This window comes from Microbacterium sp. SD291, assembly GCF_017355365.1.
Lineage (GTDB): Bacteria > Actinomycetota > Actinomycetes > Actinomycetales > Microbacteriaceae > Microbacterium.
Window position 1 is genome coordinate 54239 of sequence record NZ_JADIJR010000010.1, and the last position, 55884, is coordinate 110122.

Below are 55884 nucleotides of genomic sequence, written 5' to 3' on the forward strand. Positions count from 1 at the left end.
GTCGTCGATCCCCGGCGCCGCGGTCACCAGCGTTCGCATCGACGGCGTGCTGCACGAGTTCAGCACCATCCCCGGCGTGAAGGAGGATGTCACCGAGATCATCCTCAACATCAAGCAGCTCGTCGTCTCGAGCGAGCGCGACGAGCCCATCACGGCTTACCTGCGCAAGACCGGTTCGGGCGAAGTGACCGCTGCCGACATCTCGGCTCCGGCCGGTGTCGAGGTGCAGAACCCCGAGCTCGTGATCGCGACGCTGAACGAGACCGCGAAGTTCGAGCTCGAACTCACGATCGAGCGTGGCCGTGGCTACGTCTCGGCGACGCAGAACCGCAACGAGTACGCCGAGGCCGGTCAGATCCCGATCGACTCGATCTACTCGCCGGTCCTCAAGGTCAGCTACCGCGTCGACGCCACCCGTGCCGGTGAGCGCACCGACTTCGACAAGCTCGTCCTGGATGTCGAGACGAAGTCCTCGATCAGCCCTCGCGACGCCGTCGCGTCGGCTGCGAAGACTCTCACCGAGCTGTTCGGCCTCGCCCGCGAGCTGAACGTCGAGGCCGAGGGCATCGAGATCGGCCCGGCGCCGGTGGAGGCAGTGAACTCCAGCGAGCTGTCGATGCCGATCGAGGACCTGGACCTGTCGGTCCGCTCCTACAACTGCCTCAAGCGCGAGGGCATCAACACCGTTTCGGAGCTCGTCGCCCTTTCGGAGACGCAGCTCATGAACATCCGCAATTTCGGCCAGAAGTCGGTCGACGAGGTGCGCGACAAGCTCATCTCGCTCGGTCTGTCGCTCAAGGATTCGGTGCCCGGTTTCGACGGCGCCCACTTCTACGGCGGCAGCGAAGACGAGTCCTTCTGACCTTCCCGAATTCTGACCAGGAGTTAGTCAACTATGCCTAAGCCCACCAAGGGACCCCGCCTCGGAGGCGGCCCCGCCCACGAGCGTCTGCTGCTTGCCAACCTCGCGGCTGCGCTGTTCACCCACAAGTCGATCAAGACGACCGAGACCAAGGCCAAGCGCGTGCGTCCGCTCGCCGAGCGCCTGATCACGTTCGCCAAGCGCGGCGACCTGCACGCTCGTCGTCGTGTCCTCTCGGTCATCGGCGACAAGAGCGTCGTGCACGAGCTGTTCGCCGAGATCGCCCCGCTCGTCGCGGACCGCGAGGGCGGCTACACGCGCATCACCAAGGTCGGCAACCGCAAGGGCGACAACGCCCCGATGGCCGTGATCGAGCTCGTCCTCGAGCCCGTCACGCCGAAGGCGAAGTCCACCAAGAAGGCCGCCGCCAAGACCGAGGCTCCGAAGGCCGACGAGGCTGCCGACGCCGGTGCCGAGTCGCAGGAGGAGGGCGCAGCTGCTGAGGCTGCCGCTGAGGAGGCAGTCGTCGAGACCGCCGCTCCCGCCGCGTTCGTGGCCGCCGAGTTCGGCGACGACTCGGCCGAGCCCCTCGAGGACGGTTCCGCCCCCGAGGGATTCGACATCAAGGGCAACAAGGACTCGATGAAGTTCCACCGCCCGGACGGCCAGTGGTACGACGCGACCATCGCCGAGGTGTGGTTCCGCACCGCCGAGGCCGCTGAGGCCGCCGGCTTCGTCGAGGCCGGCAAGTAAGCCGCAGCTTCACTGCGAAGAAGCCCGCCATCCCTCACGGGATGGCGGGCTTCTTCGCGTCGTGGCGGTCCGGGTCAGCGCGCGCGAAGGTCCTTGCGCAGGATCTTGCCGGACGCGGACTTCGGGATCGCCTCGATGAACTCGACCTGCCGCACCTTCTCGTGCGGTGCCACGTGCGCCGCGACATGGGTCATCACGGCATCCTCGTCGAGTTCCGCTCCCGGCTGCCGGACGACGTACGCCTTGGGCACCTCCTGGCCGTCCTCGTCGAGCACGCCGATCACGGCGGCATCCGCGATCGAGGGATGCTCCAGCAGCACGGCCTCGAGCACCGCCGGCGCCACCTGGTAGCCCTTGTACTTGATCAGCTCCTTCAGCCGGTCGACGATCCGGAAGATGCCGTCGTGCGTGACCGTCGCGATGTCGCCGGTGTGCAGCCAGCCGTCGGCGTCGAGCATCTCGGCGGTGGCGTCGGGCCGGTTGAGGTATCCGGTCATGACCTGCGGGCCGCGCACCCACAGCTCGCCCGGTGCGCTGACGCCGTCCGCCGGCTGCTCGATATCGGCCCCCGAATCCGGGTCGACCAGCCGCGCCTCGGTGTTGGGCACCAGAGGGCCGATGCTCGATCGGTCGATGTCGTCGCGGTCGGCGGAGATGAGGTTCACGGCGGGACTGGTCTCGGTCATGCCGTACCCCTGGGTCACGGTGCAGCCCAGCCGGGTCGCGACGGCCGACGCGAGGGCACCGTCCAGGGGCGCTGCACCGGAGAAGATCACCCTGACCGCCGAGAGGTCGTACTGATCGACGATCGGATGCTTCGCCAGCGCGACCGCGATCGGCGGAGCCACGAACACCCAGGTCGTCCGGTGCTCTGCGATGATGCGCAGGAACTCGACCAGGTCGAACCGGGGCATCGTGACGAGGCCCGCACGCTGCTTCAGCGCGAAGTTGAGCAGCACGGTCATGCCGTAGATGTGGAAGAAGGGGAGGACGGCGAGCAGGCGGTCGGTCTCGTCGACGTCGAGCACCGGTCGGCACTGCGACACGTTCGCGACCAGGTTGCGGTGCGTCAGCATCACGCCCTTCGGCCGCCCGGTCGTGCCTGAGGAGTAGGGGAGCACCGCGAGGTGGGTCGCGGGGTCGAAGGACACGTCGGGTGCGGTGCGTCCTTCTCCGAGGAGTGCCGGGAGCGACGGGTGGCCGTCGGCACCGTCGAGCACGATCACGTGATCGGCGTCGAACCCCAGGCTCTCTGCCGCGGACCAGGCGCCCGCGAGCAGCGGCGAGACGGTCACCAGCCAGGTCGCGCCGGCATCGGTCAGCTGATTCGCGATCTCCTCCGCGGTGTACAGGGAGTTGATCGTCGTGGCGGTCGCGCCCGCGCGCAGGATGCCGTGGAAGACCGTCGCGAACGCGGGCACGTTCGGGCAGAGCACCGCGACGGTGGTGCCGACACCGACGCCGCGGGCGGCCAGGGCGCCGGCGAACAGATCGATCTGCCCGATCAGCTGGCGGTAGGTGGTGGTGGCGCCGCTCATCCCGTCGATGAGCGCGACACCGTCCAGCTGCGATTCGTCGAGGTCGCCGAAGAGGAACTCGTGGATGGTGACATCCGGGATGTCGACGTCGGGGTAGGGGCTGCGCACCATGAGATCTCCTTCGATCCGGTCAGTCGACGATCATCGTCTGCGAGCCAGTGTCGCACAACATGGCACTGAGTCCCAGGCGATGTGATCAGACCGGGTCGTTCGCGCGGTAGCGCGTGCTCGGCCGCCCCTTGGTCGAGTAATCGAGCGCGCGGATGGCCCGGCCGGAGCTGGCGAGGTGCTCGAGATAGCGGCGCGCGCTCACTCGCGAGATCTGCAGGTCATCGCCGATCTCGGTCGCGGACGCATCAGGGCGCGCGGCGAGGGCGGCGGCCACCCGGTCGAGCGTCTCGGCGCTCAGGCCCTTCGGCACGCCGAGGCGCTGACGGAAGGCGATGATCGCGTCGGCCGCCTCGACACGCCGGACGACGTCATGCAGCTCGGTGTGATCGCGCAGCAGCAGCGTGGTCGCCCCGACGTCGGCGCTGTCGATCTCGCCCCCGGTGCTGCGTGCGACGAGCACGTGCGAGCCGACGATGACCGGCCGGCCCGCGTCCTCGCCCTCCCTGAGCACGGTGTACAGCTCTTCTCCGAGCACATCGGCCGCCATGGCGCCGTCGAGGCCGGCCGCCTCCGTTCCGAGCAGCCGCGCGGCCGCGTCGTTCACGAGCGTGATCCTCCCGGAGCCGTCGACCGTGATCACGCCCTCGCTCAAACCGTGCAGGGTCGTCTCCTGGTTCTTCACCAGCGCGGCGATCTGATGCGGTTCGAGGAGGTAGATGCGGCGGCGGATCACGGAGGTGACCCACGCCGACCCGAACACGCCGAGCACCGCAGCGGCGAGCATGGCGGCGATGAGCCAGGCGAGGTTCCGCATGAACTCGTCGTTCAGCTCGGACTCGAGGATGCCGACGGATGCCGTGCCGATCACCGTGCCGTCATCCGCGAAGATCGGCACCTTCACCCGCCACGATGTGCCGAGCGTCCCCGTCTGCGTGCCGATGTAGATCTCCCCGGAGAGCGGGATGGAGGGGTCGGTGGAGACCCTCTCGCCGATCCGGTAGGGGTTCGGATGGGAGTAGCGGATGCCGTCGGCGTCGGCCACCACGACGTAGGCCAGATCGGATGCCTCCCGGATGACCTCCGCGATCGGCTGGATCGTCGCCGAGGGATCCTCGTCGTCGAAGGCCTCGCGCACGGTCGGCAGGGACGCGATCGACTGCGCGACGGCCTGCATGCGGTCCTTGTACGACTCGCGAAGGGCCTGCTCCTGGAATGCGCCCGCCACGATTCCCGTCGCAAGGGTCACCAGGAACACGATCAGCGCCTGCAGCAGCAGCAGCTGTACGCGGAGCGTCATCTTCGAGGCCACCCGACCATTCTGGTCCCTGCAGGGACGGGCGGCGAGCGGCGTCGGCAGCTGTTCGCGACCAATAGTTTCAGAACCGCGACCAATGGTTTCCGAAGCTATCGCTGCGGCATCCGGCCCTCCAGGGTGGACGGACAGCAACCCGAACGCTCAAGGAGGAGCGCAATGAAGCACACACGAATCGTCACGGCAGGCGCAGCATTCGCCGTGATCGCGCTGGCACTCACAGCATGCTCCGGCGGGAACGCACCCGCAGGCGGCAACGACGGCGGCGGCGACGCGGTCGCCGCCATCGAGGATGTCAAGATCATCGTCCCGGCCGACCCCGGCGGCGGCTGGGACCAGACCGGACGCGCGATGTCGCAGGTGCTGACCGGCGACGAGATCGTCGGATCCGCGCCGGTCTCGAACGTCGGCGGCGCCGGCGGCACCGTCGGACTCGCGCAGCTCGCGAACGAGAAGGACCCGGCGACCCTCATGGTGATGGGCCTGGTCATGGTGGGCGCGATCGAGACGAACGCATCGGCCGTGCGCCTCGAGGACACCACCCCGATCGCCCGCCTCACCGACGAGCCCCTCGTCGTCGTGGTTCCGGAGAGCTCGAAGTACGAGACGCTGGAAGATCTCGTCGAGGACATCGTCGACAAGGGGCAGGAGGTCACCGTGACCGGCGGATCCGCCGGCGGTGCCGACCACATCCTCGCCGGGCTCCTGCTCGAGGCGGCAGGGCTCGAAGGCGCGGAGATCCCCGAGAAGCTGAACTACACGCCGAACTCGGGCGGCGGCGAGGCCGTCTCCCTGCTCGTCGGCAACAAGGTCGCGGCCGGCATCTCGGGCGTCGGCGAGTTCCTCCAGTACATCGAGGACGGCTCGATGCGGGCGCTTGCGGTCTCCGGCGCGGAGCCGGTCGAGTCGCTCCCCGACGTGCCCACGATCACCGACGCCGGATACGACGTCGTTCTCACCAACTGGCGCGGAGTGATCGCACCGGGTGGCATCTCCGACGAAGAGCGCGCGGAACTCGAGCGCATCGTCACGGAGCTGCACGACGCGGAAGCCTGGACGGACGAGCTCGAGACCAAGGGCTGGGCCGACGCGTTCCTGGTCGGCGACGAGTTCGACACCTTCCTGGAGGAGAACATCTCCGACGTCACCGGGACGCTCGAGAACATCGGGCTGATCTGACATGGAAGCCCCGATCCTCGGGGCGAGCGGGCGGGCCGAGGCTACTCGGCCCGCCCCGCGGGTTCCCATCGGTGAACTCGTCTTCGCCCTGCTCATGCTCGCCCTCGGCGTCTTCGCGCTCATCGGCGTCTTCACGATCCACGTCCCCAAGGGCGTGAAGGTCGGGCCGACCATCTTCCCGATCTTCGTCTCGGTGATCCTGCTGGCGTCCGCGGCCGCCGTGCTCGTCGACGTGCTCCGCGGCAAGCGCGCGGAGCTGGAGGATGCCGAGGACATCGACCCGCACGCCAGGACCGACTGGCTGACGCTCGCGAAGATCGTCGGAGCCGTGGTCGCCCACCTGCTGCTGATCGACGTGATCGGCTGGGCGCCGGCGGCGGCCGTGCTCTTCGGAGTCGTTGCATGGTCGCTCGGCGCCAAGCGCTGGTGGCTGGCGTTCGTCATCGGCCTGGCCGTCAGCCTGACGGTGCAGATCGTGTTCGGCGGGCTGATGGGGCTGTCACTGCCCTGGGGTCCGGCTCTCGGATGGCTCGGAGGGATGTTCTGATGGACAGCTGGACCCTGCTTCTGGAAGGCTTCGCCACCGCGCTGCAGCCGCAGTACCTCATATTCGCGTTCTTCGGCGTGCTGGTGGGCACCGCAGTGGGCGTGCTCCCGGGCATCGGCCCCGCCATGACGGTCGCACTGCTGCTGCCGCTCACCTACACGCTCGACCCCACCGCCGCGCTCATCACGTTCGCCGGCATCTACTACGGCGGGATGTACGGCGGCTCGACCACCAGCATCCTGCTGAACACCCCAGGTGAATCGGCATCCATCGTCACGGCCATCGAAGGCAACAGGATGGCGAAGCTGGGCCGCGGCGCTGCCGCGCTCGCGACCGCCGCGATCGGCTCGTTCGTCGCCGGCACCATCGCCACGGTCGGCCTCACGCTGCTCGCCCCCGTGCTCGCGCAGTTCGCGGTGAACCTCGGCCCTGCCGACTACGTCGCGCTCATCGTGATCGCATTCATCACGGTCGGCGCGCTGATCGGCAGCTCGGTCCCTCGCGGCATGACGTCGCTCGGCGTCGGGCTGTTCCTCGGGCTCGTCGGCACCGACACCCTCACGGCGCAGCAGCGCTACACGCTCGGACTGCTGCCCCTGTCTGACGGCATCGACATCGTGCTCGTCGCCGTCGGCCTCTTCGCCGTGGGCGAGACGCTGTACATCGCCGCGCGGATGCGGCACGGAGCCATCGACGTGATCCCTGTGACGCGCGGCTGGCGCAGTTGGATGACGAAGGACGACTGGAAGCGCTCGTGGAAGCCGTGGCTGCGCGGCACCGCGATCGGCTTCCCGATCGGCACGATTCCCGCCGGCGGCGCGGACGTGGCGACATTCCTCTCGTACGCGACCGAGCGCAAGCTCTCCCGGCACAAGAGCGAGTTCGGCCGCGGAGCGATCGAGGGCGTCGCCGGTCCCGAGTCCGCGAACAACGCGGCTGCGGCCGGCGTGCTCGTCCCGCTGCTGACACTCGGGCTGCCCACGACCGCGACGGCGGCGATCATCCTCGTCGCGTTCCAGGCGTACGGCCTGCAGCCGGGGCCGCAGCTGTTCCAGAACCAGCCGGCTCTGGTGTGGGCGCTCGTCGCGAGCCTCTATCTCGGCAACGTCATCCTCATCATCCTGAACCTGCCGCTCGTCGGCATGTGGGTGAAGCTGCTGCAGATCCCGCGGCCGTACCTGTACGCGGGCATCCTGCTCTTTGCCGCCTTCGGCGCGTACGCGCTGAACTTCGCGGTCGTCGACATCCTGATCCTCGCGATCATCGGCGTCCTCGGCTACTTCATGCGGCGATACGGATATCCGGTGGCACCGCTGGTGGTCGGCATGATCCTGGGGCCGATGGGGGAGGAGTACCTGCGCAAGGCGCTGCAGCTCAGCCAGGGCGACCTGTCGACGCTGGTCCTGCAGCCGTTCGCCGCGAGCGCCTACCTCGTGCTGGCGCTCCTCGTCGTCGGCGGGCTGTGGCTGCGCCGGCGCCAGCAGCGCTACGAGCAGGCGCTGACCGAGTCGATCGCGGTTCCCATCAAGGCGGATCAGGAGGTCTGACGAAGAGGCCGGAGAGCCCCGGCGAGTAGGCTGATCCGGTGAGCACCGCCGAGACCCTGAACCGAGGGCCTCGGGCGTACACGGCATTCATCGGGATCGGCCTCCTCGCCGGCATCCTCTCCGGCCTCTTCGGCGTCGGCGGCGGCACGGTGATCGTCCCGCTGCTCGTGCTGCTGCTGCATTTCGACCAGCGGCTGTCCGCCGGCACCTCGCTGGCGGCGATCGTGCCGACGGCGACGGTCGGAGTCATCTCGTACGCCGTGCACGACTCCGTCGCCTGGATCCCCGCGCTCATCCTCGCTGCCGGCTCGGTGGTGGGTGCGCAGATCGGCACGCGGCTGCTGCCGAGGATCTCGCAGACCGCCCTGCGCTGGGGGTTCGTCGGGTTCCTCGGCCTGGTCATCGTCAGCCTCTTCCTGGTGATCCCCTCACGGGACGCCCCGTTCGAGCTGAACCTGCTCAGCGGTCTCGCCCTCGTGGTCGTCGGCGTGGCCACCGGCGTCCTCGCCGGTCTCATCGGAGTGGGCGGCGGCGTGATCGTCGTGCCTGTGCTGATGCTGGCGTTCGGCACGAGCGACCTCGTCGCAAAGGGCACGTCGCTGCTGATGATGATCCCCACCGCACTGTCCGGCACCATCGGCAACATCCGCACCCGCAACGTCGACCTGGTCGCGGCGACCATGATCGGCCTGGCCGCCTGCACCACGACGGCGCTCGGCGCGTGGCTGGCGACGCTCATCGACCCGGCCGCCGGGAACATGCTCTTCGCGGCATACCTCGTCGTGATCGCGGTGCAGATGGCGATGAAGGCGTTCCGCGGTCGCCGGCGGGACTGAGCGGCGCTTCCGGCGCTCTCGGCAGTCCAGGCGCTCGGATCGCCGAAGATGAAGAGACCTTCATCCGCGCCTCATGCGCTCATCATCAAGGCACGGCACGATGGAGTCATGACCAGCCCCCGACGCATCCTGATCCCCGGCGCACTGATCGCCATTCCGGTGATCTTCGCTGTGGGGAGCGTGGCGCTGGCTCAGACGCCGCCGGCGCCGAACCTCCCCGCGACCCCCGTGACCGTGCAGCTCTCGACGCCGACGCCGACGCCGACGCCGGCCGCTCCGACGGAGGTCGTCCCGTCTCCCGCTCCCGCCCCGGCCCCGGCCCCGGTGCCGCCGCCGGCGGGCGATGACGACGATGACGGCGGCGATGATGACTGACGCCACCACGGAGGTCATCGAGGTCGCCGCACCCGAAGCGCCGCCGCGCAGGAAGCAGGAGCAGGGCGCGCCGCTGCGCACCCTGCGCGCTCGCACCCTGCCCGCTCGCTGGCGGATCACGCTCTGGATCATCCTGAGCTCCCTGATCACGCTGCTCGCGGTCGGGATGATCGGCCGCAGCATCTTCCTCGCGGGCGTCGAGCAGAACGCCAACGAACAGATCGAGCAGGAGGCGGCCGAGTTCGTCCGCTTCGCCGAGGACGCCACGACCAGCGGCCACACCACGCTCGAGGAGCTTCTGGACGAGTACTTCGCACGCCAGTCGGCGCACGCCGGCGAGGTCGTGGTCGGCGTGGCCGACGGCGAGGTCGTGTCGGTGCTGAACGGGCTGCCGGGTGGGGTCGCCGCGCCGGCGTTCGACGGCATCCCCGGCGGCGGCGTCCTGATCGAGCGGATGCTGCGCTCCACGGCGACCGCGGGCGAGCTGACGACCGGCGAGCAGGGCCCGGTGCGCTGGGGGCGCATGGATTTCGTGGCAGGCGGCCACGAGGGCGCGGTGCTCATCGTGCAGTACACGCAGCAGGCCCGCGCCCAGGTGGATGCGACGTTCGGCACCATCGCGTGGGTCGCGCTGCTGGGTGTGCTGCTCAGCTCCGGCATCGCCTGGCTCGTGGCCGGTCAGATCCTCGCCCCCGTGCGCGAGGTGTACCGGGTCGCCAGGGACATCGGCGAGCGGGACCTCACCGCCCGGGTGCCGGTGGACGGCAGCGACGACATCGCCGCGGTGGCGACGACCTTCAACCAGATGCTCGACCGGCTCGAGACAGTGCATGCGACGCAGCAGCGATTCGTCGACGACGCCGGGCACGAGCTGCGCACCCCGATCACGATCGTGCGCGGGCACCTGGAGCTGCTCAGCGACGACCCGGAGGAGCGCGCGGCGACCATCCGCCTCGTCAGCGGCGAACTCGACAGGATGAGCCGCATCGTCACCGACCTGCTCGTGCTCGCACGTGCCGAGCAGCCCGACTTCGTGCGCGCGGCGCGCTGCGACGCGGCGTCGCTCACGCTCGACATCGAGGCGAAGGCACAGGCGCTCGGCGACCGGAACTGGCAGCTGATGGAGGTCGCGGAGGGCAGTGCGCCCCTCGACCCGCAGCGCATCACCCAGGCGGTGCTGCAGCTCGCGGCGAACGCCGTGCAGGTCACGGAGGACGGCGACCGCATCCGCATCGGCTCGCGGTTCGAGGGCGAAGGGGACGAGCGCCGGCTGCGGCTCTGGGTGCAGGACACCGGGCCCGGCGTGGCAGCGGCGGACGCGGAGCGGATCTTCGAGCGCTTCACCCGCGGCGACAGCGTCGGCGCCCGCCGCGGCTCGGGCCTCGGGCTCGCGATCGTGCGCGCGATCACCGACGGCCACGGCGGCTCCGCCTGGGTCGACAGCGTGATCGGCGAGGGCGCGACGTTCGGCATCGACATCCCCGCGCCTTCCGGTGCGGACGAGGAGAGGAGCGCCTGATGCGCAGCATCCTGATCGCGGAAGACGATCCGCACATCACCTCGTTCGTTCGCCGCGGCCTGCGCGCCGCCGGCTACGAGACGGCCGAGGCGGCCGACGGCCCGACAGCACTGCTGATGGCGCGCAGCGGCATGTTCGACCTGGTGCTGCTGGACATCGGACTCGGCGGCATGGACGGGTTCGACGTCCTCGCGAACCTGCGCGGGGAGGGAGCATCCACTCCGGTCATCATCCTGACCGCACGCGACTCGGTGATCGACACCGTCCGCGGGCTCGAGGGCGGCGCGAACGACTACGTGACCAAGCCGTTCCAGTTCGCGGAGCTCATCGCCAGGGTGCGGCTGCGCATCGGGGACGGCGAGGGGCGGGCGACAGGGCCGGTGCTCTCGCACGGCGACATCCACGTCGACGTGCGGGCACGCAGCGTCACGGTCGCAGGCGACGTCCGGGAGCTCACCTCGCGGGAGTTCTCCCTGCTCGAGGTGTTCATGCAGAACACGGGTCAGGTGCTCTCCAGGGATCAGCTGATCGGGCACGTCTGGGGGATGGACTTCGACCCCGCATCCAATGTCGTCGACGTGTACGTGCGGGCGCTGCGCAGCAAGATCGGCGCGGAACGCATCGAGACCGTCCGCGGGGCAGGATACCGATTCCGATGAACGACATCGCAGACACCGCTCCGCTCCCGGTCATCACGCGCACGGCCTTCGCGACGGTTCCGCCGCGACGCACCGCTGCGGCGCGCGCGGCCTCGCGAGACCTCCTCTCCCAGCGGCCTGCCGTCGCCGGGAGACCCGCGGACGCGCCCCGCCCGGTCGGCGCAGTGCTTCCCGCCGGGCGGGGGCGGATGCTCAGCATCGTCGTCGTCGCCGCGATCCTCGTCGGAGGCATCGTGCTGGCGTTCGCGGCGCATCCGGCGATCGGCGGCTCGCCCGGCGGCATCACCGTCCCGATCGCGCTCACGATCACCGTGTTCCTGCTCAGTGTGTGGGCGTGGACGTCGACCCGGCTGGACGACACCCTCGTCGCCTTTCTCGCCGTGCTCGCGCTGATCATGACCGGCGTGCTCCCGGCCGCCGAGTTCTTCGCGACCCTCGGCGACGAGACGATCTGGCTGCTGATCGGTGCGTTCGTGATCGCCGCCGCGGTGTCCTCCTCCGGCCTCGCCCTCCGCGGCGCCGTCCAGCTGCTGCGGTTCGCCCGCGGTCCCCGAAGCCTGTTCCACCTCACCACGGTCGCTCTCACGCTCACCGCGTTCGCCGTGCCGGCGACGTCGGGCCGGGCCGCCCTCGCCGTGCCGGTGCACGACGCCGTCGGGGCGGTCCTGCCCGGACGCGAACGAGTCGTGCGCGCACTGGCGCTGCTGATGCCGACCGTCGTGCTGCTCTCCGCAGTCGGCTCCCTGCTCGGGGCCGGCGCGCACATCATCACCGTGCAGCTGCTCGAGGCCGCGGGGGAGCGGGGCTTCTCGTTCCTCGGCTGGCTGTGGCTCGGCCTTCCGCTGGCGATCGTGTCCTCGCACCTGGCGTGCGAGATCATCCTGTGGCGATTCCTCGCCGCAAGCGACCGGGCCACCGCGCTCCGGGTGCCGCCGGCGGCCGTGGCGAGGGCGACCTCGACGACCGTGACGGGGCCGCTGTCTCCGCTCGAGCGCCGCGCCGTCGTGCTGCTCGGCGCCGTCATCGTGCTCTGGAGCACCGAGCCCCTCCATCAGCTGCCGCCGGCGCTGGTCGCCCTCATCGGCGCGGTCGCCGCGGTGACCCCCGGCATCGGATGCACGACGTTCCCCGCGGCGGTCAAGCGGGTGCCCTGGTCGCTGCTGCTGTTCCTGGCCGCGACCCTGGCGATGGCGTCGGCGCTCACCTCGACCGGCGCGGCGACCTGGCTCAGCGCTGCGCTGCTGGCCCCGCTCGGCGGTCTCGGCGAATCGGGGGCGATTGCCTTCGTGATCGCGGTGATCGCGGTGTCGATCGCTGCGCACCTGCTGATCCCCTCGCGCTCGGCGCGATCGGCGGCGCTCATCCCCGTCGTGATCGCCGTCGCACCCGCGCTCGGCGTGGATCCCGCGGCCGCGGCATTCGCCTCGACGGCGGCGGCCGGGTTCTGCCACACGCTGCCGAGCTCCGCGAAGCCGGTCGCGATGTTCGCGGATCCGGATGTCGTGCGCATCGGGTTCGAATCGCGCGATCTGCGTCGCCTCTCCGCGCTCCTGGCGCCCGCGATGTTCGTCCTCGTCTCCGTGTTCGCGCTCTGGATCTGGCCGTCGATGGGTATGCCGCTGCTGCGCTGAGGCGCCCTCGCCACCGCTCTCTCCGCCTGCGCCGCCGGTGCAGCGGTACTCGTCGCGCCCGCATCCGGGTGCAGAAGGAGGAAGAACCATGTCCATTCACACCCCGCAGCGGATCCTGGTCGCACCGAGCGGATTCAAGGAGAGCCTCAGCGCCGAGGCGGTCGCCCGCGCCATCGCGGCCGGCGTCCGCCGCGTCATCCCCGGCGTGCAGGTCGACGAGTACCCGGTGCCGGACGGCGGGGAGGGCACCGCGTCCGCGCTCGCCGCAGCCACGGGCGGCGAACTCGTCCCCGTGCGGGTCACCGGCCCCGTCGGCGAGCCCGTCGACGCGCACTGGGCGCGGCTCGGCGGCCGGGCGGCCGGGACCGCCGTGGTGGAGATGGCCGCGGCCGCCGGCCTCCGCCTGGTGCCGCGGGATCGCCGGGACCCCGGCGAGACCACCACGTACGGCGTCGGAGAGCTGATCGCCGCGGCGCTGGACGCCGGGGCCGAGCGCATCGTCGTCGGATGCGGCGACTCCGGCACCAGCGACGGCGGCGCCGGAGCGCTCGTGGCGCTCGGGGCGCGGGTGCTCGACCGGGGCGGGAGACCTCTCGGCCGCGGCGGCCGTCATCTCGCCGAGGCGACGCAGCTCGACCTGTCCGGCCTGCATCCGCGACTCGGCGAGGTCGAGATCGTCCTCGCCTGCAACATCCACAACGTGCTGTGCGGTCCGAACGGCGTCGCACGCGTGTTCGGACCGCAGAAGGGAGCGACCCCCGCGCAGGTCGAGCAGCTCGCGACCGGACTCGACGCGTGGGCCGCGCTCCTCGAGGAGCAGAGTCCGTTCGGCGGGGAGATGGACGTGCGCACCGGCGGCGGCACCGGGGCGTCCGGCGGTCTCGGTGCAGGGCTCGCCGCGGTGCTCGGGGCTCGCCTCGCCCCTCGCTTCGAGGTGCTGCTCGACGGTGATCTGCTGCCGGACGACCTCGACGAGCTGATGATGTCGGCCGACCTGGTCATCACCGCCGAGGGAGCGATCGACTTCCAGACCCCGCGCGGCAAGGTGCCGGCCGAGATCGCGATGCGCGCCCGCATCGCAGGCGTGCCCGTGCTCGGCATCGCCGGCTCCCTCGGCAGGGGAGCGCCGGCCGTGCACGACATCGGCATCGACGCGATCGCGTCGATCCTGACGGTGCCGATGCCGCTGGAGCAGGCCGTCGAGCAGGGGGAGGAGCTGCTGCGGGATGCCGCGGAGCGCAGCATGCGCATGGTCCTGCTCGGGTCGGCGATATCGGCCCGAGCGGCGTGAGCGGCATCCACGGACGCAGACTCCCGCTGCCACCCCTCGGTAGGATCGTGGGGTGGCAGTGAACCAAGATCTGGTCGGCCGGGAGTTCCCGCCGACGCCCCCGTACCTCGTCGGCCGGGAGAAGGTGCGCGAATTCGCTCGCGCCGTCTTCGCCGACGCCCCGCAGCACACCGACGTGGAGGCCGCGCGCGCCGCCGGCTTCGCCGATGTCTCGGCGCCGCCGACCTTCGCGATGGTCATCCAGGACCTCACGCTCCAGCAGCTGCTGAGCGAGCCCGACTCCGGCATCGTGCTCGCGCGCACGATCCACGCCGAGCAGAGGTTCGCCTACTCGCGCCCGATCGTCGCCGGCGACGAGCTCACCGCGCGACTGAAGGTCACCGGCATCCGCATGATGGGCGGCAACGCGATGATCACCAGCGAGGCGTCGATCACTGATGCGGACGGCGCTCACGTCGTGACCGCCACCAGCGTGCTGCTGGTCGGTGCGGGCGACGAGCGCGCCGACGAAGCGCGCGCAGGCGAGGAAGGAGCGGCCTGATGGGCTACGCAGTCGGAGACGTCATCGCGGAGCGCACCGTGCACCTCACCCGCGAGTCGCTCGTGCGCTACGCGGGAGCATCCGGGGACTTCAACCCCATCCACTATCGCGACGACATCGCGGCATCCGTCGGCCTGCCCGGAGTGCTCGCGCACGGGATGCTCACGATGGGCCTCGCCTCCTCCGTGGTCGTCGCTGCTCTCGAGCCCGGGGCCAGGATCCTCGACTACGGGGTGCGGTTCACCAAGCCGGTCGTCGTCGACGCGGTCGACGGCGCCGACGTGCACGTCCTCGCGACGGTCGCCGCCGTGGACGACATCGCGGCCCGGATCGACCTCAAGGTGACCTTCGCCGAGGCGACGGTGCTGGTCAAGGCGCAGTTGCGCGTCGCGGTCTGACATGCGGGAGATCGAGCCGATCCGCCTGTCGGAGCTGACCACCCTCCGCACCGGCGCCGCTCCCGGGCGGATGCTGGACGCGTCGACGACCGCCGAGCTGATCGACACCCTGCGCGAGGTGTGGGGGCGCGGCGAGGAGTGGTTCGTGCTCGGCGGCGGCTCCAATCTCTTCGTGGGCGACGAGGAGTTCGACGGCACCGTCGTGCGGGTGCTCTCGCGGGGCATCGAGGAGCTCCCCTCGCCGCACCAGGGCCGCATCCGCCTGCGTGCGCAGGCGGGGCACTCCTGGGACGCGTTCGTGGCGTACGCGGTCGGCCACGGCTACGCCGGCCTCGAGGCGATGAGCGGCATCCCCGGCACGGTGGGCGCGGCTCCGGTGCAGAACATCGGCGCCTACGGCCAGGAGATCCAGGAGACCCTGGTCGAGGTCGACCTGATCGACGCGTCGACCGGCGAGGTGTCGGTCGTCTCGGCGGCGGATCTCGGCCTCGGGTTCCGCACCTCGGTCTTGAAGCACCACTACGGCAGCGAGCCGCAGCGGCGAGCCGTCATCCTGTCGATCACCGTCGATCTCGCGATCGCGGGGGAGCGGGTCGTGCGCGGCGAGCAGCTGCGCCGGGCGCTCGGTCTCGACTCCGAGGCGCCGGTGCCCCTCGGCTGGGTCCGCGAGAGGATCCTCGCCACCCGCGCCTCGAAGGGGATGCTGCTCGATGAGAACGACCCGGACACGCATGGCGTCGGCTCGTTCTTCCAGAACGCGATCGTGCCGGAGTCCGTGGCGCGCGCGCTCCCGCCGGAGTGCCCGCGGTGGCCCGTCGCGCCGGATCTCGACGCGGTCACGGTGATCCCGCTCGCCTCATACGACGGACTCGTCCCGCAGCCGCACGCGGAGAAGCCCGACGTCAAGGTGAGCGCCGCCTGGCTGATCGAGCAGGCCGGCATCCGCAAGGGTTTCAAGCTGCCGACGTCGCGGGCCTCCGTCTCCACCAAGCACGCGCTCGCGCTCACGAACCGGGGCGGTGCGACCGCCGCCGAGGTCTCGCAGCTCGCGCGCTTCATCCAGAGCCGGGTGCATGCGGAATTCGGCCTGGTGCTCCAGCCGGAGCCCGTGCTGGTCGGCGTGGAGCTGTAGTGGCCTCTGATCGGGTGTCGCGCACGCAGGCCGTCGTCGACGGACTGCTCGACGCGATCATCGCCGGACGGCTCACGGCGGGAGAGCAGCTTCCTCCCGAGGGCGAGCTGGCGGACGAGTTCGGCGTATCGCGCCTGACGATGCGCGAGGGCGTCAAGCTGCTCCAGGCGCAGGGCGTGATCGTCGCGGTGCCCGGCACGAGGCACCGGATCGCGCCCACAGACGAATGGACGGGGCTCGAGGCCGTCGTGCGGCACGCGCGGAGCGAGGGCGCACGCGAGCGATCCTCCCTCGAGCTGCTCGAGATGCGAGTGATGTTCGAGACGGGCGCCGCCGAGCTCGCGGCGACGAGGCGCAGCGAGGCCGATCTGGGTGAGCTCGACGACCTGATCGAGCGGATGCGCCGTGCGCATGCGGCGACAGACGTGCCCGCCTTCGTGGAAGCGGATCTGGCTTTCCACGACGTCATCATCCGCGCGGCGGACAATCGCATCCTGGTGGCATCGATGCGCCCGCTGACCTCGATCCTGCAGGAGACGCGCAACGAGACGAGCTCGGTGCCGGAGATCCGCGAGAACGCGATCGTCGAGCACACCGGGGTTCTCGAGGCGCTCCGCACCGGTTCTGCTGAGGCCTCTCGTGAGGCGATGGTGAGCCACATGCGCCAGACCTACGACGACCTCCGCCGCTTCGTCCACGGTCGCTGAGAACACCTCCTTGCCCAGGAGTGAGATCTGCTGGTAGCATCGATATCTGATATCGGATTTCGCTCCTTGGGATCCGCCGCAGACATCAGTGAACGAAGGAGTTCGAGTGCACATCGACGCACTGCTCGCCCCTCTGGCCGAGCCGCTGGACATCTCCGCAGCCCAGGTGCGCGCGCAGATCGCCCCGGACAGCGTGCTCGTCGTCCTCGACGACGACCCCACCGGGACGCAGTCGGTCGCGAACCTCCCGGTGCTGACCCGCTGGGAGCGGGATGACCTCGACGGAGCGCTCGCCACCGGTGCCCCCGCGGTCTACGTGCTCACGAACACCCGGTCGCTCGACGAGGACGGCGCCGCGCGCCGCAACCGCGAGATCGTCGCGGTCGCGCTCGAATCCGCGGAGGCCGCAGGCAAGCACGTGACCTTCGTGTCCCGAGGCGATTCCACCCTGCGCGGCCACTTCCCGCTGGAGACGGATGTCCTCGCCGCCGAGATCGCCGCGCACGGGGGACCGGCTCCTGCGCTGACCCTCCTCGTGCCGGCCTTCCCCGACGCCGGGCGCATCACGGTCGACTCCGTGCACTACTGGGTCACGGGCGACGAGGCGACGCCGGTCGGCGAGACGCCCTTCGCTGCGGACGCCACGTTCGGGTACTCCTCCTCGGACCTGCGCGAATGGGTCGCAGAGAAGACCGCCGGCCGCATCGTCGCATCCTGCGTCTTCGGGCTCACGATCGACATCATCCGATCAGGTGTCGACGCCGTCGAGGCCGCCCTGCGCTCTCTCGAGGCCGGAACCGTCGTCGCGGTCGACGTCGTCGAGGAATCGGACATGCGCGTCGTCGCACTCGCGCTGCACCGGATGCGGGATCTCGACGTGCTGCTGCGCGTCGGGCCGCCCTACGTCCGCGCCCACATCGGCCAGGAGATCGCCGAGCCGGTGCGCGCCGCCGACATCCCGTTCGCCCACGATCGCGGCGGCCTCGTCGTCGTCGGCAGCCACGTGCCGCTGACCACCGCGCAGCTCGACGCGCTGAAGCTCGCGAGGCCCGAGACGAAGACGATCGAGCTCGACGTCCGCAGCCTCATCGGCCCCGGCCGGGAGGCGCACCTCGACGCCCAGGCGCGGGCGGCGGCCGATGCCCTCGCCGACGGGAGCGTGATCGTGCACACCACCCGCGAGCTCGTGACCGGCGCCGACGGCGACGAGAGCCTCGACATCGCCCGCCGCGTCTCCAGCGGCGTCGTCGAGCTCGTGCGGCGCGTGCTCGCGATCGCCCCGCCGCGCTTCGTCATCGCCAAGGGCGGCATCACCTCGAGCGATGTCGCGAGCGAGGCGCTCGAGATCCGCCGTGCCACTGTGCTCGGCCCGATGCTCCCCGGACTGGTGTCTCTCTGGCAGCCGCAGACCGGCCCCGCCGTCGGCATCCCGTACGTCGTGTTCGCGGGCAACGTCGGCGACGCGGACTCCCTCGTCAAGGTCGTCGCGACGCTCGCCGACGGCCGCTGAACCCACGACCCCGACCGACCCCCTGAAAGCAAGGATCATCATGACATCCACTGTCGCTGTCATCGGCCTCGGAGCCATGGGGCTCCCGATGGCCACCCGGCTCGCCGAGCGCTTCGACGTGCGCGGCTTCGACATCGCCGCAGAGCGCGTCGCGCTCGCCGCCGAGAAGGACGTGACTGCGGCGACCAGCGCCGCCGCCGCCGTGAGCGGGGCGGATGCCGTGCTCGTCGCCGTCCGCACCGGCGCGCAGCTGCACGATCTGCTGTTCGGGGAGACCGGCCTGGCCGCGCACCTCTCCGACGGCGCCGTCGTCATCCTCACCAGCACCGTCGGCACGGACGGCATCGGCGAGATCGCCGCACGGCTCGCCGAGCACGGTGCCGAGCTCGTCGACGCCCCGCTGTCCGGCGGACCGGTCCGCGCGGGCGAGGGCGACCTGCTCATCGTGGTCGGCGCGACGCCCGAGGCTCTCGAGACCGCGCGTCCGGTGCTCGAGCAGCTCGCGTCCACCCTGTCGATCGTCGGCGACAGGCCGGGCGACGGCCAGGCGCTGAAGACGGTCAACCAGCTGCTGTGCGGCGTGCACATCGCCGCAGCCGCCGAGGCCCTCGCCCTTGCCGACGCGCTCGGCCTCGATCGCGAGAAGACGCTCGGAGCGCTCACCGCGGGAGCCGCGAACTCCTTCATGCTGGCCAACCGCGGACCGCGCTCGCTGCAGGCCTACGACGAGGACGGCGCCGAGGTGCTCAGCCGCCTGGACATCTTCGTCAAGGACCTCGGCATCGTCGGCGACGCCGCGCGCAAGGCGCACCTGGCCACCCCCGTCGCCGCTGCCGCCGAGCAGCTGTTCCTCCTCGGCGAAGCCCAGGGCCTCGGTGCCCTGGACGACTCCGCGGTCATCCGAGTCGTCGCACCTGAACGACTGTCCTGAGCGCGACGTCGCGCCCCAACTGAGAAAGAGAACCCAGAGATGCTTCCTCTTCCTGTCCTGATCCTGATCGGACTGGCGGGCCTCGGCCTGCTTCTGCTGCTGATCATCCGATTCAAGATGCAGGCGTTCTTCGCCCTCATCCTGGTCTCGATCATCGTCGGCCTCGCCGCCGGCCTGCCGATGACGACCATCCCCGCCGACGGCGACACCCCAGAGAAGCTCGGCGTCATCCAGGCGATCATCGCCGGCGTCGGCGGCACGCTCGGCTCCGTGGCCGTACTCGTGGCGCTGGGCTCCATGCTCGGCAAGATCATCGAGCTCTCCGGCGGCGCCGAGTCGCTCGCCGGCCGGTTCACCGGCTGGCTCGGCCCGAAGCGCGTCGGCATCGCGCTGGTCATCGCCGCCGGCATCCTGGCGATCCCGGTGTTCTTCGATGCCGGATTCATCATCCTGGTGCCGATCGTGTTCGCCTTCTCGAAGGTCGCCGGCCTCAGCCCGATCAAGTTCGGCCTCCCGGTCGCCGGCATCATGCTCGCCGTCCACGTCGCGGTTCCGCCGCACCCCGGCATCGTCGGCGGCTCGACGATCCTCGGCGCCGACATCGGCTGGGTGACGATCTACTCGCTGCTGATCTCGATCCCGCTGGGCGTGCTGTCGTACATCGTCGCGAAGTGGATCAACCGTCGCGAGTTCGCGATGATCGAGGCCACCAAGGAGATGTTCGAGAACTTCGGCAGGGACGAGGCCTCGGCCAACGCCGGGCTCCGCGCCGGCGAGAAGGCGCCGGGGGCAGGACTCGTGCTCTCGCTGATCCTGCTGCCGCTCGTGCTGATCATGCTCGGCACTGCCGTCGCGCCCGCCTTCGAGGCCGGTTCGTTCTGGCGCGGACTGCTCACGATGATCGGTCAGCCGATCTTCGCGCTGATGGTCGCGATCGCCGCGGCGATGTACTTCCTCGGCGTCCGCCGCGGGTGGTCGGCCGCGAAGCTCGGCGAGGTCATGGAGTCGGCGCTGCCGGCCGCCGCGGTGATCATCCTCGTCACCGGTGCCGGCGGCGCGTTCGGCCGTGTCCTCACCGAGACCGGAATCGGCGGCGCCGTCGCGAACGTGCTCGCCTCGAGCGGCATGCCCCTCCTGCTGGCGGCCTTCCTGATCTCGCTCATCATGCGCGCGGCGCAGGGATCGGCGACAGTGGCCATCGCGACGACCGCAGGTCTCCTGCTGCCGGCGGTCTCGGTGCTCGGGCTGGACGTCACGCACACCGCGCTGCTCGCCGTCGCGATCGGCTACGGCGGCCTCGGGCTCAGCCACGTGAACGACTCCGGGTTCTGGGTCGTCACGCGCTACCTCGGCCTCTCGGTCAAGGACGGTCTGCGCACGTGGACGCCGCTGACCACGATCCTCGGCATCGCCGGCTTCCTGCTGACCTGGGTGCTGTACGCGGCCATCCCGATGAGCTGATCCCGGCACCCGGCCGCACGGCCGTCGCCTCCCCGGAGGCGGCGGCCGTTCCGCTCCCTGGCGAGTGCGGTGCCCTCGCCCGGCCCGGCGGGGGTACGCTCGCGGCATGAGCGGACTGATCCCGTACCTGCTGTTCCCCGGCAACGCGGCCGAGGCGCTGGCCTTCTACCGCGACGTGTTCGGCGGCGAGCTGCAGACGCTCGACTACGCGACGGCGGGGCGGCACGACGGTCCGGGCGACGCGATCGCGCACGGCCAGATTGCGGGAGCAGTGGAGCTCGCGGGGGCGGATGCCGGCGCGGATGACGACGCCGTGCAGATGAGCGGGATGTTCCTGTCGCTGCTCGGCTCGGCGGACGCCACGACTCTGACCGCGTGGTTCGACCGGCTCGCCGAAGGCGGGCGGGTGATCGATCCGCTGCAGAGGCGCCCGTGGGGCGACTTCGACGGCACGCTGGCGGATCGCTACGGCATCCGCTGGCTCATCGGGTTCGAGGGCGAGCCGTGACCCGACGGCGCGTGATCGCGCGGTGACGTCCCGCATGCACGACGACGCCCCACCCGGCTGACGTCCGCCCGATGGGCATGGACGGTCGGGTGGGGCGTCGGTGTTCGGGCTGAGGCTCAGGCGAACAGTCGCTGCAGTCGCTGCACGCCCTCGAGCAGCTGGTCGTCGCCCAGCGCGTACGACATGCGGATGTAGCCGGACGGGCCGAAGGCCTCACCGGGGACGACCGCGACCTCGGCCTGGTCGAGGATGAGGTCGGCGAGCTCGAGCGAGGTGGTCGGGGTGACGCCGCCCCAGGTGCGCCCGAGCAGGCCCTGCACGTCGGGGTAGACGTAGAACGCGCCGAGCGGGTTCGGCACGCGCATCCCGTCGATCTTCGAGAGCTCGGCGACGACCAGCTTGCGGCGGCGGTCGAACGCCTCGCGGAACTGCTCCGCCTCTGTCTGCGGGCCGTTGAGGGCGGCGATCGCAGCCTTCTGGGCGACGTTGTTCACGTTGCTCGACAGGTGCGACTGCAGGTTGCCCGCGATCTTGATGGCGTCGGCCGGTCCGACCATCCAGCCCACCCGCCAGCCGGTCATGGCATAGGTCTTCGCGACGCCGTTGACGAGGATCGTCTGGCCGGCGACCTCGGGCACCGCCTCGACGATCGACGTCGCCTTGACGCCCTCGTAGGTGAGGTTCTGGTAGATCTCGTCTGAGATGATCCAGATGCCGTGCTCGAGCGCCCATCCGCCGATGGCTGCGGTCTCCTCGGCGGTGTAGACGGAGCCGGTCGGGTTCGACGGCGACACGAACACGAGCACGGTGGTGCGCTCGGTGCGGGCGGCCTCGAGCTGCTCGACCGTCACCTTGTAGTCCTGGTCGGCTCCGGCGAACACCTCGACGGGGGTGCCGTCGGCGAGACGGATCGCCTCGGGGTAGGTGGTCCAGTACGGAGCCGGCAGCAGCACCTCGTCACCCGGGTTCACCACCGCCTGGAAGGCCTGATAGACGGACTGCTTGCCGCCGTTGGTGACGATGACCTGACTGGGGGAGACCTCGAGACCGGAGTCGCGCAGCGTCTTGGCCGCGATCGCCTCGCGGAGGGCGGGCAGACCGGGGGCAGGCGTATATCGGTAGCTCGCCGGGTCCGCGAGAGCCGCGGCGGCGGCATCCACGATGAACTGCGGCGTCGCGAAGTCCGGCTCGCCCGCGGCATACGAGATGACGGGCTTGCCTTCGGCCTTGAGCGCCTTGGCCTTGGCATCGACCTTGAGGGTCGCCGATTCGGCGATGGCGGAGAGCTTACGGGAGAGAGGAGCGCGTTCGGTCACGGTAGAAGCGTACTCGTCCCCCCAGCCCGCGAGACTTCACATATGTCACGGAATCGGGCGATTCCGAGTACATATGTGAAGTCTCGCGGGCTGTGGGGCGGATCAGGCCGGGACGAGGCCGTGCGCGCGCGCGACGGCATCCAGCACGATGCGGCCGTCCCGGACGTTCAGCCCGCCGGCCAGCGCGGCGTCGTCGGATGCGGCGCGATCCCAGCCCTTCCCGGCGATCGCCGACACGTACGGCAGCGTCGCGTTCGTCAGCGCGCGCGTCGCGGTCACAGGCACCGCGCCTGGCATGTTCGCGACGCAGTAGTAGATCGAGTCGTGCACCGCGAAGGTGGGCTCGTCGTGCGTGGTGGGGCGGGAGCCCTCGAAGCATCCGCCCTGGTCGATCGCGATGTCCACGAGCACCGACCCGGGCTTCATCGAGGCGACCATCGCGTCGGTGACGAGCTTGGGCGCGGCGGCCCCGGGGATCAGCACAGAGCCGATCACCAGGTCGGCGGTCGCGAGCTCCTCGGCGATGTCGTAGCGGCTGGAGGCCCGGGTCTCCAGCGCCCCGCCGTAGCGGTGCTCGAGCTCGCGCAGACGCGGCAGCGAGATGTCGATGACGGTGACCTTCGAGCCGAGCCCCAGGGCGTTGGCGGCCGCGTGCTCGCCCGCGACGCCGCCGCCGATCACGACGGTCTTCGCCCGCGGCGTGCCGGCGATGCCGCCCAGCAGCATCCCGCGCCCTCCTGCCGAGCGCATGAGCGAGTACGAGCCCATCGTCACAGAGAGACGACCGGCGATCTCGCTCATCGGCACGAGCAGCGGCAGGCTGCGGTCGGGGAGCTGCACGGTCTCGTATGCGACCGCGGTGGTGCCTGACTCGACGAGCGCGGACGTGAGCGACCGGTCGGCGGCCAGATGCAGGTAGGTGAAGAGCGTGAGGTCCGGCCGGAGGAAGTCGTACTCCTGCGCGATCGGCTCCTTGACCTTGATCAGCAGCTCGGCAGAGCTCCAGGCCTCGGCCGCGGTGGCGACGATCTCCGCACCGGCGAGGCGGTAGGCCTCGTCGGAGATGCCCGAGCCTGCTCCGGCTCCGGACTGCACGAGCACGCGGTGGCCCTCGCCGACCAGCCGGTCGGCGCCGGCGGGCGTGAGAGCGACGCGGTTCTCGTTGTTCTTTACCTCTGTGGGCACACCGATCTTCATTGATCCTCCTAGTCGTGCTGAGTACGCGGGCGGAGATCAGGATCGCAGAAACATCGGTTCGGGAACAGATTCGACGAAGAACATTCGTGATGGCGGAAAATCCTGAATAATGATTCGTATGGAAGTGCACTCCAACGGCCCTTTGCCGAACACCCTTCGGGCCCCCGCGCTCGACCCCATCGACGCGAAGATCGTGCGCCTGCTCAGCGCTGACGGCCGGATGACGAACGCCGAACTCGCCGGCCATCTCGGCGTCGCTCCGTCGACCGCGCATGCGCGCCTGCGCTCGCTGGTCGAGCGCGGGGTGATCACGGGATTCCACGCGAGCGTCGACGAGCGGATGCTGGGCGCCGGCCTTCAGGCGGTCATCGGGGTGACACTCCGGCCGAGCGGCCGAAGGGAGAGCATCGTCGAGTTCGCCGACCGCGTGCGCGTGCTGCCCCAGGTGATCCAGGTGTTCTTCCTCGGCGGCGACGACGACTTCCTGCTGCACATCGCGGTCGCGGACTCATCGGAGATGCGCGAGTTCGTCCTGGAGCACCTCTCCGCGCAGGCGAGCGTCGCATCGACCCGCACCAGCATCGTGTTCGACTACCACCGCAACTCGGTCGCTGCGTCGTTCCGCTGACACGGCGCCGGGCGGACCGGCGGGGTCATTCCACGTCGCACGCGCAGTAGTCGGCGAGGCGCCGGACCGGATGCTCGGGGTCGGTGACGTCGACCATCGCGTCAGCCACCGTGTACGGCGGCTCCTCTCCGGCGAGCTGCCAGAGCGTGAAGTGCCACATTCCCCTGGCCCGATCGCCGAGCAGCGTGGCGGGTCCCGACACCAGCAGCACCCGCTCGCGCTTCGGGTCCTCGCGGAACGGCCCGACGACGTCGGAGCGCAGCGCGTGCTCGCCTGCGTCGCTCGCCGCGAACCGCTCGACCGTCTGCCCTGCGGCCAGGAGCGCCGCCTCCAGGTGGTCGGCCGCGACGCCCGAGCGCCCGGCATCCGCGCCGGCGACAGCCAGGATCCTGCCGCCGCGCGGATAGAGGTGCAGGAACTCGCCGGCGATGCCGGCCCAGACGTCGCTCATGAGATCAGGTTACGACGCGGGGAAGAGTGCCGGCTCGCCCATGACAGGGGGCATCATCACGCAGAGGATCACGAGGCCGAGCGCGACGAGGCCGAGCACCCACGGCAGCGCGGGCAGCTCGCCGCGACGGGGGAGTCCGAGCAGGAGCGCCAGGGAGACCAGGGGCGGGATGCCCCAGCTCTGCCAGGTCTTCTCGTACAGCCGCAGCAGCGCCGCCTGCGGCTCCAGCCCGTCGGAGCTGATGTGCGGCTCCAGGATCAGGACCGCCAGCACGAGCAGGCAGAGCGCGATCATCGCCGCGCTCATCGCGATCGAGAGACCGCGGCGCAGCCGCATCCCGTTCGGGGAGGGCAGCCGCATCCCGTTCGGGGAGTGCGGAGGGTGAGGAGTCGGCATGCCCGCGAGCGTAGCCGCGAAGGCGCGGGCGGCGCGGGAGTTCTCCACAGCCCGGAGCGACCGCCGATCAGGCACGACGATGCCCCCTCACCGGATCGCGGCGAGGGGGCATCCGCCCGAGCTCCGACGTGTGCCGCCGGAACCGGGTCAGCTGAACTGGTTCATCGTGTTGTGCTGACCTCCGGCCTTGAGTGCGGCATCGCCGGCGAAGTACTCCTTGTGGTTGTCGCCGAGGTCGGAGCCTGCCATGTTCTGGTGCTTGACCGTGGCGATCCCGCCGCGGATCTCGCGGCGCTGGACGCCCCTGACGTAGGCCAGCATGCCCTCGTCGCCGAAGTAGCCCTTGGCCAGATCATCCGTCGACAGCGCCGCCGTGTGGTAGGTCGGGAGGGTGATGAGGTGGTGGAAGATCCCGGCGCGGGCGGCACCGTCGCGCTGGAACGTGCGGATCTTCTCGTCGGCCAGCCGCGCCAGCTCCGTGTCGTCGTAGTCGACGCTCATGAGGGCGTTGCGGTCGTACGCCGAGACGTCCTCGCCCTGCTCCGCGAGCAGGTCGTACGCCTGCTGCCGGAAGCTCAGCGTCCAGTTGAACGACGGGCTGTTGTTGTAGACGAGCTTCGCGTTCGGGATCTCCTCGCGGATCGCGTCGACCATGCCGGCGATCTGCTCCACGTGAGGCTTCTCCGTCTCGATCCAGAGCAGGTCCGCGCCGTTGCGCAGTGAGGTGATGCAGTCGAGCACGACGCGCTCCTCGCCGGTGCCGGGGCGGAACTGGTACAGGTTGCTGGCCAGGCGCTTCGGGCGCAGCAGTCTGCCGTCGCGCTTGATCACCACGTCGCCGTTGCCGAGCTCCGCCTCCGAGATCTCCTCGACGTCGAGGAAGGAGTTGTAGCGATCGCCGAGGTCGCCTGGCTCGTTCGTGACGGCGAGCTTCTGCGTGAGTCCTGCGCCGAGCGAGTCGGTGCGGGCCACGATGATGCCGTTGTCGATACCCAGCTCGAGGAACGCGTAGCGGACCGCGTTGATCTTCGCGACGAAGTCCTCGTGCGGCACGGTGACCTTGCCGTCCTGGTGGCCGCACTGCTTCTCGTCCGAGACCTGATTCTCGATCTGGATGGCGCAGGCGCCGGCCTCGATCATCTTCTTGGCGAGCAGGTACGTCGCCTCGGGGTTGCCGAATCCGGCGTCGATGTCGGCGATGATCGGGACGACATGGGTCTCGAAGCTGTCGATCTGCGACTGGATGAACTCGACCGCGGTCTCGTCGCCGCCGGCGCGTGCCGCGTCCAGCTGGGTGAAGAGCAGATCGAGCTCGCGGGCGTCGGCCTGGCGGAGGAACGTGTACAGCTCCTCGATCAGCGCCGGCACCGCGGTCTTCTCGTGCATCGACTGGTCGGGGAGCGGACCGAACTCGGACCGCAGAGCAGCGACCATCCAGCCGGAGAGGTAGAGGTAGCGCTTGTTCGTCGTCTTCAGGTGCTTCTTGATCGAGATGAGCTTCTGCTGCCCGATGAAGCCGTGCCAGACGCCGAGCGACTGGGTGTAGAGCGACGAATCCGCGTCGTACTCGTCCATGTCGCGACGCATGATGTCGGCCGTGTACTGCGCGATCTCGAGTCCGGTGCGGAACCGGTTCTGCGCCCGCATCCGGGCGGCTGACTCGGGGTCGATGGCGTGCCAGCTGGAGCCGTTCGCATCCTTCAGCGACTGGATCGCGTCGATGTCTTTCTGGTACTGGGTCATGTCAGGTCCTTCGTGGGTGGGGGAGCGGTCAGTCGGTCTCGGTGAGGTATCGCGAGTAGGCGCCGAGGGTGAGGAAGGCCGGGAACTCCTCCTGCAGGGCCACCTCGCGGAAGATCGCCGCGGCGTCCTCGAAGCGGTCTCCGGCGGACCGGGTCGCCTGGGCGACCGTCTCCCGGATCAGGCCCTCGACGTACTCGGCGGTGATCGGGGTGCCGTCCTCGGTGCTGCGGTCCTGGTGGATCCACTGCCACACCTGCGAGCGGCTGATCTCGGCCGTCGCGGCATCCTCCATGAGGTTGTCGATCGCCACGGCGCCGAGCCCCCGCAGCCACGCCTCCAGGTAGCGGATCGCGACCGACACGTTGTCGCGCACGCCCTGTGCGGTGATCGGGCGCCCGATGTGCAGGTCGAGAAGATCGGATGCCGTCACGTGCACGTCGGAGCGCTGGCGGTCGACCTGGTTCGGCCTGTCACCGAGCACGGCGTCGAACTCGGCCTGGGCGGTCGGGATCAGGTCGGGGTGCGCCACCCAGGTGCCGTCGAAGCCGTCGCCGGCCTCGCGCTTCTTGTCGGCGGAGACCCGCTCGATCGCGCGGGCTGTCACCTCGGGGTCGCGGCGGTTCGGGATGAACGCGCTCATGCCGCCGATCGCGTAGGCGCCCCGCTTGTGGCAGGTCTGCACGAGCAGGTCGGTGTACGCCCGCATGAACGGCACCGTCATGGTGACCTCGCTGCGGTCGGGCAGGACGAAGCGGGCACCGCGGCCGCGGTAGTTCTTGATGATCGAGAAGATGTAGTCCCAGCGTCCGGCGTTGAGCCCTGCACAGTGGTCGCGCAGCTCGTACAGGATCTCGTCCATCTCGAAGGCGGCCGGGAGCGTCTCGATGAGCACGGTCGCGCGGATCGTGCCGTGCGGGATGCCTACGTACTCCTCGCTGAAGCTGAAGATGTCGTCCCACAGCCTCGCCTCCTCGCTCGACTCGAGCTTGGCGATGTAGAAGTACGGGCCGCGACCCGCCTCGATGAGCGCCTGCGCGTTGTGCAGGAAGTAGAGGCCGAAGTCGACCAGTGAGCCGGATGCCGACATCCGCCGGCCGGACCGGTCGGTGAACTCGACGTGCTTCTCGGTGAGGTGCCAGCCGCGCGGACGCATCACGATCGTGGGCGTCTGCTCGGCGGTGACGCGGTATTCCTTGCCTTCGGCAGAGGTGTGGGTGAGGTCGCCGCGGATGGCGTCGCGCAGGGCGAGCTGCCCTTCGATCACGTTCGTCCAGGTGGGGCTGGTGGCGTCCTCCTGGTCGGCGAGCCAGACCTTCGCGCCGGAGTTCAGGGCGTTGATGGTCATCTTCGGATCGGTGGGCCCGGTGATCTCGACACGGCGGTCCTCGAGGCCGGGACCTGCGCCGGCGACGCGCCAGTCGCGGTCTTCGCGGATGTGCGCGGTGTCGTCACGGAACCGCGGGTCGTGCCCGTTGCCGATCTCGAAGCGGCGGCGCATGCGGTCGGCGAGCCGGTCGTGGCGGCGGGAGGCGAAGCGGTGGTGCAGCTCGGTGAGGAAGGCGACCGCCTCGGGGGTGAGGATCTCCTCGTAGCGCTCGCGGATGGGGCCGGTGACCGTGATCGCCGGACCCTGCTGGGTGGTCTGGATCGGTGCGGTGGTGGTGGGAGTGCTCATGATCTGAAGTCCTTTGCAGGTGAAGTCGGAGGCGTCGGATCGGCGGGTTGTGCTGGTCGCGGCTGGGGGTTCGGCGGTGCCGGGTGGCTTGTTTCCACTGTGGGTGAAGTTCGCAGACCCGACGGACCAAATCAGCTGTGAAGATTGGTCGTAATTCTGTTTCTGTGACAGAATCGCTCCCATGGACACCTCAGCCGCCGCAGAAGACGCCGACGCCCTCACGATCGGTCGCCGTGTCCGGCAGCTCCGCACCGCACGCGGAATGACCCTCGACGACCTCGCGGCCGCGGTCGGCAGGGCGCCGAGCCAGATGTCGATGATCGAGACGGGCAAGCGCGAGCCGAAGCTCACGCAGCTGCAGGCGATCGCGCGTGCGCTGGGCGTGACCATCGACGCGCTGCTGGAGGGCGAGCCGCTCGACGAGCGCAGCGCGATCGAGATCGCGCTGGAGCGGGCGATGAGGGGGCAGACGTTCCAGGCGCTGGGCATCGAGCCCTTCCGAATCGCCAAGAGCGTGCCGACGGATGCCCTGAGAGCACTTCTCGCGCTCCACGGCGAGATCGACCGGCTCAAGGACGAGCGCGCGGCGACGCCGGAGGAGGCGAGGCGCGCCAACGTCGAGCTCCGCCACCTCATGCGCCGGCAGGACAACCATTTCGCCGACCTCGAGGCGAAGGCATCCGAGATCCTCACCGCCGTCCGGCACTCCGGCGGGCCGCTCACCCAGCGCTCGGCATCCGAGATCGCCGCCTATCTCGGCTTCACCCTGCACTACGCCGCCGACCTGCCGCAGACCACGCGCAGCGTGGCCGACCTCGCGAACGGCCGGCTCTATCTCTCCGGCCAGGTGCAGGCGAAGGGTGATGCGCGCACCGCGGTGCTGCAGGCGCTCTCCTCGCGGATGCTCGGTCACGCAGAGCCGCGCAGCTACGCCGAGTTCCTCCGCCAGCGCGTCGAGACCAACTACCTGACCGGTGCTCTGCTGATGCCCGAGGGCCACGTGGTGCCGATGCTCGCTGAGGCGAAGTCCCGCAAGGCGATCTCGATCGAAGACCTCCGCGACGCGTACTCGGTGTCGTACGAGACCGCCGCGCACCGCTTCACGAACCTGGCGACCAGGCACCTCGACATCCCGGTGCACTTCCTGAAGGTGCACGAATCGGGCACGATCACCAAGGCGTACGAGAACGACGACGTGAACTTCCCGACCGATCGGCTCGGCGCGATCGAAGGGCAGATGTGCTGCCGCAGGTGGACGAGCCGCGTCGTGTTCGACGAGGACGACCGGTTCAACCCGTACTACCAGTACACCGATACCGGCAACGGCACCTACTGGTGCACCGCGCGCGTCGAGGCGTCCAGCGAGGGGCTGCACTCGGTGAGCGTCGGCGTGCGCTTCGACGACACCAAGTGGTTCGTCGGCAGGGACACCCCGCATCGCGGAGTCTCCAAGCACTCGGTCGAGGTGTGCTGCCGTCGCGCCCCGGCCGAGCTCGAGGAGCGCTGGCGCGAGAACTCCTGGCCGAATGTGAAGACGCCGCGCACGCTGCTCGCGACGCTCCCCACCGGCGCGTTCCCCGGCGTGGACACCACCGATGTCTACGAGTTCCTGGAGGCGCACGCGCCGGCCTGAGTGCGGGTCAGCGCGTGTCGCCGAGGCCGCGGAGCACGATCTCCAGTCCTCGTTCGAAGGCCGCGTCGACGTCGCCGCCCTGGCGGAAGCCGCCGTTCTGCTCCATCATGCAGAAGCCGTAGGCCCACGCGGTGAGGGTGCGTGCGGCCGAGAGCGGGTCGTCGGGAGCCAGGGTACCCATCGTGCCCAGCAGTGTGGTCATCACCGGGGCGACGGCCTCCGGGGAGGGGCCGGCCGGCGGTGCGGGTGCGCAGAACAGCAGGGTCGTGACGGTCGGCGATCTCGCCGCGAGCGCCCGCAGGGCGCGGGCGGCGCCGGCGAGGACGTCCCGCGGATCGCTCGAGCCTTCGGCCAGCGCGGCGATCTCGGCCGAGAGCTCGCCCGCGGCATCGTCGGCCGCGAGCCGGAGCAGCTCGTGCCGGTTCGCCGCGTGCTTGTAGAGGCTTGGTGCGCGCACCCCGACGGCGGCGGCGACCGCGCTCATGGTCACGGCATCCACGCCATCGCGCTCCGCGATCGTGTGGATGGCGCGCACCAGCGCCCCGGCACTGACTCGCTGCGGTGCAGGCATCCGAACCTCCTTCTGCCGTCCACTCTAAGGCTATTGACCGTAGCCATCAAGGCTATGTACTGTAGCCGACATGACTCCTCAGCTTCTCCGCATCGGCGACGACATCGTCGCGATCCACGCGATCGTCACCGACGAGGGCGTGACGCTTATCGACGCGGGCCTCTCCGGCGACCTGGGCGCGCTGCGGACGGCGCTCGCCGGTGCGGGGCGTTCGTTCGCGGACATCCGGGGCGTGGTGCTGACGCACGGCGACGCCGATCACATCGGCATCGCCGAGCGGCTTCGGGCCGATCACGGCGTCCCGGTGCACATCCTCGCGGAGGACGTCGAACTCGCCACGGGCGCGGCGCCGGCTCGATCCGTGAAGGCCGACGCCTGGCGCCTCGGGCCCGCGTTGCGCTTCCTCTGGGTCGGACTCCGCCGCGGCGGGCTGCGCACGCGCCATCCCCGGTCGGTGCGGACCATCGCCGACGGAGACGTCCTCGACCTTCCCGGCCGGCCGGAGATCATCGCCATCCCGGGGCATACCCGGGGCTCCGCCGCGATCCGCGTGCCGGCGGTCGGCGCGCTGTTCCTCGGAGACGCGATCACCACGAGGCACGTGCTCACCGGGGAGGCGGGCGCGCGGCTCGCGCCGTTCAGCGACGACCCGCAGATGACCCGCCGCAGCCTCGAGCACCTTCGCGCGCTGCCGGAGTCGCGCATCTTCCCCGGGCACGGACCCGAGTTCGCCGGGACGGCGGCCGACCTTCTGAACGCGCTCGACAGTCGCGCGTGAGCTTGTGCGTGAGCGCGGCGAGCCGAGTCAGAGCCGCCCGCGTCCTGCCACCGCGAGATACCGCTCGTCGGTGATCGTCCGCCCCCAGAGCGCGCTGTCAGGCAGCTGCCTGAGCTCGACGTCCTGGAATCCGGCTAGGCCGAGCAGCGCGGACGTCTCGTGGGACGCGAGTCCGACCTCGGTGTGCCAACGGCCCTCGACGAGGACGACGATGCCGTCGGGGCGGAGAAGATCCCTCCACCGGCGCAATGCGCCGATCGGGTCGGGCAGAGCCCACAGCACATGTCTGCTCAGCACGATGTCGTACTGCCCGTCGACGAGCGGCGGCGACGAAGCGTCCGCGCAGATCAGCTCGACGTCCACGCCTGCGGAGGCTCGCTTTCGACGTGCGAGCTCGATCATGCGCCGCGAGAAGTCGACTCCGGTGACGTGATGGCCGTGTTCCGCGAGCATCACGGACAGCGTTCCCGTGCCGCAGCCCAGATCCGCCACTCGTGCAGGGCCGGACCCGACGATCGGGAGGAGCAGGTCCTCCCAGGCGCGCCGGGTCGACTCCTGCCCGAGCCCGTGATCGGCGGCCTCGTCGAACGAATCCGCCTCAAAGTCCCACATCGATGGATCCGACATCCCGACAACGTACCCTCCGACACCGACATCAGCGGCGGGGATGAGCTTCAGTCCCTCGCGGTCTGCAGCAGCGTCCACATCTCGGCGCGGGCCGGGAACGTCGACAGGTCGATGCCCAGCACGGCGCCCGCCTGCGCGATCCGCGATCGCAGCGTGTGCCGGTGCACGCCCAGCGCCGCGGATGCCGGCTCGGCCCTGGCGTCGAGCTCGAGCCATACGCGCAGCGAACGCTCGAGGTCGGCGCCGGTGCGCGCGTCGTGCGCCCGCAGCGGCGCAAGACGGGATTCGGCGACGAGTCGCGCCTCATCGGTCGCCAGGGCGCTCAGGATGCTCGAGCCGACGGTGTCGGCGTAGCGGAAGGCTCCCGGCTCGCCCTGCTGGCGCAGAGCCGCGAGCGCCTGGGCCTGGGCCCGGGAGAAGGCGTCGTACGACTCGGGCTCGGAGACGCCCATCCGGATGCCGAAGCGCGCGGCGACCTCGTCGAGAAGTGACTCGTCGCCCGCCGAGAGGCACATCGTGAGGCCCTCCTCCGACTCTGCGAGGAAGACCGCTGTACCGTGCTCGGAGCGCCTGCGCTCCCACCAGTCCGTCACCGGCCCTGCGGGTGCGCCCGCGGCGACCGCGACCACGATCGGTGCCGGCGGGAGGCCGCCCAGCACTCGTCGCGCCAGCGCCGGATCGTCGTCGAGCAGGGAGGCGAGCAGCTGGGTGTGCAGTCGCCGGCGGCTGCGGGCGAGCTGCTCGCTCTGCTCGAGAGCGAGACCGGCCATCGCGATCACCGAGGTGACGACCGTGCGGGCCTCCGGGTCGAGTGCGTCCAGGGCGAGTGCGATCACGCCGCGCAGGTGGCCGCCGCGGCCGACGGTGAAGAGCATGAACACCTGGTCGTCGATGGTCAGAGACTGGCCGGCCTCGAGTCCTCGCGTGAGCACTTCGGCGACGTGCTCAGCGAGCCCGACGAGGACGTCGCTCGCGATCCCGTCGCGCGGATGCGAGAGCTCCAGTGCCCCGGCGGCGTCGTACATGCCCACCCACGCGCCGAGGCGGCGGCCGAGCTCGGCGAGGGTCGCGTCGAGCCCGCGGGGGCGGAGGGCGGCGAGGGCCAGGGCGCGCTGCGTGTCCAGAGCCCACGATCGCCGCGCGTAGGCCTGTGCGGCGATGGCCTCGGAGTGCGCCCTGGCGACGGCGATGAACGGCGTGCGGTAGGGCACCTCGAACAGCGGCATCCCGTGCTCGGCGCAGGCGGCGAGGAGCTCCTCCGGGATGCCGGAGCGGTGCACCTCGGTGCCGAATCCGAGGCCGAGGACGCCGCGGTCCGCGAGCCGGCCGACGTACACGTCGATGCTCACGGCGTCGTCGAACTGCGTCCCGGTGGTCAGGAGGGCGAGATCCTCGGAGAGGAACGGGGTCGGGTCGGCGAGGTCCGAGCTGTGCACCCAGCGCAGGGCGCGGTCGAGGGCCCCGTCCGGCAGTGCGTCCTCGGCGGAGACCAGCGCCAGGCCGAGGTCGCGGCGCCGCAGCAGGGCGCGCAGCGTCGGCTGGTCGGCGGCCATGCGCGCTCCTGTCGAAAGTTATACGAACCGGCTAATCCTTCCTGAAGATTGTACAAGTCGGCGAATGCGTCGGGCTCTTCCGCGCCCGTACGCTCACGGACATGGCCCTTCTCGACACCGCAGCTGTTGCAGTTCCCCTCGGCGGACCCGACCTCCCCCAGGAGCGTCGCCTCGTGACCGAGCTCCCCGGCCCGCGCTCGGCCGAGATCCTCGCCCGCAAGGCGGATGCCGTCGCCGCAGGCGTCAGCCACGCGATCCCGGTCGCCGCCGTCGCGGCAGGCGGGGGCGTCGTCGTCGATGCCGACGGCAACTCGCTGATCGACCTCGGCAGCGGCATCGCCGTCACCACGGTCGGCAACGCGCACCCGAAGATCGCGGCCGCCGTCGCCGCACAGGCCGCGCAGTTCACCCACACCTGCTTCATGATCTCGCCGTACGAGTCGTACATCGACGTCGCCGAGGCACTCAACCGGATCACCCCCGGTGACTTCGCGAAGAAGAGCGCTCTGTTCAACTCCGGCGCCGAGGCCGTGGAGAACGCGATCAAGATCGCCCGCAAGCACACCGGCCGCCAGGCCGTCGTGGCGTTCGACCACGGCTACCACGGCCGCACGAACCTGACCATGGCGCTGACCGCCAAGTCGATGCCCTACAAGAGCGGCTTCGGCCCGTTCGCGTCGGAGGTGTACCGCGCCACCGCGTCGTACCCCTTCCGCGACGGACTCGCAGGCGCCGAGGCTGCGGCCCGCGCGATCCTCCAGATCGAGAAGCAGATCGGCGCCGACAACCTCGCCGCCGTCATCATCGAGCCGATCCAGGGCGAGGGCGGCTTCATCGTCCCCGCTGACGGGTTCCTCCCGGCGATCGTCGACTGGTGCCGTGCCAACGGCGTCGTCTTCATCGCCGACGAGGTGCAGACCGGATTCGCGCGCACCGGCGCGATGTTCGCGAGCGAGCTGTTCGGCATCGAACCCGACCTGATCACCACGGCCAAGGGCATCGCCGGCGGGCTTCCGCTCGCCGCGGTCACCGGCCGTGCCGAGATCATGGATGCCGCGCACGCGGGCGGCCTCGGCGGTACCTACGGCGGCAACCCCATCGCGTGCGCCGCGGCCCTCGCGGCGATCGACGTCTTCGAGAACGACGGGATGATCGAGCGCGCCCGCGAGATCGGCGAGCTCCTCAAGGCCAGGCTCGCCGGCATCCAGCAGGACGATGCCCGCATCGGCGACATCCGCGGACACGGCGCCATGATCGCGGCGGAGTTCGTGAACCCGGAGACCGGGGCACCGGATGCCGCGCTCACCGCCGCCGTCGCCAAGGCCTCCATCGCCCAAGGCGTGATCGTCCTCACCTGCGGAACCTACGGCAACGTCATCCGGTTCCTGCCGCCGCTCTCGATCGGCGACGACATGCTGAACGAGGGCATCGACATCGTCGCCGCGGCGCTCGCCGCAGCCGCGCATTGACCAGGGGCCGCGCAGGCGCGGCCCTCACCAGATGTCCGGTCGCGACTCGTGTCGGGGGATTTCGAGTCGCGACCGGCACTATTCGTTTCACCTGACGAAGGAGCTGCAGATGGCTGAGATCACTCGCGACGTACTGATCATCGGAGCCGGTGCCGCGGGCACCACGGCCGCCAACGACCTGCGCAAGGCCGGCCTGTCGGTCGCCGTGCTGGAGGCCCGCGATCGCGTGGGCGGGCGACTGTGGACCGACGTGATCGACGGAGCCATGCTCGAGATCGGCGGCCAGTGGGTCTCGCCCGACCAGGACGCGCTCAAGGAGACGATCGAGGAGCTCGGTCTCGAGACCTTCAGCCGCTACCGCGAGGGCGACAGCGTCTACGTCGGCCCTGATGGGAAGACCAGCCGCTTCACCGGCGAGATGTTCCCCGTCTCTGCCGCGACCGAGGCCGTCATCGCCGAGATCACCGAGCGCCTCGACGCGATGGTCGCCGAGATCGACCCCGACCGCCCGTGGGAGCACCCGAACGCGGCCGAGTGGGACTCGGTGACCTGGGACGCGTGGCTCCGCCGGCAGACCGACGACGACGAGGCGATCCGCAACCTCGCCTTCGCGACGGGGTCCGCGATGCTGACCAAGCCGACGCACGCCTTCTCGCTCCTGCAGTCGCTGCTCATGGCGTCATCCGCCGGTTCCTACTCGAACCTGGTCGACGCGGACTTCATCCTCGACAAGCGCGTCGTCGGCGGCCTCCAGCAGGTTCCGCTGCTGCTCGCCGAGCGCCTCGGCGACGACGTCTTCCTGAACCAGCCGGTGCGCTCCCTCGAATGGTCCGAGTCGGGTGTCGTCGCGACGACCGACGAGCTGACCGTGCGAGCGCGCTACGCGATCCTCGCGCACGCCCCAGTGCTGTACAACCGCATCTCCTTCGTGCCGCCGCTGCCGCGGCGCCAGCACCAGATGCACCAGCACATCTCGATGGGCTTCGTTATCAAGGTGCACGCCGTCTACGATCGCCCGTTCTGGCGCGAGCAGGGTCTCAGCGCGACGGCGTTCAGCCCCTACGAGCTGGTGCACGAGGCCTACGACAACACGAACCACGGCGACGAGCGCGGCACCCTGGTCGGCTTCGTCTCCGACCACAACGCCGACGGCGTGTTCGAGCTGTCCGCCGAGGAGCGCAAGGAGCGCATCCTCGACTCGCTCTCGCACTACTACGGCCCCGAGGCCAAGAACACTGTCGTGTACTACGAGAGCGACTGGGGCAGCGAGGAGTGGACCCGCGGCGCGTACGCGGCGAGTTTCGACATGGGCGGCCTGCACCGCTATGGCGCGGACCTGCGCGCCGCCGTCGGGCCCATCCACTTCGCGTGCAGCGACATGGCCGGCGCCGGCTACCAGCACGTCGACGGCGCGATCCGGATGGGTCGTCTGGCCGCCGCGAACATCGTCACCGCCAGCCGTGAGGCCGTCCTCGCCGAGAGCATCGGCTGATGACCGGCGCGATCATCGTCGGGTACACGGCGACGGATGCGGGCGCCGACGCGGCGGCCCTCGGCGCCCGGCTCGCGCGCAGCCTCCGGGCCGTGCTGCACCTCGTGATCGTGCTTCCTTCGGAGGGCACCCGCAGTGCCGGAGTCGCGCCGGAGCGCGCCTATGAGGACCACATCAGGGCGCAGGCCAGGCAGTGGCTCGACGACGCGATCGTCCGGCTCCCGCAGGATCTGACCCGCACCGGCCACGTCCGCTTCGCCGAGTCGTTCGCCGCGGGGCTGATCGCCGCAGGCGAGGAGTTCGACGCCAGGCTGATCGTGGTCGGCGCCGCCGGCGGCAGCCTGTTCGGCCGCCACCGTCTCGGCAGCGTCGCATCCGAGCTGCTGCACTCCTCGACCATCCCGGTCGCGCTGGCTCCAGCCGGCGCCGCCGGTGCCGACGACCACGTCATCCCGAGGGTCACCGCCGCGGTGGGCAAGAGGCCGGGGGCGGACGCCCTCCTCGACGAGGCGGTCGCGCTCGCCGCAGACAGCGGCACCGACCTCCGCCTGGTGTCGCTCGTCCCGTTCGACGTGCCGCCCGGCCTGGACACGGCTCAGATCCGCACCGTCGGAGACGCGCACGCGCACGACGTGCACGCGATCGCCACGGAACTGCTCCCCGACGGCACCACGACCGAGATCCAGCACGCGGCGGGTGACAGCGTCGAGGATGCCGTCGCCAACCTCGCGTGGATCCCCGGCGAGGTCATCGTCGTCGGCTCGTCGAGGCTCGCACAGCCCCGACGTCTCTTCCTGGGCTCGACTGCGGCGAAGATGCTGCATGAGCTGCCCGTCCCCATGATCGTCGTACCGCGCACCCGCGCCGAGGCAGGAGACCGCTGATGACCAGCACCAACAGGGCAACGGAGCCCGAGTCCGGAGTGACCTCCGGGATCTCACAGAAGGGGCTGAGCGCCGGCGCGGTCGGCGTCCTCGGCGCCGTCGTGATCGGTGTCTCGACGATCGCCCCGGCGTACACGCTCACCGCATCGCTCGGGCCCACCGTCGCCGAGGTGGGCACGCAGGTGCCAGCGATCATCCTCGTCGGCTTCATCCCGATGCTGCTCACCGCGTTCGGATACCGCGAGCTCAACCGCGTGATGCCCGACTCCGGGACGTCCTTCACCTGGGGCGTGCGGGCCTTCGGCCCGTGGATCGGCTGGATGACCGGATGGGGGCTGATCGCCGCCACCGTGATCGTGCTGTCCAACCTCGCCGGCATCGCCGTGGAGTTCCTCTTCCTGCTGATCGCGCAGCTGTCAGGGAACGCCGCCATCGCCGACCTCGCGTTCAACCCGATCATCAACGTGGTCGTGTGCCTGCTGTTCATGCTCGGCGCGACGCTCGTCTCGTACCGCGACATGCAGACAACCCAGAAGTTCCAGTACGTGCTGGTCGGCTTCCAGGTCGTGGTGCTGGTCGTCTTCTCGGTGGTCGCGATCTTCAAGGCCGTCAGCGGCGAGGCGCCAGAGCCGACCGCCTTCTCCTGGTCGTGGTTCAACCCCTTCGAGGTGCCGACGTTCAGCGCGTTCGCCGCCGGCCTGTCGCTGTCGATCTTCATCTTCTGGGGCTGGGACGTCGTGCTCACCATGAACGAGGAGACCAAGAACCCGGAGAAGACGCCCGGTCGAGCCGCAGTCGTCACCGTGATCACGGTCGTGAGCCTGTACCTGCTGATCTCGATCGGCCTGCTCATGTTCGCGGGCGCCGGAACCGGTTCGCTGGGGCTCGCGAACGAGGACATCTCCGCCAACGTGTTCTTCGCGCTGTCCGACCCGATCCTCGGTCCGCTCGCGTTCCTGGTGTCGCTCGCGGTGCTCTCGAGCTCCGCGGCATCCCTGCAGTCGACCGCGGTCGGCCCTGCGCGGACGCTCCTCGCCATGGGCCACTACGGCGCGCTGCCGTCGAAGTTCGCCAGGGTGAGCCCGCGCTTCTTCACCCCCGGCTACGCCACGATCGTCTCCGCGATCGTCGCGTCGGTGTTCTACGCAGTGATGCGCCTGCTGAGCGAAAGCGTGCTCACCGACACCATCCTGTCGCTGGGCATGATGATCTGCTTCTACTACGGGCTCACCGCCTTCGCCTGCGTCTGGTACTTCCGCAGGCAGTGGTTCGACTCCGCCAGGAGCTTCTTCTTCACGTTCCTGTTCCCGCTGGTCGGCGGCGCGATCCTCGCGGTGCTGTTCGTGACCACGCTGATCGACTCGATGGACCCGGCCTACGGCAGCGGGTCCAGCATCGGCGGCGTCGGCCTCGTGTTCGTGCTCGGGGTCGGCATCATCATCGCCGGCATCGCGATCATGATCTGGCAGTCCATCCGCCGTCCGGCGTTCTTCCGCGGAGAGACCCTCGGCATGGACGCACCGCCGAGCATCCGACGCCGCTGACCGCACCTCCTCAGAGAAAGAGAATCCCATGAGCACTCAGACAGAGCAGGCGCTGCTCGACAGCATCCCCACCGGTCTCTTCATCGGCGGCGAGTGGATCGACGGCGAGACCGGCGCCACGTTCGACGTGCAGGACCCGTCGACCGGAGCGGTGATCCGCACGATCGCCGACGCGACCCCGGCCGACGGCATCCGCGCTCTCGACGCCGCGGTCGCCGCCCAGGAGTCGTGGGCAGCCACCGCACCGCGGACCCGCAGCGACATCCTCCGCCGCGCGTTCGATCTCGTGCAGGAGCACAAGGAGGACATCGCGCTGCTGATGACCCTCGAGATGGGCAAGCCGCTCGCCGAGGCGCGCGGCGAGGTCGGCTACGGCGGAGAGTTCCTCCGCTGGTTCAGCGAAGAGGCGGTGCGCATCAACGGCCGCTACGGGCTGAACCCCGAGGGCACCGGCCACATGGTGGTCTCGCAGCGCCCCGTCGGCCCGTCGTTCTTCGTGACTCCGTGGAACTTCCCGTTCGCGATGGCGACGCGCAAGATCGCCCCGGCACTCGCTGCCGGCTGCACCGTGGTCATCAAGCCGCCGGCACTCACGCCGCTGACGACGATGTTCTTCACATCGCTGCTTGAGAAGGCGGGTCTCCCGGCCGGCGTCGTGAACGTCGTGCAGACCTCGCGCTCCAGCGCCCTGTCGGCGCCGATCATCGCCGACCCGCGCCTGCGCAAGCTCTCCTTCACCGGCTCCACCGAGGTCGGCCGCAAGCTGATCGCCCAGGCCGCCGAGGGCGTGCTCCGGGTCTCGATGGAGCTCGGCGGCAACGCGCCGTTCGTCGTGTTCGAGGATGCCGATCTGGACAAGGCCGTCGAGGGCGCGCTCGCCGCGAAGTTCCGCAACATCGGGCAGGCCTGCACCGCGGCGAACCGCTTCATCGTCCACAAGGACGTCGCGGAGGAATTCGGCCGCAGGGTCACCGAGCGCGTGAACGGGATGAAGATCGGCCGCGGCACCGAGGAGGGCGTCGCGATCGGACCGCTCATCGACGCGGATGCCGTCGCCAAGGCGGCAGAGCTCGTCGGCGACGCCGTCGACCGCGGAGCCACGCTGCTCGCCGGCGGCAAGAAGGTGGAGGGCGTCGGCAGCTTCTACGAGCCGACAGTGCTCACCGACGTCGTCGCCGGCTCCGCGATCCTCCGCGAGGAGATCTTCGGACCGGTGCTCGCGATCGCGACGTTCGACTCCGAGGACGAGGCCGTGCGCCTTGCGAACGACACCGAGTACGGGCTCGTCTCGTATGTCTTCACCGAGAACCTCCAGCGCGGTCAGCGGATGATCGACAAGCTCGAGACCGGCATGATGGGCCTCAACGTGGGCGTGGTGTCCAACGCCGCGGCTCCGTTCGGCGGCGTCAAGCAGTCGGGCGTCGGGCGCGAGGGCGGCTCAGAGGGCATCCACGAGTACCTGTCCACCAAGTACACCCTGATCCCGGTCGCCTGACCGGTCGGCCCAGAGGAGGAGCGAACATGACCGATTACACCGTCATCAACCCCGCCACCGGAGAGACCCTGGCGTCCTTCGACACCCTGACCGATGCGCAGGTGGAGGCGGCGCTCGCCGCCGCCGACACGGCGCACCGCGAGTGGTCGCGCACATCGACCGTCGCGGAGCGCGCCGCGCTCGTGCGCCGGACGGCGGAACTGCACCGTGAGCGCCGCGAAGAGCTCGCCGACATCTTCGTGCGCGAGATGGGCAAGCCCCGCGAGGCCGCGCTCGGCGAGGTCGACTTCTCCGCCGACATCGCCGAGTATTACGCGGATCAGGCCGAGGCGATCATGGCCGACCAGCCGATCTCGATCCTCGGAGACGGTTCGGCGATCATCCGCCGCTCGTCGCTCGGGCCGCTCATCGGGATCATGCCGTGGAACTTCCCGGCCTACCAGATCGTGCGCTTCGCGGCTCCGAACCTGATCGTCGGGAACACGATCCTGCTCAAGCCCGCGCCGCAGTGCCCGGAGTCGTCGACCGCGATCGCCGCCATCTACCGTGACGCGGGCTTCCCGGAGGGCGCGTACCAGAGCGTGCTCGTCACGAACGAGCAGATCGCGACGATGATCGCCGACCCGCGCGTCCAGGGCGTCTCGCTCACCGGCTCCGAGCGGGCGGGCGCCGCGGTCGCCGAGGTCGCCGGACGCAACCTGAAGAAGGTCGCGCTCGAGCTCGGCGGATCCGACCCGTTCATCGTGCTGTCCACGGATGACCTCGACGGCACCGTGCAGGCGGGTGTCGACGCGCGTCTGGACAACAACGGCCAGGCCTGCAACGGCGCCAAGCGCTTCATCATCGTCGACGAGCTGTACGACGCCTTCGTGGAGAAGTTCACGGCAGCGATGGCCGCGGTCAAGCCCAGCGACCCCATGCTCGAGGAGACGGTGCTCGGCCCGGTGTCGTCCGAGACGGCCGCCGAGAACCTGCAGAAGCAGATCGATCAGGCCGTCGAGCAGGGGGCGACCGTGCTCACCGGCGGAACGCGCGAGGGGGCGTTCTTCGCGCCGACCGTGCTCGCCGATGTGACGCCGGAGATGAACGTGTACCGTGAGGAGCTCTTCGGGCCGGCGGCGACCGTGTACCGCGTCGCTGACGAGGACGAGGCGATCCGGCTCGCGAACGACACCACGTTCGGCCTCGGCTCCTACGTCTTCACGACGGACCCCGAGCAGGCCGAGCGGGTGGCGGACAGGATCGAGGCCGGCATGGTCTACGTGAACCTGGTGCTCGCCGACAGCCCCGAGCTGCCCTTCGGCGGCATCAAGCGCAGCGGCACCGCGCGGGAGCTCGGCCACCTCGCGGCGGACGAGTTCGTCAACAAGAAGCTCATCCGCATCGGCTGAGCCGCGACACCCCCGGGATGCCGCCGTCGATTCGGCGGCGCCCGGGGGATGCCGTACACTGGACGAGCAGTTGTTGTCTGCATTCTTTCGCCATGCCTGGTGGACCAGGACTGGTTGAGGAAGAGTGGGGATGGCATCCTCGAGGCCACCAGGTCTCTAGGGCGGTAGCTCAATTGGCAGAGCAGCGGTCTCCAAAACCGCAGGTTGCAGGTTCGATTCCTGTCCGCCCTGCGCGTCAGCGCAACGCTGGCACACGAAAGGTACATTCAGGATGGATCAGGACGAACCGCGCGGCGAGGTCGTCGCGGCCGGTGCCACCCGCGAGAACAAGCGCGGGTTCTTCGCGAGCATCGCCCTGTTCTTCCGCCAGGTCATCGCTGAGCTTCGCAAGGTCGTCACCCCGACGCGCAAGGAGCTGGTCAAGTTCACCGCAGTGGTGCTCGTCTTCGTTCTGATCGTGATGGGCATCGTCTACGGACTGGACACCTTGTTCGCGTGGTTGACGCACGTGGTGTTCGGCGTTCCCGGCACCTGATGCCCCCGCGGCTCAGGCCGCAGTGATTGGAAAGAAACAACGTGTCTGAACGATATTCCGACGACGCCGACTGGGCGACCGCCGCAGAGCAGTCCAGCGAGGAGGACGAGGCCCAGGAGGGCAACGTGCTCGCCGCGGAGGAGCTCTCGGTCACCTCGGCCGAGCACGTCGCCATCCACATCGAGGATGCCGACGACGAGGAAGATGACAGCACGGATGACGACATCGAAATCGACGACCCGGAGGCGGACGCGATCGTGAACGACGCTCTCAACCTGGACGAAGCTGCGGAGTCTGAGGCCGCCGCTGAGGTCCTGAACGATTCTGTGGCCGAGGATGCCGCCGAGAAGGAGGCCGCTGCGGCCTCAGAGGTGGCCCCGTACGACGGCCCCGACGTGAACGGCGACGACGAGGACGCAGAGGCGTCCGACGAGGACGCGGAAGAGGACCCCTACGAGACCTTCCGCGCCGACCTGCGCATGCTCCCTGGCAAGTGGTACGTGATCCACTCCTACGCCGGCTTCGAGCGCAAGGTGAAGGCGAACATCGAGCAGCGCAAGTCGACGCTCGAGGTCGAGGACGAGATCTATCAGATCGAGGTCCCGATGGAGGACGTCGTCGAGATCAAGAACGGCCAGCGCAAGATGGTCACGCGCGTGCGAATCCCGGGCTACGTGCTCGTGCGCATGGAGCTCACGGAGGACACCTGGTCGGTCGTCCGCCACACGCCGGGCGTCACCGGCTTCGTGGGCAACGCCCACAACCCGACGCCGCTGCGCTTCGAAGAGGCCTTCAACATGCTGAAGTCCCTCGTCGAGGTCAAGGATGTCCCGACCGCCAAGAACATCGCGGCCAAGGGCGGCCTGGCCGTCGCGCGTCCGCTGCCCGCCGAGGTCGACTTCGAGGTCGGCGAGACCATCACGATCAAGGAGGGCTCTTTCGCGGGTCTTCCCGGCTCGATCAGCGAGATCAAGCCGGAGAGCGGCAAGCTCACCGTGCTCGTCTCCCTCTTCGAGCGCGAGACCCCGGTCGAGCTGTCGTTCGACCAGGTCACCAAGATGGTCTGACCCACCGCGTTCCCGGAACGGCCGTCCCCGCAGGGGGCGGCCGTTCCTGCGTTTCCGGGCGGTTGCCCCGGGTCAGTGCCGGGTCAGTTCCGCATCCGCTTCCGCATCCGCATCCGCATCCGCTTCCGCATCCGCGGGGCCGTGCGGGGTCAGTTCCGCATCCGCGGGTCCGTGCGGGGTCAGTTCCGCATCCGAAACCGGCCGTTCCGCTGCGCAATCGGCCCCGCCCGGCATCCGATCATCGAGCGGCAGTGCTCCACGTGCCCCAGCATCAGGTAGACTTGTGTGGTTTGTGTGCCGCTTCGGCGCGCACGCAGACGACCGCGGTCCGGAGATGCCGGATCCGTGGGAGAGCGGATGCAACCGGCATCCGTTCGATGAAAGGAAGAGGATATGGCACCGAAGAAGAAGGTGACCGGCCTGATCAAGCTTCAGATCAACGCCGGTGCAGCCAACCCGGCGCCGCCGATCGGCCCCGCGCTCGGTCAGCATGGCGTCAACATCATGGAGTTCTGCAAGGCGTACAACGCCGCGACCGAGTCGCAGCGCGGCAACGTCATCCCCGTCGAGATCACCGTCTACGAGGACCGCAGCTTCACGTTCATCCTGAAGACCCCGCCGGCAGCGGAGCTCATCAAGAAGGCCGCCGGCGTGCCCAAGGGCTCGGCGACGCCGCACACGGTGAAGGTCGCGAAGATCACCAAGGACCAGGTCCGCCAGATCGCAGAGACCAAGCAGGCCGACCTGAACGCGAACGACATCGAGGCCGCGATCTCGATCATCGCCGGCACCGCCCGTTCCATGGGCATCACGGTCGAGGGCTGAGGAGAATAATCATGGCTACGAAGTCCAAGGCTTACAAGGCTGCCGCCGAGAAGATCGAGGCAGACCGTTTCTACACTCCCGCTGAGGCTGTCGCCCTGGCGAAGGAGACCGGCTCGTCGAAGTTCGACTCGACCGTCGAGGTCGCGCTGAAGCTCTCGGTCGACCCCCGCAAGGCGGACCAGATGGTGCGCGGCACCGTCATCCTGCCCCACGGCACCGGCAAGACCGCCCGCGTCATCGTGTTCGCCACCGGCCCCGCGGCCGAGGCAGCGATCGCCGCAGGCGCGGATGAGGTCGGCGGCGCCGAGCTCATCGAGAAAGTCGCCGCAGGCTGGACCGCGTTCGACGCGGCCGTCGCCACTCCGGAGCTCATGGGCCAGGTCGGTCGTCTCGGAAAGGTCCTGGGTCCGCGTGGCCTGATGCCGAACCCGAAGACCGGCACCGTGACCCCGAACACGGCCAAGGCCGTCGAGGAGATCAAGGGCGGAAAGATCGAGTTCCGCGTCGACAAGCACGCCAACGTGCACTTCGTCGTCGGCAAGGCTTCCTTCACCACCGAGCAGCTGAACGAGAACATCGGCGCAGCGCTCGAGGAGATCGTGCGCCTCAAGCCGTCGAGCTCGAAGGGCCGTTACATCCAGAAGGGCGCCGTGTCGACCACGTTCGGCCCCGGTATCCCGCTGGACGTCAACTCCATCTGAGTGTGACTCCAGGAACGCCCCCGCATCCGATGCGGGGGCGTTCCTGCGTTCGCGAGCAGCCCTGACACGGGGCGTCACGCGATATGGGATCCTGTCCAGGCGGCGCGTACTGTGGATGAGCACAGCGCGCCACAGCATGCCGCGCCTCACCCGCACACCAGGAGGACCCCACCCATGTCCCGTCGCCTCATCATCGTCGCAGCCCTCGTCATCGGCGCATCCGCGCTCACCGCCTGCAGCGGAACCAGCACTCCCGCAGAGAGCGATTCCCCCAGCGGCGGCAGCGGCGCAGACTTCGGGCTCGTGAAGGACGGAACGCTCACGGTGGCCACCGAGGGCACCTACCGCCCCTTCAGCTTCCACGGCGACGGCGGCACCGGTGACCTCACCGGCTTCGACGTCGAGATCATCCAGGCGGTCGCCGACAAGCTCGACCTCGAGGTCGAGTTCCAGGAGACGCAGTGGGACGCGATCTTCGCCGGTCTCGATGCCGGCCGCTTCGACGTGATCGCCAACCAGGTCACCATCAACGACGAGCGCTCGGAGAAGTACCTCTTCAGCGCGCCGTACACGGTCTCGCCCGGCGTGATCGTCGTGAACGAGGACGAAGAGTCGATCAGCTCCTTCGAAGACCTCGAGGGAAAGACCACCGCTCAGTCGCTCACGAGCAACTGGAACGACCTCGCGACCGAGTCCGGCGCCAAGGTCGAGGCCGTCGAGGGCTGGGCACAGGCCGTCGCGCTCCTCCGCCAGGGACGCGTCGACGCCACCATCAACGACAAGCTCACCTTCCTCGACTACGAGACGACCGACGGCCCGACCGGCCTCAAGATCGCGGCCGAGACCGATGAGGCGGGTGAGCAGGCGTTCGCCTTCACCAAGGACAAGGAGTCGCTGGTCGAGGCGGTCGACGCCGCACTCGAGGAGCTTCGCGCAGACGGCACGCTCGCCGAGATCAGCGAGAAGTACTTCGGCGACGACGTCACCGAGTAGTCGATGGATGCCTGGCAGCTCTTCCTGAACTCACTGGGGCCGATCGCCCTCGGGGGGCTGCTGGGCACCATACCGCTCGCCCTCGCGTCGTTCGCGCTCGGCCTCCTGATCGCGATCGGCGTGGCGCTGATGCGCATCTCGGTGCGCCCGGTGGTCTCCGGGATCGCACGGTTCTACATCTCCGTCATCCGCGGCACGCCGCTGCTCGTGCAGCTGTTCGTGATCTTCTACGGGATGCCGGCGCTCGGCGTCACGATCGATCCATGGCCGAGCGCGATCATCGCCCTCTCCCTGAACGTCGGCGGCTACGGGGCGGAGGTCGTGCGCGCCTCGATCCTCTCGGTCCCGCAGGGGCAGTGGGAGGCGGCGTACACGGTCGGCATGAACCGGACCCGCACGCTCACCCGGATCATCCTGCCGCAGGCGGCCAGGGTGTCGGTGCCGCCGCTCTCGAACACCTTCATCTCGCTCGTGAAGGACACGTCCCTCGCGTCGACCATCCTGGTCACCGAGCTGTTCCGGGTGACGCAGCAGATCGCGTCATCCTCCTACCAGGTGATGGTCGTGTATCTCGCGGCCGCCCTCGTGTACTGGGTGATCTGCCTGGTGCTCGCCACCGGGCAGAGCGCGCTCGAGAGGAGGCTCGACAGCCGTGTCGCGAACTGATCCATCATCGACTCCGCTGCTCGCCGTGAGGCGGCTGCACAAGGCGTTCGGCGACAACGAGGTGCTTCGCGGCATCGACTTGACGCTGCACCGCGGCGAGGTAGTCGTGCTCATCGGCCCGAGCGGCTCGGGCAAGACCACGGTGCTGCGCTCGCTCAACGGGCTCGAGACGCCGGACGGCGGCACGATCGTCGTCGACGGCGGACCCGAGATCGACTTCTCGGCGAAGGTGCCGCCGCGGCAGCGCCTCGCGCTCCGCGACCGTTCGGCGATGGTCTTCCAGCATCACAACCTGTTCCCGCACTTCACGGTGCTCGAGAACGTGATCGAGGGACCGTGGCGGGTGCAGGGCCGCCCGAAGGACGAGGTGATCGCAGAGGCGCGCCTGCTGCTCGCCAGGGTCGGGCTCGCCGACAAGGAGAACGCCCGCCCGCATCAGCTCTCCGGCGGTCAGCAGCAGCGGGTCGGCATCGTCCGTGCCCTCGCGCTGCGCCCTGACCTCCTGCTCTTCGACGAGCCGACCAGTGCCCTCGACCCTGAGCTCGTCGGCGAGGTGCTGCTCGTGATCAAGGAGCTGGCGGACGAGGGCTGGAGCATGGTCGTGGTGACCCACGAGCTGAGCTTCGCTCGTGAGGCCGCCGACCACGTGCTGTTCCTGGATGGGGGAGTAGTCGTCGAGGAGGGCGCTCCCGAGCAGATCTTCAACGCGCCGCAGCATGAGCGCACGCAGCGATTCCTCACCAGGATCATGCGTCCGCTCGACGGCGCCTGAGCGCGTTTGTCGCGACGGTCAGCCGGCGAGCACCGGAAGCACCAGGCTCACCGCGAGCGCGATCATCACCACGGCGATCAGCGCGTCCAGGATGCGCCAGGAGCGCGGGGTGCGCAGCCAGCGGCCCAGGTGCCGGGCGCCGAAGCCGAGAGCCGTGAACCAGAGGATGCTCGCGGCCACGGCGCCGGCGGCGAACAGCCAGCGGTTCTCGCCGTGGGTCGCCGCGATCGAGCCGAGCATCAGCACCGTGTCGAGGTACACGTGCGGGTTCAGCCAGGTGAGCGCCAGCGTGGTCAGGGCGGCCGGGGCGAGCGCGGTGCGGGTGAGCGTCGCGGTGCGTCCACTGGAGGCGGATGCCGCGGCATCCGCCTCGTCCACCGTCAGCTCCTCGCCTCCCCGCCAGGCGCGCCGCGCCGCGAGGATGCCGTAGCCGAGCAGGAACAGCGCCCCGGCCCAGCGGGCGACGACCACGAGCCATGGCGCCGCGGCGATGACGAAGCCGAGACCCGCGACCCCGGCGATGATCAGCACGGCGTCTGAGATCGCGCAGATGGCCACGACCGCGAGAACGTGCTCGCGGCGGATGCCCTGTCGCAGCACGAACACGTTCTGCGCGCCGATGGCGATGATGAGGGAGAGGCCGAGTCCGAGACCCGCGAAGACGGAGAGCATGGTTCCACGGTAGGCATCCGCTGACTGCAGCACCAGCGAAGATTGCTTCCGAACCATTAGCATCACTTACGTGAAGATCGACCCCGAGCTCGCCGCCACGGTCGCGGCCGTGGCAGACGAGGGCACGCTCGATGCCGCCTCACGGAGGCTCCGCATCACGCCCTCGGCCGTCAGTCAGCGTCTGAAGACTCTGGAGCAGCAGCTCGGCCGAGTCCTTGTCGTGCGCAGCAAGCCGGTGCGCCTGACCGAGGCCGGCGAGGCCGTGGTGCGTCTCGCCAGGCAGGTCGCCCTGCTCGAGCACGATGCGCTCGGCGGACTCGGGCTCGGCGGCGATGCGCCTCGCACCGGCATCCCGCTCGCGGTGAACGCCGACTCGATGGCCACCTGGTTCCTGCGGCCGCTCGCGCGGCTCTCCGCCGAGCACGACATCGACTTCGACCTGCACCGCGACGACCAGAACTTCACCGCGCGGCTGCTGGAGTCCGGCACAGTGATGGCCGCGGTCACCAGCGAGGACACTCCGGTCGCCGGCTGCTCCGTGTCGCCGCTCGGCGTGCTGGAGTATCGCGCGATGGCGGAGTCCGGCTACGCCCGACGCTGGTTCGCCGAGGGGGTGACCCCTGAGGCGCTGGCGGTCGCGCCGTTCGTCGACTTCGACCGGCGCGACGCGCTGCAGCACGACTGGCTGCGCGAGATGGGCGTCGCCCACCAGGGCGTGCCGCGACACTATGTCCCGGCATCCCACGACTACGCCCTCGCGGTGCAGCTCGGCCTCGGCTGGGGGATGGTGCCGCTGTTGCAGGACTCGGCGGGCCTCGTCGCGCTCGGCGGGCCGACACTGCGCGTGAAGCTGTACTGGCAGCAGTGGAATCTGCGCTCGGCGCTCCTCGACACGATCGCCGCCGAGGTCGCGGCTGAGGCCCGAAAGGTGCTGCGCCCCAGCCAAGACCGTCTGTTTGCGTCACACGCATCCTGAGCGGGCTCCGGAACCTGCGTTCGACGCAAACAGACGGGTTCTAATCCTCGCTGTCCGGGGTCGCGCCTGAGGAGAGCGCGTGCAGCAGCCGGGTGAGGTTGCCGATGTCGGCGACGCTCCAGCCCGCGAGGTTGCGCATCAGCAGGCCCTCCTGCGGTTCCCGCGCCTCGGCGAGACGCTGCTCGCCGATCGCGGTCAGCCGCAGCAGGAACGAGCGTCCGTCGGCGGGGTCGGGCGATCGCTCGATGAGACCGAGCCCCTCCAGCTCGCGGACCATCCGGCTGACCTGGCCCTTGTCGATCAGCATCCGCTCCGCGAGCGCCGAGGCGTTGACCTCGCCGCACCGCGCGATCGTGGTCAGGGTCTTGTACGCCCCCGGCAGCATCCCAGGGCTGACCCGGTTCGCGTTCTCCATGATCAGTCGACGGAAGTGCGTGATCAGCTCGCTGAACTCCGCCTCGAGTGCGCGGACCGCTACAGCCCTTGCGTCCCCGGGATCGGCGCTCCGCTCAGCGCCGGACATCGGATGCTCCGCCACGCGAGTCGTGGGAGACGACGGACACGGCTCCGGTCGGAGCGCCGGAGAGCGCCTCGGCGTCGGCGATGGCCACCTCGGCGGCCTCCTCGAGGGCATGTCCGTCCTTCGCGGCATCCGCGCTGGCCCGCTCGCTCGTGGTCATCGTCGTGAGAGGGCGGTTCGGCAGGAACAGGATCGCGATGAGGCTGATCACCGCCAGCGGGATGCCGACGAGGAAGGCATGCGAGATCGCCTGAGCGTAGAAGTCCTCGACGAGCGAGCGCACCGGGTCCGGCAGCAGGCGCACCTCGGGGAGCGTTCCGCTGTTCAGCTGGGCTGTGACCTCGGCCGCCTTGTCGCCGGTCTTGGCGATCGCGGCCATCAGCTCATCCTTGCCGGCGGTGAAGAGCTCGGTGATCCGGCTGGCGAGCATGGCGCCCATCACCGACACGCCGATCGTGCCGCCGAGGCTGCGGAAGAAGGTGATGCCGGAGCTCGCGACGCCCATCTCGCTGGGTTTCGCGACGTTCTGCACGATGAGCACGAGGTTCTGCATGGTCATCCCGACGCCGGCGCCGGTGAGGAACATGTAGATCGAGACCAGTACGAAGTCGGTGTCGTAGTGGAGTGTCGACAGCAGCGCGGAACCGGCGATCAGCAGGACGGAGCCGAGGACCAGATAGCCCTTCCACTTGCCGTACCGCGTGACCAGCTGTCCGACGAGCATCGAGGAGATCAGGAGTCCCGCCATCATCGGCAGAGTCATCAGGCCGGCCTCGGTCGGGGACGCACCCCGGGAGAGCTGCATGTACTGCGCCAGGTAGACGGAGGTGCCGAACATCGCGACGCCGATCGAGATCGAGGCGAGCACCGACAGGCTGAAGGTGCGGCCGCGGAACAGGCTGAGCGGGATGAGCGGCTCGCGCACCTTGAGCTCGACGATGATGAACGCGATTGCGGCGACGAGCGCGCCGCCCGCCATCAGGACCGTCTCGGTGCTCCACCAGTCGAAGGTCGAACCGGCGTTGGTGATCCAGATGAGCAGCAGCGACACGGACGCGGAGAGCAGCACGATGCCGACGTAGTCGATCGACACCTTCCGTGTGCGCTCGGTGCTGACGTGCAGCGTCTTCTGGAGGATGATCAGCGCGGCGATCGCGAACGGCAGCGCCACGAAGAAGTTCCAGCGCCAGTTGATGGCATCCGTGATCCAGCCGCCGAGCAGCGGGCCGCCGACCGTCGCGACGGCCATGACGGCGCCGAACAGGCCCATGTAACGGCCACGCTCCCGAGGGCTGATGATGTCGGCCATGATGACCTGGCTGAGGGCGGCGAGACCGCCTGCGCCGAGGCCCTGCACGACACGGAACGCGATGAGCACGCCCGTGTCCTGCGCGAAGCCGGCCGCGGCCGTGGCCAGCACGAAGATGATCAGAGCGATCTGGATGAGCAGCTTGCGGTTGAAGAGGTCGGCGAGCTTGCCCCAGATGGGCGTCGAGATCGCGGTCGTGAGCAGCGTCGACGTGATCACCCATGTGTACGCGGCCTGGTCGCCGCCGAGGTCGTGCACGATCACCGGCATCGAGGTCGACACGACCGTGGCCGCGATCATCGACACGAACATGCCGAGCAGCAGCCCGGTGAGCGCCTCCAGCACCTGCCTGTGCGTCATCCGAGTCGGTGAATCCGTTGTCATGCTGAGCCTCTTTCGGGAGTCGCGGGGATGGATGCCGCGACTGCTCTGGCGCGCACAAGATAGTTGAACTTCGTCAACTATACGGACTTGGTTGAGTTCAGTCAACCAAGTGCCGCCGGCGCCGCGGATGTCGGTCGACGTCGGCGAGCCGGGTGTCGTCGGCTGTGCAGGCCTTCGCTGGACGACGCCCGGCGCGGGTCGCCGACCTGTGCGCACGGCTGATGCGCGACGGGTCGGCCGCTGGTGCTCAGTCGGCCAGTGCCAGCGCCCGGAACGCGTCGCGCTCACGCAGCTGCTCGCGGCGGCCGACGGCTGCGGCATCCTCGAGACGTGCCGGGATCTGCTGCCCTGTGGTGCGGCGGTAGAGCTCGTCGATGAGGGCTGTCGCGAGTCCGACGAGCTTCGCGATCTCGCGGTCGTCTCGGTCGATCCAGACGCACTTCGGCTCATCGTGGATGGGGGAGAAGTCCTCGTGCTCCTCCCACACGAACAGGGTCCGCTCTGCGCCGAGCACGTGCTGCTGCCACCACACCTGGCGGAGGTACGTGCGCGGGATGCCGCGGAAGGCCTTGTTCGTCGTCTTGATCTCGGCGAGCCTGACCTGGCCGTCCGTGTCGACGGCGATGCCGTCGGGTGTCGCCAGGTGGCGGTGCTCGACCTCGGCGCGGAACAGCGCGGACGATGGGAGGATGCCGTGCGTCGCGGCGACCCACGCGGCGATCTCCGGCTCCCGGCGTCGGCCGTGGTCTGTGTAGGCGTTGCCGCCGAAGCGGGGGCCGCCGCCGAGCTTGGAGTCGGCCGCGCGGGCGATCGACTTCTCGCTGGTGAGCCCGGCGACATCCGTCGCGGTGATGCCGCGCGATCGCGCCCGCATCCAGGCGACGCGGTCGCGGGAGTCCGCAACGATGCGCGCTTGGAGTTCCGGGTTCACCCTTCGACCCTAACCCCGGACGCCGACGCTCACTCCCCGCACACGCCGCCCGCGGTCGCTCCCAGTCGGGTGTCCGCGTTCCACCTCACCCCGGCGCCCCATCTGCGCGTCCGCGCCCCATCTGAGAGTCGTCCCTCAAGTGGGGCGTCGGCGACCAGGTGGGGCGCCGCGGATCAGGACGATCGAGGAGAAGCGAGTTCGCAACTGGCGGCGGTCGAGTGCTTCTGCACGGATCGCGATTCGCGCTCAGGTGCGACCGGGCCTGGGGACAAGCCGGAATCGCCGTCGGCCGTGCTCGATGATCGACGGATGCCGAAGAGCATCGACATCCTCGCCGCGCGGGCCCTACTGCACTCGCGCGCAGAGCTGATCGAGAACGGGCTGACCGAGCGCCAGGTCCGTGGTCTCGTCGAGGCGAAGATCCTTCGAAGGGTGCGCCGCGGCCGGTACGTCTACGAAGACGACTGGAAGGATCTGTGGAACGAAGGGCGGCACCTCGTCGAAGTCGTCGCCGCCCGTCTCAATTCCGAGGGGCCGGGACCCGTCTTCTGGGGTCCTTCTGCCGCTGTGCTCCACGGGCTCCCGCTCTATCGGCTCGCGCCGCGCGTGGTGCACGTCGCGACCGTCGATGCGCGCCATGGGCGCACTCACGCTCGGATCACCTGGCACAACGTCGACGTCGACGCCGCTGACATCACGGTGGTCGACGGCATCCGATGCACGACGATCGAGCGAACGGTACTCGACCTCGCGCGCTCGCTGTCTCAGGATGCCGCCGTGTCCGCAACCGACGCCGCGCTGCGGATGGAGGCTGTCACGAGAAATGTGCAGGATGAGGACAGTGCTCGAGAATGGCGCGATCGGATGCTGGTACGCGCCGAGCATCTCCATGGCCGCGGCATTCGCCAGGCGCGTCGGATGATCGCCTTCGCCGACGGTCGGGCTCAGCTTCCGGGCGAAAGCGTGAGCCGGCTGCATCTCAGTCGGCTGGGGTTCACTCGTTTCGACATCCAGATGCACGTGGTCGGAGCCGCCGGAGACGACTACTGGCTCGACTTCGGCTTTCTCGGCGCGCGGTGCTTCGGCGAGTTCGACGGTCTTGGGAAGTACTTCGACGAACGAATGAAAGGCGACCGGTCGACGGCGCAGGTAATGCTCGACGAGAAACTCCGCGAAGACGACATCCGCGGCGTCACGGGCTGGCGGTTGGCGAGGTGGGGTTCATCCCACATCAGCACGCTGGATGCCTTCGCCGAAAGGCTCGCCGCCTTCGGCATCCGCCCACCCGGATGATCGACGCCCCACTTGTCGTCCGCGCCCCACCTGAGAGTCGTCCCCCAGGTGAGGCGTTGGCGTGCAGGTGGGGCGTCGGCGGGCAAGAAGGGAATGGAGAGGCGGGGGATTTGGGGGGACCCGATGCGGTGGGGTACAGTTGTGTCAACCGAAGACCGCTGGTCATCGTCGTGCGCGCAAGTGCACGGTGATCGAAGCTCTGCTCAGCAGGGGCCCGCGCAGGACACGAACTTTCTGAGCTCCGTGCGCTTGCGCCGGAGCTTTTCTGTTTGTCAGGGCCCTGCCGCAGGTCGAGGTCGGTGCCTCACCGCCGTGAGGCGCCTCGTACACACCAAGGAGTGACCATGGCGCAGAAGGATGCATCGGTCGCCGAGCTCACGAAGTCATTCGAGAACTCGTCCGCCGTTCTGCTGACCGAGTACCGCGGTCTGACGGTTGCCCAGCTCAAGGAGCTGCGCAACAGCATCCGTCAGGACGCTGAGTACGCCGTGGTGAAGAACACGCTGACCAAGATCGCCGCCAACAAGGCTGGCATCACCGCGCTGGACGACGACCTCAAGGGTCCGTCGGCCGTCGCGTTCGTGCACGGTGACTTCGTCGCCACTGCAAAGGCTCTGCGTGACTTCGCCAAGGCCAACCCGCTTCTCGTGATCAAGTCCGGCATCTTCGAGGGCAACGCCCTCTCCGCCGACGAGGTCGACAAGTACGCCGCGCTCGAGAGCCGTGAGGTTCTGCTGGCGAAGGCTGCGGGCATGATGAAGGCCACGATGGGCAAGGCTGCCGCCACCATCGATGCTCTTCGCGAAAAGCTGGAGACCGCCGAGGCCGCGTGAGCGACCTGCGTTCTCGATCAACAAACCCCATCTATTAGGAGATACATCATGGCTAAGCTCACCACTGAGGAGCTGCTCGAGCAGTTCGCCGGCCTGACCCTCGTCGAGCTCAACGACTTCGTCAAGGCGTTCGAGGAGAAGTTCGAGGTCACCGCTGCTGCCCCCGTCGCCGTTGCAGGCGCAGGCGGCGGCGCTGCTGAAGAGGTTGAGGAGAAGGACTCCTTCGACGTCATCCTCGAGGCTGCCGGCGACAAGAAGATCCAGGTCATCAAGACGGTCCGCGAGCTCACCTCGCTCGGCCTCGGCGAGGCCAAGGCTGTCGTCGACGGTGCTCCCAAGGCCGTCCTCGAGGGCGCGAACAAGGAAGCCGCCGAGAAGGCCAAGGCCGCTCTCGAAGAGGCAGGCGCCACGGTTACCCTCAAGTAATCGCGTCTCGACGTTCCACGAAGGCCCCGGGGTTCGCCCCGGGGCCTTCGTGCGTCCGCAGGAGCGTCAGCGCGCGGGAGCGGTGGAGTTACGCACCACCAGAGCGGATGCCGCGACCACGTGCTCGATCGGAGCATCCGCATCGGCGATCCTCCGCTGCAGCAGGCGCACGGCCTCCGCTCCCTGCTCGCGCGGGCGCTGCCGGATGGTCGTCAGCGCGAACATCTCGGCGTGCTGATGATCGTCGATGCCGACGACGCTGAGTTCGGCAGGCACCGCGATCCCGAGGCGGCGCGAGGCGATGATCGCCCCGATCGCGGCCTCGTCGCAGACCCCGACGATCGCGGTCGGGCGGGCGCGACGGTCGCCGAGGAGCTCGGCGGCGGCCGCATAGCCGTCGGGCGTCGTCCCGCCCCCGGAGCCAGCGCCGACGATCCGGATGCCGGCACCGAGCCCGGCTGAGGCCATGGCCTCGCGGTAGCCCTCGACCCGGCGGCCGTCGACGAAGCTGCGCGCGGCCGCATCCGCGGCGGTGCCGACGAATGCGACGCGCGTATGCCCCAGCGTGATCAGATGCTCGGTCGCGATGCGCGCGGCCGCGAAGTCGTCTATCGAGACGGAGCTCGCCCCCTCGGCGTGCGGCCCCACGCTGACCAGCGGCCGATCGGGGCGCAGCATCCGCTCGAGCTCCCGCGGCCCCGGCTGGATGCCGGCGGCGATGATGCCGTCGAACCGCTTTCTCGGCAGGATGCCGTCGAACAGCCGGACGCGCTGGTTCGCGCCGGCGTCG

At 69.6% G+C, this 55884-nt stretch carries 55 protein-coding genes and 1 tRNA gene (2 of these 56 only partly in view); 40 read left to right on the plus strand and 16 right to left on the minus strand.

Going from position 1 to position 55884, the window contains the following annotated elements; translation table 11 throughout:
- Both IPV10_RS07755 and rplQ read left to right on the plus strand, forming a co-directional pair.
- Positions 1–862 carry the 3' portion of a DNA-directed RNA polymerase subunit alpha gene (locus tag IPV10_RS07755; protein WP_207482461.1) on the plus strand. The gene continues 128 nt to the left of window position 1, outside the view, so only the last 862 of its 990 coding nucleotides appear in the window; its start codon lies off the left edge, out of view; it ends in the stop codon at positions 860–862.
- Between the two features lie 33 nt (positions 863–895).
- Positions 896–1615, plus strand: a complete 720-nt coding sequence (rplQ, locus tag IPV10_RS07760; RefSeq protein ID WP_207482464.1) for a 50S ribosomal protein L17 — start codon at positions 896–898, stop codon at positions 1613–1615.
- A gap of 74 nt (positions 1616–1689) precedes the next feature.
- Here rplQ and IPV10_RS07765 read toward each other — a convergent pair whose 3' ends face one another.
- Entirely contained in the window at positions 1690–3264 is a 1575-nt protein-coding gene (locus tag IPV10_RS07765) for an AMP-binding protein (RefSeq protein ID WP_207482466.1), read from the minus strand.
- 85 nt (positions 3265–3349) lie between these two features.
- Entirely contained in the window at positions 3350–4573 is a 1224-nt protein-coding gene (locus tag IPV10_RS07770; protein ID WP_207482468.1) for a PAS domain-containing protein, read from the minus strand.
- 162 nt (positions 4574–4735) lie between these two features.
- Here IPV10_RS07770 and IPV10_RS07775 point away from each other — a divergent pair, with 162 nt between their 5' ends.
- The 17 genes from IPV10_RS07775 to IPV10_RS07855 all read left to right on the plus strand — a co-directional run bounded on the left by IPV10_RS07775 (position 4736) and on the right by IPV10_RS07855 (position 21348).
- Positions 4736–5755: a tripartite tricarboxylate transporter substrate binding protein gene (locus IPV10_RS07775; RefSeq protein WP_207482470.1), complete on the plus strand. Its 1020-nt coding sequence runs from the start codon at positions 4736–4738 to the stop codon at positions 5753–5755.
- 1 nt (position 5756) lies between these two features.
- A complete protein-coding gene (locus IPV10_RS07780) occupies positions 5757–6302 on the plus strand; it encodes a tripartite tricarboxylate transporter TctB family protein (protein WP_207482472.1) in 546 nt (181 codons plus the stop codon).
- Positions 6302–7849 carry a tripartite tricarboxylate transporter permease gene (locus IPV10_RS07785; protein ID WP_207482474.1) on the plus strand — a complete coding sequence of 516 codons (1548 nt, stop codon included), beginning with the start codon at positions 6302–6304 and terminating at the stop codon, positions 7847–7849. Before IPV10_RS07780 ends, IPV10_RS07785 begins: the two co-directional genes overlap by 1 nt.
- A gap of 38 nt (positions 7850–7887) precedes the next feature.
- Positions 7888–8685 (plus strand): sulfite exporter TauE/SafE family protein, encoded by a 798-nt coding sequence (locus IPV10_RS07790; RefSeq protein WP_207482476.1) that lies wholly within the window; start codon positions 7888–7890, stop codon positions 8683–8685.
- Between the two features lie 108 nt (positions 8686–8793).
- Positions 8794–9060: a hypothetical protein gene (locus IPV10_RS07795; protein WP_207482478.1), complete on the plus strand. Its 267-nt coding sequence runs from the start codon at positions 8794–8796 to the stop codon at positions 9058–9060.
- Positions 9053–10579 carry an ATP-binding protein gene (locus IPV10_RS07800; protein WP_207482480.1) on the plus strand — a complete coding sequence of 509 codons (1527 nt, stop codon included), beginning with the start codon at positions 9053–9055 and terminating at the stop codon, positions 10577–10579. Before IPV10_RS07795 ends, IPV10_RS07800 begins: the two co-directional genes overlap by 8 nt.
- Positions 10579–11238 (plus strand): response regulator transcription factor, encoded by a 660-nt coding sequence (locus IPV10_RS07805; RefSeq protein WP_207482482.1) that lies wholly within the window; start codon positions 10579–10581, stop codon positions 11236–11238. Before IPV10_RS07800 ends, IPV10_RS07805 begins: the two co-directional genes overlap by 1 nt.
- A complete protein-coding gene (locus IPV10_RS07810; RefSeq protein WP_207482483.1) occupies positions 11235–12869 on the plus strand; it encodes an SLC13 family permease in 1635 nt (544 codons plus the stop codon). The genes IPV10_RS07805 and IPV10_RS07810 overlap by 4 nt, the downstream gene beginning before the upstream one ends.
- A gap of 88 nt (positions 12870–12957) precedes the next feature.
- Complete coding sequence (locus IPV10_RS07815) at positions 12958–14160, plus strand: glycerate kinase (protein ID WP_207482485.1); 1203 nt, start codon at positions 12958–12960, stop codon at positions 14158–14160.
- A gap of 52 nt (positions 14161–14212) precedes the next feature.
- On the plus strand, positions 14213–14701 hold the full coding sequence (locus tag IPV10_RS07820) for a MaoC family dehydratase N-terminal domain-containing protein (protein ID WP_207482487.1): 489 nt from the start codon (positions 14213–14215) through the stop codon (positions 14699–14701).
- Positions 14701–15099, plus strand: coding sequence for a MaoC/PaaZ C-terminal domain-containing protein (locus IPV10_RS07825; RefSeq protein ID WP_207482489.1), 399 nt, complete (start codon positions 14701–14703; stop codon positions 15097–15099). The genes IPV10_RS07820 and IPV10_RS07825 overlap by 1 nt, the downstream gene beginning before the upstream one ends.
- Position 15100: 1 nt before the next feature.
- Positions 15101–16231, plus strand: coding sequence for a UDP-N-acetylmuramate dehydrogenase (locus IPV10_RS07830; RefSeq protein WP_207482491.1), 1131 nt, complete (start codon positions 15101–15103; stop codon positions 16229–16231).
- Positions 16231–16938, plus strand: coding sequence for a FadR/GntR family transcriptional regulator (locus IPV10_RS17310; RefSeq protein ID WP_207482493.1), 708 nt, complete (start codon positions 16231–16233; stop codon positions 16936–16938). The genes IPV10_RS07830 and IPV10_RS17310 overlap by 1 nt, the downstream gene beginning before the upstream one ends.
- A gap of 106 nt (positions 16939–17044) precedes the next feature.
- Complete coding sequence (locus tag IPV10_RS07840) at positions 17045–18448, plus strand: four-carbon acid sugar kinase family protein (protein ID WP_207482495.1); 1404 nt, start codon at positions 17045–17047, stop codon at positions 18446–18448.
- Positions 18449–18488: 40 nt separating this feature from the next.
- Positions 18489–19379 carry an NAD(P)-dependent oxidoreductase gene (locus IPV10_RS07845; protein WP_207482497.1) on the plus strand — a complete coding sequence of 297 codons (891 nt, stop codon included), beginning with the start codon at positions 18489–18491 and terminating at the stop codon, positions 19377–19379.
- A gap of 39 nt (positions 19380–19418) precedes the next feature.
- On the plus strand, positions 19419–20840 hold the full coding sequence (locus IPV10_RS07850; protein WP_207482499.1) for a GntP family transporter: 1422 nt from the start codon (positions 19419–19421) through the stop codon (positions 20838–20840).
- Between the two features lie 106 nt (positions 20841–20946).
- Entirely contained in the window at positions 20947–21348 is a 402-nt protein-coding gene (locus IPV10_RS07855) for a glyoxalase/bleomycin resistance/extradiol dioxygenase family protein (protein WP_207482501.1), read from the plus strand.
- Positions 21349–21464: 116 nt separating this feature from the next.
- On the opposite strand, the gene IPV10_RS07860 is transcribed toward IPV10_RS07855, so the two are convergent.
- Complete coding sequence (locus IPV10_RS07860) at positions 21465–22664, minus strand: pyridoxal phosphate-dependent aminotransferase (RefSeq protein ID WP_207482503.1); 1200 nt, start codon at positions 22662–22664, stop codon at positions 21465–21467.
- A 102-nt stretch (positions 22665–22766) separates the two neighbouring features.
- Positions 22767–23861, minus strand: coding sequence for an alanine dehydrogenase (ald, locus tag IPV10_RS07865; protein ID WP_207482505.1), 1095 nt, complete (start codon positions 23859–23861; stop codon positions 22767–22769).
- Between the two features lie 109 nt (positions 23862–23970).
- Between ald and IPV10_RS07870 the strand changes: the two genes are divergently transcribed.
- Positions 23971–24489, plus strand: coding sequence for an Lrp/AsnC family transcriptional regulator (locus tag IPV10_RS07870; protein ID WP_207482507.1), 519 nt, complete (start codon positions 23971–23973; stop codon positions 24487–24489).
- A 25-nt stretch (positions 24490–24514) separates the two neighbouring features.
- Here the strand turns inward: IPV10_RS07870 and IPV10_RS07875 are convergent, their stop codons facing one another.
- The 4 genes from IPV10_RS07875 to aceB form a co-directional block, all read right to left on the minus strand.
- A complete protein-coding gene (locus IPV10_RS07875; RefSeq protein ID WP_207482509.1) occupies positions 24515–24940 on the minus strand; it encodes a hypothetical protein in 426 nt (141 codons plus the stop codon).
- A gap of 9 nt (positions 24941–24949) precedes the next feature.
- Positions 24950–25336 (minus strand): hypothetical protein, encoded by a 387-nt coding sequence (locus IPV10_RS07880; protein WP_207482512.1) that lies wholly within the window; start codon positions 25334–25336, stop codon positions 24950–24952.
- A 147-nt stretch (positions 25337–25483) separates the two neighbouring features.
- Positions 25484–27079 carry an isocitrate lyase gene (locus IPV10_RS07885; RefSeq protein WP_207482514.1) on the minus strand — a complete coding sequence of 532 codons (1596 nt, stop codon included), beginning with the start codon at positions 27077–27079 and terminating at the stop codon, positions 25484–25486.
- Positions 27080–27107: 28 nt separating this feature from the next.
- Positions 27108–28754 (minus strand): malate synthase A, encoded by a 1647-nt coding sequence (gene aceB, locus IPV10_RS07890; RefSeq protein ID WP_207482516.1) that lies wholly within the window; start codon positions 28752–28754, stop codon positions 27108–27110.
- A gap of 181 nt (positions 28755–28935) precedes the next feature.
- Here aceB and IPV10_RS07895 point away from each other — a divergent pair, with 181 nt between their 5' ends.
- On the plus strand, positions 28936–30387 hold the full coding sequence (locus tag IPV10_RS07895; protein WP_207482518.1) for a helix-turn-helix domain-containing protein: 1452 nt from the start codon (positions 28936–28938) through the stop codon (positions 30385–30387).
- Between the two features lie 7 nt (positions 30388–30394).
- Here IPV10_RS07895 and IPV10_RS07900 read toward each other — a convergent pair whose 3' ends face one another.
- Entirely contained in the window at positions 30395–30958 is a 564-nt protein-coding gene (locus IPV10_RS07900) for a TetR-like C-terminal domain-containing protein (RefSeq protein WP_207482520.1), read from the minus strand.
- Between the two features lie 70 nt (positions 30959–31028).
- Between IPV10_RS07900 and IPV10_RS07905 the strand changes: the two genes are divergently transcribed.
- A complete protein-coding gene (locus IPV10_RS07905; protein ID WP_207482521.1) occupies positions 31029–31736 on the plus strand; it encodes an MBL fold metallo-hydrolase in 708 nt (235 codons plus the stop codon).
- 27 nt (positions 31737–31763) lie between these two features.
- Here the strand turns inward: IPV10_RS07905 and IPV10_RS07910 are convergent, their stop codons facing one another.
- Together IPV10_RS07910 and IPV10_RS07915 are read right to left on the minus strand one after the other, a co-directional pair.
- Positions 31764–32348, minus strand: a complete 585-nt coding sequence (locus IPV10_RS07910) for a class I SAM-dependent methyltransferase (protein WP_242684758.1) — start codon at positions 32346–32348, stop codon at positions 31764–31766.
- Positions 32349–32410: 62 nt separating this feature from the next.
- On the minus strand, positions 32411–33916 hold the full coding sequence (locus IPV10_RS07915) for a PucR family transcriptional regulator (RefSeq protein ID WP_207482525.1): 1506 nt from the start codon (positions 33914–33916) through the stop codon (positions 32411–32413).
- A 101-nt stretch (positions 33917–34017) separates the two neighbouring features.
- On the opposite strand from IPV10_RS07915, the gene gabT reads away from it, so the two are divergent.
- From gabT to IPV10_RS07985, 14 genes are all read left to right on the plus strand, one after another.
- Complete coding sequence (gene gabT / locus IPV10_RS07920) at positions 34018–35385, plus strand: 4-aminobutyrate--2-oxoglutarate transaminase (protein ID WP_207482527.1); 1368 nt, start codon at positions 34018–34020, stop codon at positions 35383–35385.
- Positions 35386–35494: 109 nt separating this feature from the next.
- The gene (locus IPV10_RS07925; protein ID WP_207482529.1) at positions 35495–36877 is read left to right on the plus strand and encodes an NAD(P)/FAD-dependent oxidoreductase; all 1383 of its coding nucleotides are present in this window, start codon (positions 35495–35497) and stop codon (positions 36875–36877) included.
- Complete coding sequence (locus tag IPV10_RS07930) at positions 36877–37761, plus strand: universal stress protein (RefSeq protein ID WP_207482531.1); 885 nt, start codon at positions 36877–36879, stop codon at positions 37759–37761. Before IPV10_RS07925 ends, IPV10_RS07930 begins: the two co-directional genes overlap by 1 nt.
- Positions 37761–39305: an APC family permease gene (locus IPV10_RS07935; RefSeq protein ID WP_207482533.1), complete on the plus strand. Its 1545-nt coding sequence runs from the start codon at positions 37761–37763 to the stop codon at positions 39303–39305. The genes IPV10_RS07930 and IPV10_RS07935 overlap by 1 nt, the downstream gene beginning before the upstream one ends.
- 28 nt (positions 39306–39333) lie before the next feature.
- Positions 39334–40800, plus strand: a complete 1467-nt coding sequence (locus IPV10_RS07940) for an NAD-dependent succinate-semialdehyde dehydrogenase (RefSeq protein WP_207482535.1) — start codon at positions 39334–39336, stop codon at positions 40798–40800.
- A gap of 26 nt (positions 40801–40826) precedes the next feature.
- Complete coding sequence (locus IPV10_RS07945) at positions 40827–42191, plus strand: NAD-dependent succinate-semialdehyde dehydrogenase (protein WP_207482537.1); 1365 nt, start codon at positions 40827–40829, stop codon at positions 42189–42191.
- 158 nt (positions 42192–42349) lie between these two features.
- Positions 42350–42422, plus strand: a tRNA-Trp gene (locus IPV10_RS07950).
- A gap of 40 nt (positions 42423–42462) precedes the next feature.
- Positions 42463–42726: a preprotein translocase subunit SecE gene (gene secE / locus IPV10_RS07955; protein WP_207482539.1), complete on the plus strand. Its 264-nt coding sequence runs from the start codon at positions 42463–42465 to the stop codon at positions 42724–42726.
- A gap of 41 nt (positions 42727–42767) precedes the next feature.
- Positions 42768–43793: a transcription termination/antitermination protein NusG gene (gene nusG, locus IPV10_RS07960; RefSeq protein WP_207482541.1), complete on the plus strand. Its 1026-nt coding sequence runs from the start codon at positions 42768–42770 to the stop codon at positions 43791–43793.
- A gap of 393 nt (positions 43794–44186) precedes the next feature.
- Complete coding sequence (rplK, locus tag IPV10_RS07965) at positions 44187–44618, plus strand: 50S ribosomal protein L11 (RefSeq protein WP_105723474.1); 432 nt, start codon at positions 44187–44189, stop codon at positions 44616–44618.
- Between the two features lie 11 nt (positions 44619–44629).
- Positions 44630–45319: a 50S ribosomal protein L1 gene (gene rplA / locus IPV10_RS07970; protein ID WP_207482543.1), complete on the plus strand. Its 690-nt coding sequence runs from the start codon at positions 44630–44632 to the stop codon at positions 45317–45319.
- Between the two features lie 174 nt (positions 45320–45493).
- Positions 45494–46312: an amino acid ABC transporter substrate-binding protein gene (locus IPV10_RS07975; RefSeq protein WP_207482545.1), complete on the plus strand. Its 819-nt coding sequence runs from the start codon at positions 45494–45496 to the stop codon at positions 46310–46312.
- Between the two features lie 3 nt (positions 46313–46315).
- On the plus strand, positions 46316–46978 hold the full coding sequence (locus IPV10_RS07980) for an amino acid ABC transporter permease (protein WP_207482547.1): 663 nt from the start codon (positions 46316–46318) through the stop codon (positions 46976–46978).
- Positions 46965–47750, plus strand: coding sequence for an amino acid ABC transporter ATP-binding protein (locus tag IPV10_RS07985; protein WP_307861085.1), 786 nt, complete (start codon positions 46965–46967; stop codon positions 47748–47750). The genes IPV10_RS07980 and IPV10_RS07985 overlap by 14 nt, the downstream gene beginning before the upstream one ends.
- 18 nt (positions 47751–47768) lie before the next feature.
- Here the strand turns inward: IPV10_RS07985 and lysE are convergent, their stop codons facing one another.
- Entirely contained in the window at positions 47769–48422 is a 654-nt protein-coding gene (gene lysE / locus IPV10_RS07990; protein ID WP_207482549.1) for an L-lysine exporter, read from the minus strand.
- Positions 48423–48492: 70 nt separating this feature from the next.
- On the opposite strand from lysE, the gene IPV10_RS07995 reads away from it, so the two are divergent.
- Positions 48493–49398, plus strand: coding sequence for a LysR family transcriptional regulator ArgP (locus IPV10_RS07995; RefSeq protein WP_207482551.1), 906 nt, complete (start codon positions 48493–48495; stop codon positions 49396–49398).
- Between the two features lie 40 nt (positions 49399–49438).
- Here the strand turns inward: IPV10_RS07995 and IPV10_RS08000 are convergent, their stop codons facing one another.
- From IPV10_RS08000 to IPV10_RS08010, 3 genes are all read right to left on the minus strand, one after another.
- Positions 49439–49921: a MarR family winged helix-turn-helix transcriptional regulator gene (locus IPV10_RS08000; RefSeq protein WP_207482553.1), complete on the minus strand. Its 483-nt coding sequence runs from the start codon at positions 49919–49921 to the stop codon at positions 49439–49441.
- On the minus strand, positions 49908–51611 hold the full coding sequence (locus IPV10_RS08005) for an MDR family MFS transporter (RefSeq protein ID WP_207482555.1): 1704 nt from the start codon (positions 51609–51611) through the stop codon (positions 49908–49910). Before IPV10_RS08005 ends, IPV10_RS08000 begins: the two co-directional genes overlap by 14 nt.
- 247 nt (positions 51612–51858) lie before the next feature.
- Positions 51859–52542, minus strand: a complete 684-nt coding sequence (locus IPV10_RS08010; protein WP_207482556.1) for a YqaJ viral recombinase family protein — start codon at positions 52540–52542, stop codon at positions 51859–51861.
- A gap of 309 nt (positions 52543–52851) precedes the next feature.
- Here IPV10_RS08010 and IPV10_RS08015 point away from each other — a divergent pair, with 309 nt between their 5' ends.
- The 3 genes from IPV10_RS08015 (at position 52852) to rplL (ending at position 55094) form a co-directional block, all read left to right on the plus strand.
- Positions 52852–53835, plus strand: a complete 984-nt coding sequence (locus IPV10_RS08015; RefSeq protein WP_207482558.1) for a hypothetical protein — start codon at positions 52852–52854, stop codon at positions 53833–53835.
- Between the two features lie 344 nt (positions 53836–54179).
- Complete coding sequence (rplJ, locus tag IPV10_RS08020) at positions 54180–54668, plus strand: 50S ribosomal protein L10 (protein ID WP_207482560.1); 489 nt, start codon at positions 54180–54182, stop codon at positions 54666–54668.
- Between the two features lie 48 nt (positions 54669–54716).
- Positions 54717–55094 (plus strand): 50S ribosomal protein L7/L12, encoded by a 378-nt coding sequence (gene rplL, locus IPV10_RS08025; RefSeq protein ID WP_042539579.1) that lies wholly within the window; start codon positions 54717–54719, stop codon positions 55092–55094.
- Between the two features lie 66 nt (positions 55095–55160).
- Here rplL and IPV10_RS08030 read toward each other — a convergent pair whose 3' ends face one another.
- Positions 55161–55884, minus strand: partial view of a LacI family DNA-binding transcriptional regulator gene (locus tag IPV10_RS08030; protein ID WP_207482562.1) — the 3' portion only. It continues 290 nt past the right edge of the window; the window shows 724 of its 1014 coding nt (coding positions 291–1014); the start codon falls outside the window, past its right edge; it ends in the stop codon at positions 55161–55163.

Excerpts from the sequence above, each read along its gene's own strand:
- rplQ (WP_207482464.1), top strand. The coding sequence starts at position 896 with ATGCCTAAGCCCACCAAGGGACCCCGCCTCGGAGGCGGCCCCGCCCAC.
- IPV10_RS07765 (WP_207482466.1), bottom strand. The coding sequence starts at position 3,264 with ATGGTGCGCAGCCCCTACCCCGACGTCGACATCCCGGATGTCACCATC.
- IPV10_RS07775 (WP_207482470.1), top strand. The coding sequence starts at position 4,736 with ATGAAGCACACACGAATCGTCACGGCAGGCGCAGCATTCGCCGTGATC.
- IPV10_RS07780 (WP_207482472.1), top strand. The coding sequence starts at position 5,757 with ATGGAAGCCCCGATCCTCGGGGCGAGCGGGCGGGCCGAGGCTACTCGG.
- IPV10_RS07785 (WP_207482474.1), top strand. The coding sequence starts at position 6,302 with ATGGACAGCTGGACCCTGCTTCTGGAAGGCTTCGCCACCGCGCTGCAG.
- IPV10_RS07795 (WP_207482478.1), top strand. The coding sequence starts at position 8,794 with ATGACCAGCCCCCGACGCATCCTGATCCCCGGCGCACTGATCGCCATT.
- IPV10_RS07800 (WP_207482480.1), top strand. The coding sequence starts at position 9,053 with ATGACTGACGCCACCACGGAGGTCATCGAGGTCGCCGCACCCGAAGCG.
- IPV10_RS07805 (WP_207482482.1), top strand. The coding sequence starts at position 10,579 with ATGCGCAGCATCCTGATCGCGGAAGACGATCCGCACATCACCTCGTTC.
- IPV10_RS07810 (WP_207482483.1), top strand. The coding sequence starts at position 11,235 with ATGAACGACATCGCAGACACCGCTCCGCTCCCGGTCATCACGCGCACG.
- IPV10_RS07815 (WP_207482485.1), top strand. The coding sequence starts at position 12,958 with ATGTCCATTCACACCCCGCAGCGGATCCTGGTCGCACCGAGCGGATTC.
- IPV10_RS07825 (WP_207482489.1), top strand. The coding sequence starts at position 14,701 with ATGGGCTACGCAGTCGGAGACGTCATCGCGGAGCGCACCGTGCACCTC.
- IPV10_RS07830 (WP_207482491.1), top strand. The coding sequence starts at position 15,101 with ATGCGGGAGATCGAGCCGATCCGCCTGTCGGAGCTGACCACCCTCCGC.
- IPV10_RS07845 (WP_207482497.1), top strand. The coding sequence starts at position 18,489 with ATGACATCCACTGTCGCTGTCATCGGCCTCGGAGCCATGGGGCTCCCG.
- IPV10_RS07850 (WP_207482499.1), top strand. The coding sequence starts at position 19,419 with ATGCTTCCTCTTCCTGTCCTGATCCTGATCGGACTGGCGGGCCTCGGC.
- IPV10_RS07855 (WP_207482501.1), top strand. The coding sequence starts at position 20,947 with ATGAGCGGACTGATCCCGTACCTGCTGTTCCCCGGCAACGCGGCCGAG.
- ald (WP_207482505.1), bottom strand. The coding sequence starts at position 23,861 with ATGAAGATCGGTGTGCCCACAGAGGTAAAGAACAACGAGAACCGCGTC.
- IPV10_RS07870 (WP_207482507.1), top strand. The coding sequence starts at position 23,971 with ATGATTCGTATGGAAGTGCACTCCAACGGCCCTTTGCCGAACACCCTT.
- IPV10_RS07875 (WP_207482509.1), bottom strand. The coding sequence starts at position 24,940 with ATGAGCGACGTCTGGGCCGGCATCGCCGGCGAGTTCCTGCACCTCTAT.
- IPV10_RS07880 (WP_207482512.1), bottom strand. The coding sequence starts at position 25,336 with ATGCCGACTCCTCACCCTCCGCACTCCCCGAACGGGATGCGGCTGCCC.
- IPV10_RS07885 (WP_207482514.1), bottom strand. The coding sequence starts at position 27,079 with ATGACCCAGTACCAGAAAGACATCGACGCGATCCAGTCGCTGAAGGAT.
- aceB (WP_207482516.1), bottom strand. The coding sequence starts at position 28,754 with ATGAGCACTCCCACCACCACCGCACCGATCCAGACCACCCAGCAGGGT.
- IPV10_RS07895 (WP_207482518.1), top strand. The coding sequence starts at position 28,936 with ATGGACACCTCAGCCGCCGCAGAAGACGCCGACGCCCTCACGATCGGT.
- IPV10_RS07900 (WP_207482520.1), bottom strand. The coding sequence starts at position 30,958 with ATGCCTGCACCGCAGCGAGTCAGTGCCGGGGCGCTGGTGCGCGCCATC.
- IPV10_RS07905 (WP_207482521.1), top strand. The coding sequence starts at position 31,029 with ATGACTCCTCAGCTTCTCCGCATCGGCGACGACATCGTCGCGATCCAC.
- IPV10_RS07910 (WP_242684758.1), bottom strand. The coding sequence starts at position 32,348 with ATGTGGGACTTTGAGGCGGATTCGTTCGACGAGGCCGCCGATCACGGG.
- IPV10_RS07915 (WP_207482525.1), bottom strand. The coding sequence starts at position 33,916 with ATGGCCGCCGACCAGCCGACGCTGCGCGCCCTGCTGCGGCGCCGCGAC.
- gabT (WP_207482527.1), top strand. The coding sequence starts at position 34,018 with ATGGCCCTTCTCGACACCGCAGCTGTTGCAGTTCCCCTCGGCGGACCC.
- IPV10_RS07925 (WP_207482529.1), top strand. The coding sequence starts at position 35,495 with ATGGCTGAGATCACTCGCGACGTACTGATCATCGGAGCCGGTGCCGCG.
- IPV10_RS07930 (WP_207482531.1), top strand. The coding sequence starts at position 36,877 with ATGACCGGCGCGATCATCGTCGGGTACACGGCGACGGATGCGGGCGCC.
- IPV10_RS07935 (WP_207482533.1), top strand. The coding sequence starts at position 37,761 with ATGACCAGCACCAACAGGGCAACGGAGCCCGAGTCCGGAGTGACCTCC.
- IPV10_RS07940 (WP_207482535.1), top strand. The coding sequence starts at position 39,334 with ATGAGCACTCAGACAGAGCAGGCGCTGCTCGACAGCATCCCCACCGGT.
- IPV10_RS07945 (WP_207482537.1), top strand. The coding sequence starts at position 40,827 with ATGACCGATTACACCGTCATCAACCCCGCCACCGGAGAGACCCTGGCG.
- secE (WP_207482539.1), top strand. The coding sequence starts at position 42,463 with ATGGATCAGGACGAACCGCGCGGCGAGGTCGTCGCGGCCGGTGCCACC.
- rplK (WP_105723474.1), top strand. The coding sequence starts at position 44,187 with ATGGCACCGAAGAAGAAGGTGACCGGCCTGATCAAGCTTCAGATCAAC.
- rplA (WP_207482543.1), top strand. The coding sequence starts at position 44,630 with ATGGCTACGAAGTCCAAGGCTTACAAGGCTGCCGCCGAGAAGATCGAG.
- IPV10_RS07975 (WP_207482545.1), top strand. The coding sequence starts at position 45,494 with ATGTCCCGTCGCCTCATCATCGTCGCAGCCCTCGTCATCGGCGCATCC.
- IPV10_RS07980 (WP_207482547.1), top strand. The coding sequence starts at position 46,316 with ATGGATGCCTGGCAGCTCTTCCTGAACTCACTGGGGCCGATCGCCCTC.
- lysE (WP_207482549.1), bottom strand. The coding sequence starts at position 48,422 with ATGCTCTCCGTCTTCGCGGGTCTCGGACTCGGCCTCTCCCTCATCATC.
- IPV10_RS08000 (WP_207482553.1), bottom strand. The coding sequence starts at position 49,921 with ATGTCCGGCGCTGAGCGGAGCGCCGATCCCGGGGACGCAAGGGCTGTA.
- IPV10_RS08005 (WP_207482555.1), bottom strand. The coding sequence starts at position 51,611 with ATGACAACGGATTCACCGACTCGGATGACGCACAGGCAGGTGCTGGAG.
- IPV10_RS08015 (WP_207482558.1), top strand. The coding sequence starts at position 52,852 with ATGCCGAAGAGCATCGACATCCTCGCCGCGCGGGCCCTACTGCACTCG.
- rplJ (WP_207482560.1), top strand. The coding sequence starts at position 54,180 with ATGGCGCAGAAGGATGCATCGGTCGCCGAGCTCACGAAGTCATTCGAG.
- rplL (WP_042539579.1), top strand. The coding sequence starts at position 54,717 with ATGGCTAAGCTCACCACTGAGGAGCTGCTCGAGCAGTTCGCCGGCCTG.